Genomic DNA, 56,033 nt, shown 5'->3' on the forward strand with positions numbered 1-56,033 from the left:
GGGACACGTTCGGGACGGAGGGCGGTTAGGTGGGCGACAAGACGATGACGGCCGAGGAGGCCGTCTCCCGGCTGGAGAGCGGGATGACGCTCGGCATCGGCGGCTGGGGCTCGCGGCGCAAGCCGATGGCCCTGGTGCGGGCGCTGCTGCGGTCCGACGTCCGGGACCTCACGGTCGTCTCGTACGGCGGTCCCGAGGTGGGGATGCTGGCGGCGGCCGGGCGGCTGCGGAAGCTGGTGACGGCGTTCGTCACCCTGGACTCGATCCCGCTGGAGCCGCACTACCGGGCGGCCAGGGAGCGTGGCGCGTTCGAGCTGGCGGAGATCGATGAGGCGATGTTCATGTGGGGGCTGCGGGCCGCGGCGAACCGGCTGCCGTTCCTGCCGGTGCGCGCGGGGCTCGGTTCGGACGTGATGCGGATCAACCCCGGTCTGCGGACGGTCACCTCGCCGTACGAGGACGGCGAGACGTTCGTCGCGATGCCGGCCCTGCGGCTGGACGCGGCGCTGGTGCACGTCAACCGCGCGGACCGGCTGGGCAACGGACAGTATCTGGGCCCCGACCCGTACTTCGACGACCTGTTCTGCGCGGCGGCCGAGAGCGCGTATCTGTCGTGCGAGCGGGTGGTGGACACGGCGGAGCTGGCGAAGACGGGCGGGCCGCAGTCGCTGCTGGTCAAACGCCATCGGGTGACGGGGGTGGTGGAGGCGCCGGGCGGCGCGCACTTCACGTCGTGCGCGCCCGACCACGACCGGGACGAGGCGTTCCAGAAGCTGTACGCGACGACGCCCTGGCCGGAGTTCTCGGCCCGGTTCCTGGCCGGGGACGAAGCGGCGTACCGGGCGGCGGTCGCGGCCTGGCGGGAGGAGGGGGCATGAGCGGGACGGCCTTGAACGGCACGGACCTCGGCGGGGCGACCCGCGCGGAGTACTGCGTGGTGGCCTGCGCGGACGCCTGGCGTGGGGCCGGGGAGATCCTGGCGAGCCCGATGGGTGTCATCCCGTCGGTCGGGGCGCGGCTCGCCAAGTGGACGTTCGCGCCGGACCTGCTGCTGACCGACGGGGAGGCCACGCTGATCGGTCTCGACGGCACGGTGGAGGGGTGGCTGCCCTACCGGCAGCATCTGGAGCTGGTCGCGAGCGGGCGGCGGCACGTGATGATGGGGGCGAGCCAGATCGACCGGTTCGGCAACCAGAACATCTCCTGCGTCGGGGACTGGGAGCGGCCCAGGCGCCAGCTGCTGGGGGTGCGCGGCGCGCCGGTCAACACGCTCAACAACCCGACGAGTTACTGGATACCGAGGCATTCGCGGCGGGTCTTCGTCGAACGGGTCGACGTGGTGTGCGGGGTCGGCTACGACCGTGCGGCCGGTGCCCGCCACCACCGTCTGCCGCGGGTCGTCTCCGACCTGGGTGTCTTCGACTTCGAGACGCCCGACCGGTCGATGCGGCTGGCGTCGGTGCACCCCGGTGTCACGGTGGAGCAGGTCAGGGAGGCCACCGGTTTCGAGCTGACGGTGGCTGCGGAGGTGCCGCCGACCAGGGAGCCGACGCCCGCGGAGCTGCGGCTGATCCGCGAGGTCGTCGATCCGGGCGGCGCCAGGGCCCGGGAGGTCGGTGCGTGATGGAGACCGCGCTCACCCGGCTGGTCGGGGTCAGGCATCCGATCGTGCAGACGGGGATGGGCTGGGTGGCGGGCCCCCGCCTGGTGTCGGCGAGCGCGAACGCGGGCGCGCTGGGCATCCTCGCGTCGGCGACGATGACCCTCGACCAGCTCAGGGCGGCGGTCAGGGAGGTCAGGTCCCGCACCGACGCGCCGTTCGGGGTGAATCTGCGGGCGGACGCGGTGGACGCGAGCGACCGGGTGCGGATCATGATCGAGGAGGGGGTGCGGGTCGCGTCGTTCGCGCTCGCCCCCTCCCCCGCCCTGATCGCGGAGCTGAAGGAGGCGGGGCTCGTGGTGATCCCGTCGGTCGGGGCCCGGCGGCACGCGGAGAAGGTCGCCGCGTGGGGGGCGGACGCGGTCATCGTGCAGGGCGGTGAGGGCGGCGGCCACACCGGCGAGGTGGCGACGACCGTGCTGCTGCCGCAGGTCGTGGACGCGGTCCGGATCCCGGTGGTGGCGGCGGGGGGCTTCTTCGACGGGCGCGGGCTGGTCGCGGCGCTCGCGTACGGGGCGGCCGGTGTCGCGATGGGCACCCGGTTCCTGCTGACCTCCGACTCGACGGTGCCGGACGCGGTCAAGGCCCGCTATCTGGCCGCGACGGTCAGGGACATCACGGTCACGACGGCCGTCGACGGCCTGCCGCACCGGATGCTGCGCAGCGATCTGGTGGCCGCTCTGGAGCGGGCGGGGCGGACCAGGGCGCTGCTGCGCGCGCTGCGCGAGGCGTCCGCGTTCCGCCGGCTGTCCGGGGTGACCTGGCGTCATCTGCTCCGTGACGGACGCGCCCTGAGACACGGCAAGGACCTGTCGTGGAGTCAGCTGCTGCTCGCCGCGAACACGCCGATGCTGCTGAGGGCGGCGATGGTGGAGGGCCGCACCGACCTCGGGGTGATGGCCGCGGGGCAGGTAGCGGGCGTCATCGACGACCTGCCGTCCTGCGCGGAGCTGGTGGCGGGGGTGATGGCACAGGCGGAAGGGATCGTGGCGGGGTGGCGGTGACGGAGGCGACGCGGGTGTCGGGGGTGTCGGAGGCGACGGAGGCAGCAGATGACCGCGGTGACAGAGGCGACTGAGGTGAGTGAAGCCTGTGTGTCGCCGGGGTGCCTGGCGGGGGCGTCCCCGCGTGACCGGATACCCCGTGAGCTGCGGTTGTCTTGATCCAACTGCGGTGCCCGGCCGCGGTCGCTGGGACAGAACGCGGACACTCACAGGATCATTTCAGGATCGAGTCGGCCCTAGTGTCGTCGGTGTCAGCAGGAAACACCGCAACCGACAGCCGCTGGAGTCCACGATGCGTTCGCGTCTCGCCGCCCGTTCCACCCGCCTCGTCCTGGCCGCCGCGGCCGTGACGGCCCTCGCCGCCACCACCACCGCCTGCGACCCCCAGGACGCCGCGGACGCGAGTGGCTCCACGAGCCCGTCGGCGACCGCCTCCACCAGCGGCGACACCTCCACCGCCGACCCCTCGGCCGGCGCCTCCACCGGCGGCTCCGACGGCAGCGGCTCCACCGCGTCCAACGGGTCCTCCGGTTCCGGCACTTCGGGTTCTTCGGGCTCCTCGGGTTCCTCGGGCGGGTCGGGTTCCGGCAGTGGGGACAAGAGCGGCTACGGGCAGTCCTGCGGCACCAACGACCTGACCTTCTCGGTCAGCTCGGAGTCGCAGGCCGGCGGCTACTTCCTCGTCACGGCGAGGGCGAAGGCCGGGATCACCTGCTACCTGGACGTCAACACCCCGAGCGTGTCGTTCGGTTCGGACGCCTCCGGTGTCGCCTCCCCGGTCGGGCAGGGCGGCGAGGACCCGATCAAGCTGAGCGGTTCCGCCGTGGCGTACACCGGCGTCAACCCCAAGAGCACCAACAGCGACGGCGGCAGGGAGTTCGACTTCCTCATCATCGCCACCTCCGAGGAGGACGCCGACCCCGCCGAGGTGAAGCTCCCCGAGGCCGCCGCCGTCGAGAAGCCCCTCGTCACCAACTGGACCACCCGCCGCGCCGAGGCCGTCCCGGTCGCCGTCTGACCCACCCGACCGGGGTCCCTCCACCGGCCCCCGTCACAGCTCCCTCAACCACCACAGCCGCCAGACCTGTCACAGCCGTCGCGCCTGTCACAGCCGCTAGAGCCGCTAGAGCCGCCAGAGCCGTCGCAACTGTCACAGCCGTTCGATGATCGTCACGTTCGCCTGTCCGCCGCCCTCGCACATGGTCTGGAGGCCGAACCTGCCTCCGGTGCGCTCCAGTTCGTGCAGGAGCGTGGTCATCAGGCGGGCGCCGGTCGCGCCGAGCGGATGGCCGAGGGCGATGGCGCCGCCGTTGACGTTGACCCTGGCGGGGTCGGTGCCGGTCTCCTTCAGCCAGGCGAGGACGACCGGCGCGAAGGCCTCGTTGATCTCGACGAGGTCGATGTCGGCCATCGACAGGCCGGTCTTCTTCAGGGCGTGCGCGGTCGCCGGGATCGGCGCGGACAGCATCCGGATCGGGTCCTCGCCGCGCACCGACAGATGATGGACGCGGGCGCGGGGCGTCAACCCGTGTTCGCGCACGGCCCGTTCGGAGGCGAGCAGCAGCGCCGCCGCCCCGTCGGAGACCTGCGAGGAGCAGGCGGCGGTGACGGTGCCGCCGTCCAGGACCGGCTTGAGCCCGGCCATCTTCTCCAGGGAGGTGTCCCGGCGCGGCCCCTCGTCGACGGCGACGGGCCCGTACGCCACGGTCTCCCGCACGAAACGGCCCTCGTCGATGGCGCGCAGGGCCCGCCGGTGCGAGCGCAGCGCGAACTCCTCCTGGTCCTGCCGGGTGATCCCCCACTTGACCGCGATCATCTCGGCGCCGGCGAACTGGTTGACGGGCCGCTCCCCGTACCGCGCCCGCCAGCCGACGCTGCCCGCGAAGGGGCCCTGGGTGAAGCCGAGGGGTTCGGCGGCCTGCCGGGTCGCGTAGGCGATCGGGATCTGCGACATGTTCTGCACGCCGCCCGCCACCACCAGGTCCTGGGTGCCGGAGAGCACGGCCTGCGCCGCGAAGTGCACGGCCTGCTGCGAGGACCCGCACTGCCGGTCGACGGTGACGCCGGGCACCTCCTCGGGCAGTCCAGCCGCCAGCCAGCAGGTGCGGGCGATGTCGCCGGCCTGCGGTCCGACGGCGTCGAGGCAGCCGAAAACGACGTCCTCGACGGCGGCCGGGTCGATGGCCGCGCGGGTGACGAGTTCCTTGAGGACGTGCGCGCCGAGGTCGGCGGGGTGGACGGCGCGGAGCCCTCCCCCGCGCCGTCCGACGGGTGTGCGGACCGCTTCGACGATGTAGGCCTCGGCCATGGCGACTCCCCAGACTCCGAACGCGCCGGTCGGTTCCGGCGCGTGCCAGTGGGTCAGATGCGTACGGCGATCCCGTCCAGCACCATCGACAGGTACTGGCGGGCGATCTCCTCGGGGCTGTGCTGTCCGCCGGGCCGGTACCAGGACGCGGCGACCCAGACCGTGTCCCGCACGAACCGGTAGGTGAGCCGGACGTCGAGGTCGGTGCGGAACACGCCGTCGGCGACGCCGCGTTCCAGCGTGGACAGCCACGCCGTCTCGAACTTGCGCTGTGAGGCGGCGAGGAACTCGAAGCGGTCCTGCGCGACGAGGTGTCTGCTCTCCTTCTGGAAGATGGCGACGGCGGCGCGGTGCCTATCGATCTCCCGGAACGACTCGGTGACCAGGGCCTCCAGGGTGGGGCGCGGTCCGAGTCCGGCGGCGAGGACGGTGTCGTAGCCGCCCCACAGTTCGTCGAGGAAGGTGCGCAGGATCTCCTCCAGCATCGACTCCTTGGAGTCGAAGTGGTAGTAGAGGCTGCCCGCGAGGAGGCCCGCGTGGTCAGCGATCTTGCGTACGGTGGTGGCGTTGTAGCCCTGTTCGGCGAAGACCTCCGCGGCGGTGTCGAGGATCTCGCGCCGCCGGTCGCGCGCGGGGGCGGGGCGCTCGGCGGAACGCGCGGCTGAGGTGGCGCGCTCGGCGGCGGTCACCTGGGGATTCTTCTTGGTCGGCACGCGTCCATTGTGGTCTGTCGTCCTAGGGATGCTGGCTGCTGACGGAGACGACCTCGCCGGTCAGGTACGAGGAGTAGCCGGACGCCAGGAAGACGATCACGTTGGCGACCTCCCAGGGTTCGGCGTGGCGGCCGAACGCCTCCCGCGCGGTCAGTTCCTCCAGCAGGTCGGGCGTGGTCACCTTGGCCAGGTGGGGGTGGAGCGCGAGGCTGGGCGAGACGGCGTTGACGCGTACTTCGTGGGCGGCTGCCTCGATCGCCGCGCACCGGGTGAGCGCCATCACCCCGGCCTTGGCGGCGGCGTAGTGCGCCTGTCCGGCCTGGGCCCGCCAGCCCACGACGGAGGCGTTGTTGACGATGACCCCGCCGCCGGTCTCCCGCATCAGCCGCAGCGCGGCCCTCGTGCACCGGAAGGTGCCGTTGAGGGTGACGTCCAGGACCCGGTCCCACTGGTCGTCGGTCATGTCGACGAGGTGCGAAGTGCCGCCCAGGCCCGCGTTGTTGACGACGATGTCCAGTCGTCCGTGGGTGTGGGCCGCGGTGTCGAACAGGGCGCGTACCTGGGTGTCGTCGGTGACGTCGCACAGCTGGGCGGTGACCGCGCCGGGGAACTCCCGGGCGAGCGCGGCCTCGTGTTCCTTCAGGCGGCGCGGGTGGGCGTCGCTGATCAGGACGCGCGCGCCCTCCTCGAGGAAGCGCCGGGCGGTCGCGCCGCCGATGCCGGCGCCGGCCGCCGCCGTGATGACGGCGGTGCGGCCGTTCAGCAGTCCGTGCCCGGGTACGTAGGCCGGGCTCTCGACGCCTGTCATGACCCCACGCTAACCTACCAAACACTTGTTAGGGAAGCCTGTTCGAAGGGTGCCGCCCGTGGACCTCACCCCCTCCCCCGGCGACGAGTCGTTCCGCGCCGAGGCCCGCGCCTGGCTCGCCGCGCATGTGCCGCGCACCCCGCTGCCGTCGCTGGAGACCGCGGCGGGTTTCGCCGCGCACCGCGCCTGGGAGGCCGAACTGGCCGCGGACCGCTGGTCGGTGGTGTCCTGGCCGGCCGAAGTCGGCGGCCGGGACTGCGGGTTGGGGCGCTGGCTGGTCTTCGAGGAGGAGTACTGGGCGGCGGGCGCCCCCGGCCGGGTCGGGCAGAACGGCGTCAGCCTGCTCGCGCCGACCCTCTTCGACCACGGCACGCCCGAGCAGCGGTCCCGGGTGCTGCCGCCGATGGCGCGGGGCGAGGTGGTGTGGGCGCAGGCGTGGTCGGAGCCCGAGGCGGGCTCGGACCTGGCGTCGCTGCGCTCGCGTGCGGTGCGGGTGGCCGGGGGCTGGCTGCTCGGCGGGCAGAAGACGTGGTCGTCGCGGGCCGCGTTCGCCGACCGTGCGTTCGGCCTCTTCCGCTCCGACCCGGACGCCCCGAGGGCCCACCAGGGCCTGACGTACCTGATGTTCGACCTGCGGGCACCGGGGGTCACGGTCCGGCCGATCGGCCGGCTCGACGGGAAACCGGCGTTCGCCGAGCTGTTCCTCGACGACGTGTTCGTGCCGGACGAGGACGTGATCGGGGCGCCGGGTGAGGGGTGGCGGATCGCCATGTCGGCGGCGGGCAACGAACGCGGGCTGACGCTGCGCTCACCAGGCCGCTATCTGGCCGCCGCCGACCGGCTGGCGGCGCTGTGGCGGCGGCAGGGCTGCCCGGCGTACGCGCACGACCGGGTGGCGGACGCCCTGATCGGTGCCCGCGCCTACCACCTCTTCACCCAGGAGGCGGCCTCCCGGTTCCTCGCGGGCGCGGAGCTGGGCGCCGAATCCAGCATGAACAAGGTGTTCTGGTCCGAGTACGACCTCGCGCTGCACGAGACGGCCCTCGAACTCCTTAACGAGGAAGGTGAGTTGGCGGAGGGGGCGTGGGCCGAGGGGTATGTCTTCGCGCTGGCGGGGCCCGTCTACGCGGGGACCAACGAGATCCAGCGGGACATCGTCGCCGAGCGGCTGCTCGGCCTGCCGAAGGGACGCCGTTGATGCGTTTCCTGCTCGACGCCGAACAGCGGGCGTTCACCGCCTCGTTGGACGCGATGCTGACGGCGGCGCGGACCCCGGCGGTGATCCGGTCGTGGAGCGCCGGGGACCACGGCGCCGGGCGGGCGCTGTGGTCCCGGCTCGCCGACGCGGGCGTCTTCGCGCTCGCGGTGCCCGAGGCGGACGGCGGCCTCGGCCCACGCCCCGTCGAACTCGTGGTGGCGTTCGTTGAGTTGGGGCGGCACGCGGTCCCTGGCCCGCTGGTCGAGACGGTCACGGCGGCGACCCTGCTGAGCACCGGGGACCGGGCCCGTGAGCTGCTGCCCGCGCTGGCGAGCGGCCGGACGACAGCGACGGTGGCACCGCCCGCCCCGACGGACGCCCCCACCATCACCCCGGACGACGACACCGGCACCGGCACCGACACCGCTCCGGCCGGCCATGCCCCGGCCCCGGACCTCTACACCCCGGCCCTGGAGGGCAACTCCTCCACCCCGGGGGCCAACTCCTCCACCCCGGACGCAAACTCCCCCACCCCGGAGGCCCCGGAGGCCAACTCCCCCACCCCAGAAGGCACCCTGCCCGTCCCAGAAGGCACCCCCCTCGCCCTGGACGGCGACGCCGCCTCCCTGCGGCTCGTCGTCGACGCCGAGGGGCTGCGTCTCGCGCCCGGTCACGGTCCGGTCCGGGTCTCTCTCGACCCGGCCAGGCGGCTCACCCCGCTCTCCCCCGGCGGCGAACTCCTCACCGAACGGCCGCCGGTGGAGGAGGCGTTCGCGCTCGCCCGGCTCGCCACCGCGGCCCAGGCCCTCGGGGTCGGCCTCGCCCTCCTGGACCGGACCGTCGCCCATGTGCGCCGGCGCACCCAGTTCGGGGTGCCCATCGGCTCCTTCCAGGCCGTCAAGCACCGGCTGGCGGACGCGAAGATCGCGCTGGAGTTCGCGCGCCCTCTGCTGCTGGGCGCCGCGCTCACCCGCGACCCGGTCGACATCGCGGCCGCCAAGGTCAGCGCCTGCGAGGCGGCGTACGGCACCGCGAAGGCCGCTCTCCAACTGCACGGCGCGATCGGCTACACCGCCGAGTACGACCTGTCCCTCTGGCTCACCAAGGCCATCGCGCTGCGGAGCGCCTGGGGCACCCCCCGGGAGTGCCGGGCGGTGGTCGTGCGGGGCAGGTGAGCCGCGGGCTCAGTCGGCGGCCAGGATGCCCAGCTCCCCGGCGGCGGCCAGCCAGTCGGGGAACTCGCCGAGGAGACGGTCGTACAGCTCGGCGTCGGACATCGTCGACGGGTCCGAACCGGCGTGGAAGAAACCGGCGTTGTCGACGACGCGCTTCGCGGGCACCGGCAACTCGTCGAGCTTGCGCAGGAAGTCGAACTGGGTGCTGCTCCGGTCGCCGAAGCCGATGAACTGCCAGAACATCGGAAGCTTCGCGGCCTTGCACAGATACCGTTCGGCGGCGGCCTTGTTGATGGGTCCGCCGTCCGTCTGGAAGACGACCAGGGCCGGTTGTGCGGAGCCGCTGTCGAGGTAGTGGTCGATGACGGCGTCCATGGCCAGGTGGTAGCTGGTCCTGCCCATGTGTCCGAGTCCGGCCACGATCCGTTCGATCGCCCCGTGATGGTCGTCGAGGGCTATCTCGGTGACGGCGTCGACGTCCGTCGAGAAGAACACCACGGGCACCCGGCCGTCGTCGTCGAGGTGCGCGGAGAGGCCGAGGACCCGGTCGGCGAGGGCCTGCACGGTGCCGTCCGCGTAGTAGGGCCGCATGGAGCCCGAGTAGTCGACGACCAGGTAGACCGCGGCCCGCCTGCCGTCCAGTCCGTGCCGGCGCACCGAAGCCCCGGCCGACTTGTAGAGGCTGACCAGCGCGGGCGCCGCCTGCTCGACCTTCTCCAGACTGATCGCCGTCATGTCCCCACCGTTCCCGTCCTGTCCGCACCGCTGTCCGTTCCACCGGTGCCCGTCACCATCTCCGGTGCCGTCCCCGCCAGTTGTCCCGCTCATCATCGGACGTAACCTGTCGGTCATGAAACGCGCAGGCTGCCTTCTCTTCGCGGCCGTCCCCGTGATCGTCACGGCGGCGGTGTACTTCCTGGTGCCCGTGGGCTCCGACGGAGGCGACGGGGGCGGGACGGGCGGCTCCGCGTCGCGGGACGCCAAGGCACGGGCCGAGCGGGAGCGGGCCGCGGACGACGAGGTGATCGCCGACCTGCCGCCCGGGCTCGCCTCGCCCGCCGGGAAGGAGCTGGCGCAGAAGCTGGTGGCGAGCGCCGAGAACTCGACGCTCGACTGGCGCAGCGCCTACGGCTACATCGAGGACATCGGCGACGGCCAGGGCTACACGGCCGGGGTGGTGGGGTTCTGCACCGGCACCCACGATCTGCTGACGCTGGTGGAGCGGTACACGAAGGCGCATCCGGACAATGGCCTGGCCACCTATCTGCCGGCGCTGCGGAAGGTGGACGGCACCGACTCGCACGAGGGTCTCGATCCCGGTTTCACCGGCGCCTGGAAGGCGGAGGCGGCCCTGCCGGCGTTCCGCGCGGCGCAGGACGAGGAGCGCGACCGGGTCTACTTCGATCCGGCCGTGCGGCTCGCGAAGCTCGACGGGCTGGGCACGCTGGGCCAGTTCATCTACTACGACGCGATGGTCTTCCACGGTCCCGGTACCGGCCCCACCGGCTTCTACGGGCTGCGCGAGCACGCCCTGAAGGAGGCGGACACCCCGTCCGAGGGCGGTTCGGAGCCGTCGTTCCTGGACATCTTCCTCGACCTGCGGGAGAAGGCGATGCGGGCGAAGCAGCCGGGCATCGACACCAGCCGGGTCGACACCGCGCAGCGGCGGTTCCTGTACGACGGGAACCTGGACCTGAAGCCGCCGCTGATCTGGAAGGTGTACGGGGAGACGTACAAGGTGCCCTGACAGTACGGGACATGCGGCGGCGCCTGCCCAGTCGTCCGGTCGGGGACTGGCGGGCAGGCGCCGTCGTTGTTCCGTACGCCTTTGTACGGAAGGTTCTTGAGGGTCCGTCAGGTCGCGGCGGTCGGGCCGTGGGTCGTCGGGCCTCTCCGTCAGACCATCAGGGAGCGGTCCGTCGGGCGGATCGGGGCGGGCAGGTCGCTGGTCCCGGCGAGGAAGCGGTCGCAGCCGCGGGCGGCCGAGCGGCCCTCCGCGATGGCCCACACGATGAGGGACTGGCCGCGGCCCGCGTCACCGGCGACGAAGACGCCCGGCACGTTGGTCTGGAAGTCGGCGTCGCGGGCGATGTTGCCGCGCTCGTCGAGGTCGAGGCCGAACTGCTCGACCAGGCCGTTGTCCCGGTCGGTGCCGGTGAAGCCCATGGCGAGGGTGACCAGTTGGGCCGGGATCTTGCGCTCGGTGCCCGGCTGCGGGGTCAGCCTGCCCTCGACGAACTCGACCTCGGTGAGGTGCAGCCACTGGACGTTGCCGTCCTCGTCGCCCTCGAAGTGGGTGGTGGAGACGGCGTAGACGCGCTCGCCGCCCTCCTCGTGGGCGCTGGTGACCTTGTACAGCATGGGGAAGGTCGGCCACGGCTGGGCGACCGGGTTCCGCTCGTCGCCCGGCCTCGGCATGATCTCCAGCTGGGTGACGGAGGCCGCGCCCTGGCGGTGCGCGGTGCCCACGCAGTCGGCGCCGGTGTCGCCGCCGCCGATGACGACGACGTGCTTGCCCTGGGCGGAGATCGGGGAGGTGACGTAGTCGCCCTCCTGGACCTTGTTCGACAGCGGCAGGTACTCCATCGCCTGGTGGATGCCCTTCAACTCCCGTCCAGGGACGGGCAGATCACGGGCGGTGGTGGCGCCCGCGGCGATGACGACGGCGTCGTAGCGCTTCTTCAGGTCGGTCGCCTTGAGGTCGCGGCCGATCTCGACGCCGGTGCGGAAGCGGGTGCCCTCCGCGCGCATCTGCTCGATGCGCCGGTTGATGTGCCGCTTCTCCATCTTGAACTCGGGGATGCCGTAGCGCAGCAGGCCGCCGACGCGGTCGGCGCGCTCGTAGACGGCGACGGTGTGGCCCGCCCGGGTCAGCTGCTGGGCGGCGGCGAGCCCGGCCGGTCCCGAGCCGATGACGGCGACGGTCTTGCCGGAGAGCCGCTCGGGGATCTGCGGGGCGACGTCACCGGTCTCCCACGCCTTGTCGATGATGGAGACCTCGACGTTCTTGATGGTGACCGGCGGCTGGTTGATGCCGAGCACGCACGCCGACTCGCAGGGCGCGGGGCAGAGGCGGCCGGTGAACTCGGGGAAGTTGTTGGTCGCGTGCAGCCGCTCGGAGGCGGCGCCCCAGTCCTCGCGGTAGGCGTAGTCGTTCCACTCGGGGATGAGGTTGCCGAGCGGACAGCCGTTGTGGCAGAAGGGGATGCCGCAGTCCATGCACCGGCTGGCCTGCTTGCTGATGATCGGCAGCAGTGAGCCGGGGACGTAGACCTCGTTCCAGTCCTTCAGCCGGACGTCGACCGGTCGGGAGGTGGCGACCTCGCGGCCGTGGTTGAGGAAGCCCTTCGGGTCAGCCATGGGTCGCCGCCTCCATCATCTTCTCGGTGATCTCGGTCTCGGTGAGACCCGCTCGCTCGGCGGCGTCCTTGGCGGCGAGCACTGCCTTGTACGTACTGGGGATGATCTTGCTGAAGCGTTCGACGGCGGTGTCCCACTCGGCGAGCAGCTTCTCGGCGACCGTGGAGGCGGTCTCCTCCTGGTGCCGGCGCACCACTTCGTGCAGCCACTGCTTGTCGGCGTCGTCCAGCGCCTCGACGGCGTCGCGGTTGCCGGCGTTGACGTGGTCGCGGTCCAGGTCGATGACGTAGGCGACGCCGCCGGACATGCCGGCCGCGAAGTTGCGGCCGGTCTCGCCGAGGACGACCGCGTGGCCGCCGGTCATGTACTCGCAGCCGTGGTCGCCCACGCCCTCGGAGACGACCAGCGCGCCGGAGTTGCGGACGCAGAACCGCTCGCCGGTGCGGCCGCGCAGGAACAGCTCGCCGCCGGTCGCGCCGTAGGCGATGGTGTTGCCCGCGATGGTCGAGTACTCGGCGAGGTGGTCGGCGCCCCGGTCGGGGCGGACGACGACCCGGCCGCCGGAGAGGCCCTTGCCGACGTAGTCGTTGGCGTCGCCCTCCAGGCGCAGCGTGACGCCGCGCGGCAGGAACGCGCCGAAGGACTGGCCGGCGGAGCCGGTGAAGGTGAGGTCGATGGTGCCGTCGGGCAGTCCGGCGCCGCCGAACTTCTTCGTCACCTCGTGGCCGAGCATGGTGCCGACCGTGCGGTTGATGTTGCGGACCTTGACCTGGGCGCGCACCGGCTGGGCGTCGGTGGCGGTGGTGGCGGCCAGGGCGTCGGCGGCCAGCTTGATCAGCTGGTTGTCGAGGGCCTTCTCCAGGCCGTGGTCCTGGGCGACGGTCCGGTGCCTGACCGCGCCGTCGGCGAGTTCGGGCACGTGGAACAGGGGCGCCAGGTCCAGGCCCTGGGCCTTCCAGTGGTCGACGGCGCGGGTGACGTCGAGGGCCTCGGCGTGGCCGACGGCCTCCTCGATGGTGCGGAAGCCCAGTTCGGCGAGGATCTCGCGGACCTCCTCGGCGATGAACCGGAAGAAGTTCACGATGTACTCGGCCTTGCCGGAGAACCGGTCGCGCAGCACCGGGTTCTGGGTGGCGATGCCGACCGGGCAGGTGTCGAGGTGGCAGACGCGCATCATGACGCAGCCGGAGACGACGAGCGGCGCGGTCGCGAAGCCGAACTCCTCGGCGCCGAGGAGCGCGGCGATGACGACGTCGCGGCCGGTCTTGAGCTGGCCGTCGGTCTGCACGACGATGCGGTCGCGCAGGCCGTTGAGCAGCAGGGTCTGCTGGGTCTCGGCGAGGCCGAGTTCCCAGGGTCCGCCGGCGTGCTTGAGGGAGGTGAGCGGGGAGGCTCCGGTGCCGCCGTCGTGTCCCGAGATGAGCACGACGTCGGCGTGTGCCTTGGAGACACCGGCGGCGACGGTGCCGACGCCGACCTCGGAGACCAGCTTCACGTGGATCCGCGCCTGCGGGTTCGCGTTCTTCAGGTCGTGGATGAGCTGGGCGAGGTCCTCGATGGAGTAGATGTCGTGGTGCGGCGGCGGCGAGATGAGGCCCACGCCGGGCGTCGAGTGCCGCGTCCTGGCGACCCACGGGTACACCTTGTGGCCGGGGAGCTGGCCGCCCTCGCCCGGCTTGGCGCCCTGGGCCATCTTGATCTGGATGTCGTCCGCGTTGACGAGGTACTCGCTGGTGACGCCGAAGCGGCCGGAGGCGACCTGCTTGATGGCGCTGCGGCGGGCCGGGTCGTAGAGGCGCTCGGGGTCCTCGCCGCCCTCGCCGGTGTTGGACTTGCCGCCGAGCTGGTTCATGGCGATGGCGAGGGTCTCGTGCGCCTCCATGGAGATGGAGCCGTACGACATGGCGCCGGTGGAGAAGCGCTTGACGATCTCGGAGACCGGTTCGACCTCGTCGACGGGGATCGACGGGCGGTCGGAGGTGAAGCCGAAGAGGCCGCGGAGCGTCATGAGGCGCTCGGACTGCTCGTTCACCCGGTCGGTGTACTTCTTGAAGATGTCGTAGCGGTTGGTGCGGGTGGAGTGCTGGAGGCGGAAGACCGTCTCCGGGTCGAAGAGGTGCGGCTCGCCCTCGCGGCGCCACTGGTACTCGCCGCCGATGTCGAGGGCGCGGTGGGCGGGCGCGATGCCGGAGGCGGGGTAGGCCTTGGCGTGCCGGGCGGCGACCTCCTTGGCGATGACGTCGAGGCCGACGCCGCCGATCTTGGTGGCGGTGCCGCTGAAGTAGGTGTCGACGAAGCCCTGGTCGAGGCCGACGGCCTCGAAGACCTGGGCGCCGCGGTAGGAGGCGACCGTGGAGATGCCCATCTTGGACATGACCTTGAGGACGCCCTTGCCGAGGGCGTGGATCAGGTTGCGGATGGCCTGCTCGGGCTCGGCGCCTGGCAGGAAGGTGCCGGCCCTGACGAGGTCCTCGACGGACTCCATGGCCAGGTACGGGTTGACGGCGGCGGCGCCGAAGCCGATCAGCAGCGCGACGTGGTGGACCTCGCGGACGTCACCGGCCTCGATCAGGAGGCCCACGTGGGTGCGCTCCTTGGTGCGGATGAGGTGGTGGTGGACGGCCGCGGTGAGCAGCAGCGACGGGATCGGCGCGTGCTCGGCGTCGGAGTGCCGGTCGGAGAGGACGATGAGGCGGGCGCCGTTGTCGATGGCGGCGTCGGCCTCGGCGCAGATCTCCTCCAGGCGGGCGGCGAGGGAGTCGCCGCCGCCGGAGACCCGGTAGAGGCCGGAGAGGGTCGCGGCCTTGAAGCCGGGCATGTCGCCGTCGGCGTTGATGTGGATGAGCTTGGCCAGCTCGTCGTTGTCGATGACCGGGAAGGGCAGCAGGACGGAGCGGCAGGAGGCGGCGCTCGGGTCGAGGAGGTTGCCCTGCGGTCCGAGGGAGGAGCGCAGGGAGGTGACGAGTTCCTCGCGGATGGCGTCCAGCGGCGGGTTGGTGACCTGCGCGAACAGCTGGGTGAAGTAGTCGAACAGCAGGCGCGGGCGCTCGGAGAGCGCGGCGATCGGCGAGTCGGTGCCCATGGAGCCGATCGGCTCGGTGGCGGACTTCGCCATCGGCGCGAGGATGACGCGGAGTTCTTCCTCGGTGTAGCCGAAGGTCTGCTGGCGGCGGGTGACCGAGGCGTGGGTGTGGACGATGTGCTCGCGCTCGGGCAGGTCGCTCAGCTCTATTTCGCCGGCTTCCATCCACTCGGCGTAGGGGGCCTCGGCGGCGAGCTGCGCCTTGATCTCGTCGTCCTCGATGATGCGGTGCTCGGCGGTGTCGACGAGGAACATCCGGCCGGGCTGGAGGCGGCCCTTGCGGACCACCTTGGCGGGGTCGATGTCGAGGACGCCGACCTCGGAGCCGAGGACGACGAGGCCGTCGTCGGTGACCCAGTAGCGGCCGGGGCGCAGGCCGTTGCGGTCGAGGACGGCGCCGACCTGGGTGCCGTCGGTGAAGGTGACGCAGGCCGGGCCGTCCCAGGGTTCCATCATCGTGGCGTGGAACTGGTAGAAGGCGCGGCGGTCGGGGTCCATGGAGTCGTGGTTCTCCCACGCCTCCGGGATCATCATCAGCACCGAGTGGGGCAGCGAGCGGCCGCCGAGGTGCAGGAGTTCGAGGACCTCGTCGAAGGACGCGGAGTCGGAGGCGTCGGGCGTGCAGAGCGGGAAGATCCGCTCAAGGCTGCCGTCGCCGCCGAACAGCTCGGAGGCGAGCTGGGACTCGCGGGCGCGCATCCAGTTGCGGTTGCCCTTGACGGTGTTGATCTCGCCGTTGTGCGCGACGAACCGGTAGGGGTGCGCGAGCGGCCACGACGGGAAGGTGTTGGTGGAGAACCGGGAGTGCACGAGCGCGATCGCGGAGGCGAAGCGGCGGTCGGACAGGTCGGGGAAGAAGGGTTCGAGCTGGCCGGTGGTCAGCATGCCCTTGTACACGATCGTGCGACCGGAGAGCGAGGGGAAGTAGACGCCGGCCTCGCGCTCGGCGCGCTTGCGCAGCACGAACGCCTTGCGGTCGAGGGCGATGCCCGTCGCCGCGGGGGTGGCGGCGTCGGCGACGAAGATCTGCCGGAAGGCGGGCATCGTCGAGCGGGCGGTGGCACCGAGGAGTTCGGGGGCGACGGGGACGTCGCGCCAGCCGAGGACGGTGAGGCCCTCCTCGGCGGCGATCGTCTCGATCTGTGAGACGGCGTCCGCAAGGCCGTCCTCGGGCAGGAAGGCGATGCCGACGGCGTAGGAGCCGGCCTCGGGCAGCTGGAATTCGGCCACCTCACGGAAGAAGGTGTCGGGCACCTGGGAGAGGATGCCCGCGCCGTCGCCCGAGTCGGGCTCGGAGCCGGTGGCGCCGCGGTGTTCGAGGTTGCGCAGCACGGTCAGGGCCTGATCGACCAGGGTGTGGCTGGCCTCGCCGGTGAGGGTGGCCACGAATCCGACGCCGCACGCGTCGCGCTCGTTACGGGGGTCGTACATACCCTGCGCAGCAGGGCGAGCATCCATGAAGGACCAGTTCTGGCCATTCGCGGAATGCTGGGACGGCTGGCGCGGCGTACGCATCGGCTCTCCCGTCGTCGTCTCAAGTGGCATGTGCAGTGCCGAGGGACGACGTTGGCCCTCTGCTGGAGTGCAAAATTTCGAGCAGGTTACATGATGGGGCGGTTCTCGGGAAGTGGATACCGCGTTCCAACATGCGGACACCGTGGCGACGGCGCGGGGTGTCGCCGGACGGCTGGAAAGCTCGGTGTCGTGATGTTCGTGATGATCGACGCGGACGAGATCGGTCAGATCGGTGTCCGTCGATCCATGGGCGGGTGAAGCGTCTTTGCCCGCCTCGCAGGTGCGCGACAGGCCTCATTGCCCACAGCGCTTACGGCTCATGCCCGGTGGCCGAGCAGTCGAAACCAGCGGGTAACGGCTACTTATGCGGTCCCTCGCATAAGTAGCGGCCCGACTATCCTACGGCCGTCCCGAAGAAACTGCCCAGGGCGTACGTCACACCGGCCGCCGCGCCACCCAGCGCGAGCTGCCGCAGCCCGCTGAACCACCAGGTGCGCGCGGTCACCCTGGCCACCACCGCACCGCAGGCGAACAGCCCGATCATGGCGAGCAGCAGCGCGGGCCAGAGCGAGGTGGCGCCCAGCAGATAGGGCAGCACGGGCAGCAGGGCGCCCAGCGCGAACGACCCGAACGACGACACGGCCGCGACCAGCGGCGACGGCAGATCGCCCGGGTCGACGCCCAGCTCCTCGCGGGCGTGGATCTCCAGGGCCTGCTCGGGGTCGGCGGAGAGCTGTCTGGCGACCTCGCGGGCGAGGTGCGGCTCGACACCGCGCGCCGCGTACAGCGCGGCCAGCTCGGCCTCCTCGTCCTGCGGGTGGCGGCGCAGCTCCCGGCGCTCGACGTCCAGCTCGGCCTCGACCAGCTCGCGCTGCGAGGCGACGGAGGTGTACTCGCCCGCGGCCATCGAGAAGGCGCCGGCGGCGAGGCCCGCGAGGCCGGTCAGGACGAGGGTCTGGTGGCCGACGGCGCCGCCCGCGACGCCGGTCATCAGCGCCAGGTTGGAGACCAGCCCGTCCATCGCGCCGAACACGGCGGGGCGCAGCCAGCCGCCGTTGACGTCGCGGTGCGTGTGGTTGTCGCGGTGCGCCTCATGGAGCGCGGCCTCGGTCTCGACGATGGCCATACAGGGGTCCCCCAGACGGTTGAGCCATTGGCAACTCTGGACAAGTTCTACTCTTCGACAACACCCAAGATAAGCCGTCGAATTCCCGCCCGCCAGCAAGGAAAGGCTGCGCTAACCAGGGCTTTTACCGTCGTGCGCTCATCCGTGCAGGTGCTTGATCAGATGTCGTCCGGGTGACGGTGGGGCCGCCCGCGCTCCCCCGCGCCACCCCGGTGGGACACATCCGCAAACGGTCCCCGGCGGAAGGGCTCCCATGGCCACGATCGACCACCTGCCCCCGCTGGCGCCGCCGCGGGACACCGGCGCCCTGCGCGAACGGGCCCGCGGCGCCCTCCTCGGCCTCGCCGTCGGAGACGCCCTCGGAGCCCCCGCCGAGAACCTCGGGCCCGCCGAGATCCGGGCCCGCTGGGGCCGCATCACCGGGTACGTCACCGACCGCCCGGCGGGCACCGACGACACCGAGTACACGATCTTCTCCGGGCTGCTGCTGATCAGACACGGCGCGGCGCTCACCCCGGCCCAGGTCGAGGCGGCCTGGCGGGAGTCGATCGCCGACCGCGACGAAGGGCCCTTCCGCGGCGCCGGGTTCAGCGAGCGCGGCACCCTGGAGAACCTCCGCAAGGGCCTCACCGCGCCCGCCTCAGCGCAGCACCGGCACGCCTGGAGCGACGGGCTCGCGATGCGCGCCGCCGCCTGCGGGGTGTTCGCCGCCGGGCGCCCCGCCGAGGCGGCCAGGCTCGCCGCGATCGACGGCTCGGTCAGCCACCAGGGCGAGGGCCTCTACGGCGGCCGGGCCGTCGCCGCCGGGGTGGCCGCCGCGATGGCGGGAGCACCGGCGCCCGCGGTCGCCGCCGCGGCCCTGGCCGCCGTCCCCGAGGACTCCTGGACGGCGCGCTCGCTGCGCCGCGCGGTCGCCGTCGCCCACCGCGGGGAACGCGCCGTCCGCTCGGCTGCGGTGATCCGCGGCTACCCGTGGACCGACCTGGCACCCGAGGCGGTCGCGCTGGCCTTCGGCGCGTACACGGCAGCCGACGGCGACTTCGGCGCCGCCGTCCTGACGGCGGTGAACATGGGCCGCGACGCCGACACCACGGCCGCCGTGGCGGGCGCCCTCGCGGGTGCGACACGGGGCGCCGCCTCGATCCCGGCGGAGTGGGCGGCGGCGATCGGACCCGCGCGCGGGAGCTGCCTGCCGTCGATGGCGGGACACCACGTCCTGGACATCGCCGACAGCCTGATCGAACGGGCGGCCCACCCGAACCGACCCCCCGGACACACCGGCCCACGCACCCACATCCCGACGACGACGTCGACCACCCCGCCCCGGAGGACGACCGTCCTGACGGACGGGACGCACGAGGCGGACGGGACGCACGAGGCGGACGGGACTGACGGGACGCACGTGACCAGCGGCGCGAGCGAGGCGGTCCGATGACCGAGGCCGGCGGCACCCGAGAACGGGACCGGGAGCAAGCACGGACGGGAGCCCGGACCGGGAGCAGCGGCCCGGCACCGGACGGCCCCCAGGCTCCGCGCCCCGACCACGAACCGACGAGCGGACACCGGGACTCCGACCACGGACCGACAGGCGGACGGAACCCGCACCCCGCCCACGAACCGAGACACCGCGCCGCGAACAGCGGCCGGACATTGGACAGTCCACCAGACCCGCACCCCGACCGCCTCGGCCACGGACCAACAGGAGAACAGGACCCGAACCCCCGCCACGAACCGGCCGGACGACAGAACCCGGACCACCACCCCGCGGAACGGCAGAACCCGCGCCCCGGCCACAAACCGACGGGCGGACAGAACCCGGCCTCCGACCGCGCCCCGACCGGGCTTCAGCACCGGGACCCCGACCACGACGCCACCGGACGCCAAAACCCGGCCGCCGCCCACGACCCGACCGCACGACAACACCGGGACCCCGACCACGACCCGACCGGACGCCGAAACCCGGCCTCCGACCGCGCCCCCACGGAACACCGAGCCCCGCACCCCGACCCCAGCCCCAGCCCCAGCCCCAGCCCCAGCCCCAGCCCCAGCCCCAGCCCCAGCCCCAGCATCAACCCCCCGGCAGAACGGACCCGAAACGCCCCGCCCGCCACCGGCGTCGGCCGGCGGGTCGAAGGGCTGCTTCTCGGGCTCGCCGTCGGGGACGCCGCCGGGTGGCCCGCCGGGCGGCACCGGGCCGCCCTGATGCCCGAGTGGACCCGGCGCCTCGCCCGTGGGCTGGACACCTTCGCCGAGCGGAACGCGACCACCACCCTGCCCGTCCCCATCGCCCTCAACCAGCCACCGGGACCGCTGCGGCTCGGCCCCTCGGACGACGCCGAGTGGGCGGCCTTCACGGCCGAGGCCCTGCTGCGGGCCGGCGCCTGCAACCCGCTCGACGACCTCGGCCGGGACCGCAGGACCCGCGCCGCGATCGACCTGACCTGGAACACCGTCGCGCGCGAGGTCGCCGCGGCGGCCGGGGACGCCCCCGCCGACGGGCCGGCCCACCGCCCACTGCGGGCCCGGATCTCCGTGCGGGCCGGCCTCGGCAACCTCGCCGCGGGCCTGCGCCCGCCCGCCGCCGGCCACGACAACCCGCACCACTTCGACGACGCGGCCTGCGTCCGGGCCTGCGTGCTCGCCGTCATCCACCCGGGCGACCCACGGCGAGCCGCCGGACTCGCCGAGTTCGACGCCCGCTACACCCAGGACGGCGACGGCGTGCACGGCGCGCGGGCGATGGCCGCCGCCGTCTGCCTCGCGCTGGCCGGCGCCGACGTCGCCGTCTGCGTGGAGGCCGCCCTCGCCGAACTGCCCGGGTCGACCGAGATCGGCCGCAACGCCCGGCACGCGCTGCGGCTCGCGGCCGAAGCGGGTGGCGCCTTCGCCGCCGTACCGCTGCTCGAACACGAGATCGTCGACCACGTCTACAGCTACGGCGTCGCCGCCGCCGAGACCGTGCCGGTCGCCCTCGCCCTGGCCCGCGCCGCGCACGGCCGGATCGCGGAGGCGGTACCGGCCGCGGCCTGCCTGTCCCGGGTCGCCGACTCGGCGCCCGCCCTCGCGGGCGCGCTCACCGGCGCGCTCGGCGGCGCCGCGACCATCCCGGCGGCCTGGCGGGACGCCTGCCGCACCCTGGCCGGCTGCGCCCTGCCCCGCCTCACCGGCACCGACCTGGTGGAACTCGCCGGGCTGCTGGAAACCGTCCGACCGGCCCCGACGAGGGGATGATGCGCCCCATGAGCATCGAAACAGCCCAAACGGTAAAGACAGCACAAACCGTTACTTCTACGGCGCTGGCCGGCCGGTTCGCCCGCGCGCTGGTCGGGGCCGCCGTCGGGGACGCGCTCGGCGGCCCCGTGGAGGGCTACTCCCCCGAGCAGATCCTCGAACGGCACGGCGGCCGGATCACCGGGATCGTCGGCCCCTGGCACGGCGACGCCTGGCGCACCGCCCGCCCCCTCGCCCCGTACCACAAGGGCGACGGCCATGTCACCGACGACACCTTGATGACCCACGCCCTGGTCAGGGTCTACGCGCGGGTCCGCGACCACCTGGACGCCTACGCGATCGCCGACCACCTGGTCCCCGACCTGATGACGAACCCGCGCTGGATCCCGGAGCTGGAGGCCGAGACGCTCCCCCTGCACCGGGTGTTCCTGGCCGAGAAGTGGCTGGTGGCCCGCCTGCACCACGGCCATGTCGACCCCAGGGAGGCGGGCGTCGGCAACATCGTCAACTGCGGTGCGGCGATGTACGTGGCGCCGGTCGGCCTGGTCAACGCGGCGAACCCGGCGGGCGCCTACGCCGAGGCGCTGGAGGTCGCGGGCGCCCACCAGTCGTCGTACGGCAGGGAGGCGGCGGCCGTCTTCGCGGCGACGGTCGCCGCCGCCTGCACCCCGGGCGCGACGGCGCAGTCGGCGGTCGCGGCGGGCCTGGCCCTCGCGAAGGACGGCACCCGCGCGGCGATCGAGCGGGTCTGCGAAGTCGCCCGCGCACACCGGGACTTCGAGTCGGCGCTGGCGCCGATGCGGCGGGCGGTGGCGCCCTTCGACACGGTCGGCCCCGACTACCGCAGCCCCTCGCTCGGTGCCCGCCGCCCGTCCCGGCTGCACTCCATCGAGGAACTCCCGGTGGCGCTCGGCATGTTGCTGGTCGCCGACGGCGACTACCGGCAGGCGGTGCTGGGTTCGGTGAACTACGGCCGCGACTGCGACTCCATCGCCACGATGGCCGGAGCGCTCGCGGGCGCCCTCGGCTCGCCGGTGCCGCGCGAGTGGTCCGAGGCGGTGGCCGAGGCCAGCCGGCTCGACCTGTGGGAGCCGGCCGCCACCCTCACGGAGGTGGCCCGCGAGATCCACGCCCGTGACGTGCGCCAACGCCAGGCCCACGAGACGGCGTTCGCACTGCTGGACGGCGGCCGGTGCTCCGCCTGACCTGGGTCCAGCCGGAGGACCTGGTGGGCCATGAACTCCGGCAGGCCCGCCAGGACGGCCGTGACGCGACGGCGATCGAGGCCCGGTGGACGGCGGCGGGCGGCCACCAGGCACCGCCCCGCGCGGGCGCCTCCCCCACCCCGACCGCCCGCGGGCTGCGCCGCCTCGCCGCCGAACTCCTCGACGAACTCGCGGCGCTCACCAGCCCGTTGACCCCGGACGAGCCCACCGACCTGCCGGCCATCGTCCGCCGCTGCCCCGACTGGCCGACCCCGCCCGGCCACGGACACCCCGGCACCGGCGGGACCCCGGCCGGCCGGCACCGCCCGCCCGGCACCGGACCCCAGGAGCGGCGGGCGGCCCCCGACCCCGCCCGCCTGGAGGCCGCCTGGCTCGGGCGGGCCGTCGGGTGCCTGCTCGGCAAACCCGTCGAGAAGCTGCCGCTGTCCGCGATCCGCGGGCTCGGACGGGCCGCGGGCAACTGGCCGCCCACCCGCTACTTCACCGCCAGGGGCGTCCCCGCGCGGCTGCTCGCCGCGCACCCCTGGAACCGCCGCTCGGCCGGCACCTCCCTCGCCGAGAACATCGACGGCATGCCCGAGGACGACGACCTCGACTACCCGGTCCTCAACCTCCTGCTGCTGCGCCGCCACGGCCGGGACTTCGGCACCGAGGACGTGGCCCGCCTCTGGCTGGAGGAACTCCCGGCCGGCCGCACCTTCACCGCCGAACGCGTCGCCTACCGCAACCTCCTCGACGGCCTCGAACCCCCGGACACCGCCCGCCACCGCAACCCGTTCCGGGAGTGGATCGGCGCCCTGATCCGCGCCGACGTGCACGGCTGGACCAACCCGGGCGACCCAGGCGCCGCCGCCGCGCAGGCCCACCGCGACGCCACCCTCACCCACACCGCGAGCGGCGTCCACGCGGCGATGTTCACGGCCGCCGCCATCGCCACCGCGGCCACCGGCGACACCGACGTCCACACCTGCCTGCGCGCCGGCCTCACCGTCGTACCGCCCCGCTCCCGGCTCGCCCGCGCCGTCCGGCACGCCGTCGAACTCGCCACCGCACACGACGACTTCGACACCGTCGTGGACACGCTGCACGCCCTGCACGGCCCGACGCACCACTGGGTGCACGCCGTTCCCAACACCGCGCTGCTCGCCGCCGCCCTCACCCACGCCGACGGCGACTTCACCGGCTCCATCTCCCGTGCCGTCTCCGGGGGTTGGGACACCGACTCGGTCGGCGCCACCGCCGGTTCGATCGCCGGACTGCTGGCCGGTGGTCCCGACGCCCTCCCCGAGCACTGGACGGCGCCCCTGGGCAACCGCCTCGCCACCTCCGTCGCCGGATGCGACGGCATCGGCTTCGACACCCTCGCCCAGCTCACCCACCGGGAGGCCACCCGCCCATGACCCGCACCGAACCGCCGCGCACCGTCGAGGGCGCCACCGTGACCGCCGTCCCCGATCCCCTCCCCGCCCCCGCCGCTCCCCCGCTGACCGGTCTGCGCGTCCTGGACCTGGCCACCCTGTTCGCGGGCCCCCTCGCCGCGACCCTCCTCGGTGACTTCGGCGCCGACGTCGTCAAGGTCGAACACCCGGCGAAACCCGACCCCGCCCGCGGCCACGGCCCGGCCAAGGACGGCATCGGCCTCTGGTGGAAGCTGCTCGGCCGCAACAAGCACACGATCACCCTCGACCTGTCGCGGCCCGGCGGCCGGGACACCCTGCTGCGGCTGGTCGAGGACGCCGACGTCGTCGTGGAGAACTTCCGCCCCGGCACCCTGGAGAAGTGGGACCTCGGCTGGCCCGAGCTGTCCGCCGTCAACCCGCGCCTCGTCCTCGCCCGGGTCACCGCCTTCGGCCAGTTCGGGCCGTCCGCGCACCGCCCCGGCTTCGGCACCCTCGCCGAGGCGATGAGCGGCTTCGCCGCGATCACCGGCGAACCGGACGCGCCGCCGACCCTGCCGCCGTTCGGACTCGCCGACTCGATCGCGGGCATCGCCACCGCCTACGCCGTGCTGGCGGCGCTCACCGCCCGCGAACGCACCGGGCGGGGCCAGGTCGTCGACATGGCGATCATCGAGCCGATCCTCACCGTCCTCGGCCCGCAGCCCCTCTGGTACGACCAGCTCGGCCATGTCCAGCCGCGCACCGGCAACCGCTCCCAAAACAACGCGCCGCGCGGCACCTACCGCACCGCCGACGGCGCCTGGGTCGCCGTCTCCACCTCCGCGCAGTCCGTCGCCGAACGGGTGATGCGGCTGGTGGGGCGCCCCGAACTGATCGACGAGCCGTGGTTCGCGACCGGCGCGCGGCGGGCCGCGCACGCCGATGTGCTGGACGCCGCGGTCGGCGGCTGGATCGCCGCCCGCGACCGCGACGAGGTCCTCGCGGCCTTCGAGAAGGCGGACGCGGCGGTCGCACCCGTCCAGGACGTCAGGGACGTGATGACCGACCCGCAGTACGCGGCCCTCGGCACGATCACCACCGTCGACGATCCCGATCTCGGCCCACTGCGCATGCAGAACGTCCTCTTCCGGCTCTCCGCGACCCCCGGCGCGATCCGCTGGGCCGGCCGCCCGCACGGCGCCGACACCGACACCGTCCTGACCGCCCTCGGCCTGAGCGCCGCCGAGGTCGCCGCGCTGCGCGAGGAGGGCGCCGTATGACCACCGGCACCATCCCGCTGACCTGGCTCTACGCCCCCGGCGACCGTCCTGACCTGGTCGCGAAGGCGCTCGTCAGCGGCGCCGACGTCGTGATCGTCGACCTGGAGGACGCGGTCGCCCCCGACCGCAAGGACCACGCCAGGTCGGCGACCGCGGAACTCCTCACCGACCCCCAGCCGGTCCCGGTCCACGTCCGGGTGAACGCCCTCGACGGCCCGCTGGCCGAGCAGGACCTGAAGTCGCTGTTCGCCGCACCGCTGCCCGGTCTCGCCGGCCTGCGGCTGCCCAAGGTGACCTCCCCCGACCTGATCACTCGCCTCACCGCCACCACCGGCGCCACCCCGCTGTACGCGCTCCTGGAATCGGCCCTGGCCGTCGAGCACGCCCACGCCATCGCCGCCGCCGGACCCGCCGTGCGGGGCATCGCCCTCGGCGAGGCGGACCTCAGGGCCGATCTGGGCGTCCGGCACGACGCGGGCCTCGACTGGTCCCGTTCCCGGGTGGTCGTCGCCGCCCGCGCGGCGGGCCTGCCCGCGCCGGCCCAGTCCGTCCACCCCGACATCCGCGACCTGGAGGGCCTGGCCGCCTCCTGCGCCCACGGCCGCGCCCTCGGCTTCCTCGGCCGGGCCGCGATCCACCCCCGTCAGCTCCCGCTGATCGCCCGCGCCTACCTGCCCACTACGCACGAGGTCGAGGAGGCCGAGGCGGTGGTGCGGGCCGCGGCGACCGAGCGGGGCGCCCAGGCGCTGCCGAACGGCGCCTTCGTGGACGCGGCGGTGGTGGCCCTGGCCCGCCGCACCCTGGCCCTGGCCGAGCGCCGCTGACCAGCGGATTCCCTCGCCCCGGAGAAGGACGCCGACAAAAGCCGAGGGCGCCCGGGACGCTCGTCCCGGGCGCCCTCGGCGCGATGCTGCCGTACCGGCCGTGTCAGTTCTTGGCGGCGGACTCCGCGCCGGCCGCCCCGGGCTTGGCGGACTCGACGCCGGCCGTCTCCGCCGTCCCGGACTCAACGGCCCCGGACTTCGCGGCCCCAGGCTTCGCCGTCCCGGGCTTCGCGGCCCCGGACTCCGCCGTCCCCGGCTTCGCGGTCGTCCCCGGCTTCGCGGGCTCAGCGGCCCCCGCGGCCTTGGTGAGGTCGGCCTTCCCGGGCTTCTCGGCCGCGGCCTCGCCCGGCTTCGCCCCGTCCTCGACGTCGGCGGTGGCGCCGTCCGTGCCGGCGCCGTCACCGTCGTCGTCCGCCGCGCCCGGCTCCACGATCTCCTCGCGGCCCGGCCGCTTCTTCGACGAGATCACGATGTAGGCCACCGCGAGCAGGAAGACGATCAGCGCGGTCCAGTCGTTCAGCCGCAGGCCGAGGATGTGGTGGGCGTCGTCCACCCGCAGGTACTCGATCCAGAACCGGCCCACGCAGTACGCGGCGACATAGAGCGCGAACGCCCGGCCGTGCCCGAGCCGGAAGCGCCGGTCGGCCCAGATCACGAGGAACGCGACACCGACGCACCACAGGGACTCGTACAGGAACGTCGGCTGGTAGTACCCGGGCACCCGGCCGTCCGCGGAGGAGGTGATGTGCAGCGCCCAGGGGAGGGTCGACTCCTTGCCGTACAGCTCCTGGTTGAACCAGTTGCCCCAGCGGCCGATGGCCTGCGCGAGGACGATGCCGGGGGCGATGGCGTCGGCGTAGGCGGGGAGCGGGATGCCGCGGCGGCGGCAGCCGATCCACGCGCCGACCGCGCCGAGCGCGATGGCGCCCCAGATACCGAGACCGCCCTCCCACACCTTGAAGGCGTCCACCCAGTCACGGCCCTCGCTGAAGTACAGCTCGTAGTCCGTGATCACATGGTAGAGACGCCCGCCGACCAGGCCGAACGGCACGGCCCAGACCGCGATGTCGGCCACCGTACCGGTCCTGCCGCCGCGGGCGACCCAGCGCTTGTTGCCGAGCCAGACCGCGACGAAGACGCCGATGATGATGCAGAACGCGTAGCCGCGCAGCGGAACGGGGCCGAGATACAGCACCCCGCGCGACGGGCTGGGAATGTAGGCAAGTTCCATGGCAGGGTCGACGCTACCGTGCCGGGCCGGGTGCGGGTCGAGCGGTCCGGCTACGGGTCCATAACGGGGACGTGAGAATCCCGCTTACCCTGCGGCCGCCTGCTGCACCAGCTGCTTGAGCTTGGCGGGGGTCATCGACTGGTCCGCGTAGATGTTCTTGCCGTTCAGCAGGACCGTCGGCGTGCCGGAGAAGCCGCCGGCCCGGAAGGCGTCGTTGGACTTGGCGACCCAGCTGTTGTGGGTGCCGTCGTCCACACAGGAGCGGAACGCCGGCGTGTCGAGGCCGTCGACCTTGCCCGCCAGCTCGATCAGCTTGTCGCTCTTGGCGTAGGCATCGTCGGTCTCGGCGGGCTGGTTGTCGTAGAGGACGTCGTGGTAGGCGGGGAACTTCCCGGCGTCCTGGGCGCAGGCCGCCGCGTTGGCCGCGACCCGCGAGCCGGTGCCGCGGAGGTTGCCGTCGATGAGGGTGACCAGGTGGTACTGGACCTGGAGCTGTCCCGCGGCGACCAGCTCGCTGACGGTGGGCCGGTACGTCGTCTCGAAGCCCTTGCAGGCCGGGCAGCGGAAGTCCTCCCAGACGGTGAGCGTCGACTTCGCGCCCTCCTTGCCGACCGGGATCGCCAGGCTGTCCTTGCCCTGGGCGCCGGAGGGGGCGACGACCGGGCCCCCCGAGGCGCTGTTCTTGTCCTTGCCCGCGCTCGCGGCGACCACGCCGATCACCGCCGCGAGGCCCAGGACACACACCACGCCGGCGCCGACGATCAGCGTGCGCCGCCGCCTGTCCGAGGCCTTCTGCTTCTCGCGCTCGACCGCCAGCCGCTCACGGGCGGTGCGCTTTCCGTCTCGGTTCTTCTCGCTCACACCCCCAGAACGAACCGGGGAGGCGCTGAGCGCCTCCCCGGCCGTATGTCCACCCGTTCGAGTGACCGGGTCCCGCGGGTCACGCCCGTCGGCGCACGCCCTTCGCCAGGTCGCCCGCGAGAGCGCGGACCGCCTCGACGCCGGCCGCGTCGTCCGGCGCGTCCAGCATCCGCTTGACGAAGGCCGAGCCGACGATCACCCCGTCCGCGAAGCCGGCGACCTCGGCGGCCTGGGCCGCGTCGGAGACGCCGAGGCCGACGCAGACCGGCAGGCCGGTGCCGGTGGCCCTGGTCCGTGCCACCAGCGCCTCGGCCTGCGCGCCGACGGAGGCGCGGGTGCCGGTGACGCCCATCAGGGAGGCCGCGTAGACGAAGCCGCTGCCCGCCGCGGTGATCTCGGCGAGCCGGGCGTCCCTGCTGCTGGGGGCGACCACGAAGACCGTGGCGAGCTGGTGCTTCTCGGCGTGCTCGCGCCACAGGGCCGCCTCCTGCACCGGCAGGTCGGGCAGGATGCAGCCGGCGCCGCCCGCCTCGGCGAGTTCGGCGGTGAACCGCTCGACGCCGTAGCGGTCGATGGGGTTCCAGTACGTCATGACGAGGATCGGCTTGCCGGTCGCCTCGTGGGCCTCACGGACCGTCCGCAGCACATCCGCGATCTTGACGCCGCCGCGCAGGGCGATGTCGTCGGCGGTCTGGATGACGGGACCGTCGAGGACGGGGTCGCTGTGCGGCAGGCCCACCTCGACGACGTCGGCGCCGCCGTCGAGGGCGGCCTTGACCGCCTCGATGCCGCCGTCCACGGTCGGGAACCCGGCCGGCAGGTAGGCGATGAGCGCGGCCCTGTCCTCGGCCTTGGCCGCGGCGAGGGTGTCGCTCAACAGCCGGATGTTGCCGCTCACTTGGCGTCCCCCTCGATCTCGGCGGTGTCCGTCGCGTCGGCGGCGACCTCGGCGTCGGTGTCGTACAGGCCGAAGTAGCGGGCGGCCGTGTCCATGTCCTTGTCGCCGCGCCCCGACAGGTTGACGACGATCAGGCCGTCCTCGCCGAGTTCCCTGCCGACCTCCAGCGCGCCGGCCAGGGCGTGCGCGCTCTCGATGGCCGGGATGATGCCCTCGGCGCGCGAGAGCAGCCGCAGCGCGCGCATCGCGTCGTCGTCGGTGACCGCGCGGTACTCGCCGCGTCCGCTGTCCTTGAGCCAGGAGTGCTCGGGGCCGATGCCGGGGTAGTCGAGGCCCGCCGAGATCGAGTAGGGCTCGGTGATCTGGCCCTCCTCGTCCTGGAGGACGTAGGAGCGGGAGCCGTGCAGGATGCCGGGCTCGCCCGCGGTGAGGGTGGCCGCGTGCTCGCCGGTCTCGACGCCGTGCCCCGCGGGCTCGCAGCCGATGAGGCGGACGCCGGTGTCGGGGATGAAGGCGTGGAAGAGGCCGATGGCGTTGGAGCCGCCGCCGACGCAGGCGATGGCGGCGTCGGGCAGCCGTCCGGCGCGCTCCAGGATCTGCCGCCTGGCCTCGACGCCGATGACCCGGTGGAAGTCGCGGACCATGGCGGGGAAGGGGTGCGGTCCCGCGACGGTGCCGAAGAGGTAGTGGGTGCGGTCGACGTTGGCGACCCAGTCGCGGAACGCCTCGTTGATGGCGTCCTTGAGGGTGCGGCTGCCGGACTTCACGGAGACGACCTCGGCGCCCAGCATGCGCATCCGGGCCACGTTCAGGGCCTGCCGCTGGGTGTCGATCTCGCCCATGTAGATGGTGCAGTCGAGGCCGAAGAGGGCGCAGGCGGTCGCGGTGGCGACGCCGTGCTGGCCCGCGCCGGTCTCGGCGATGACGCGGGTCTTGCCCATCCGCCGGGTGAGCAGGGCCTGCCCGAGCACGTTGTTGATCTTGTGCGAGCCGGTGTGGTTGAGGTCCTCGCGCTTGAGGAAGACCCGGGCGCCACCGGCGTGTTCGGCGAACCTCGGCACCTCGGTGAGGGAGCTGGGGCGGCCGGTGTAGTTGACCAGCAGGTCGTCGAGTTCGCGGGCGAACTCGGGGTCGTGCTTGGCCTTGTCGTACTCGACGGCGACCTCGTCCACGGCGGCGACCAGCGCCTCCGGGATGAACTTGCCGCCGAACGCGCCGAAGTAGCCCTCGGCGCTGGGGAGTCGACCGTCGGGGTCGGGAATGAAGAACTCGCTGGGCATACGGAAACCTCACGGTGGAGTCGGTGGAACGCACTCGTCGCCGTGGGGGCGGGGTCGACCGCGGGACGGGCCCGTCAGCCGCTGGTCACGCACTTCCCCGCGCCCCTTGAGGGGCGCTGCCATCGACGGCCGTTGACCTGCCCGGGTTCGTCCCCGATGACGTACCGCACGCGTCGGCCGTGCACCCGGCGGGCGGGGGCACGGCAGCCACGGGGCCGGCAGCCGCGCGCGAGGCGGGCGTAGCGGTCCGTGGAGACGGTGCGGGTGGTCACGTTCATCGGAAGGGACTCTATCGCGTGATCAGCTGATCAGCCGGTCAGCTCCGGCCGTGCCGGATCGCGGGGTGTTCGCCCGCGGCGACCAGGTCGGCGACGGCCGTCTTCGGGTCGCGGCCGGTGACCAGGGACTCGCCGACCAGGACGGCGTCGGCGCCGGCGTTGGCGTAGGCGATGAGGTCGTGCGGGCCGCGGACACCGGACTCGGCGATCTTGACGAGGGTGTCGGGGATCTCGGGGGCGACCCGCTCGAAGGTGCCCCGGTCGACCTCGAGCGTCTTCAGGTCGCGCGCGTTGACGCCGATGACCTTGGCGCCCGCGTCGACCGCGCGCTCCACCTCGTCCTCGTCGTGGACCTCGACGATCGGGGTGAGCCCGATGGATTCGGCGCGCTCGATGAGGGATTCGAGGGCGGGCTGCTCCAGGGCGGCCACGATCAGCAGCGCGAGGTCGGCGCCGTAGGCGCGGGCCTCCCAGAGCTGGTACGAGGTGACGATGAAGTCCTTGCGCAGCACGGGGATGTCGACGCGCGCGCGGACCGCTTCGAGGTCGGCGAGCGAGCCGCCGAAGCGGCGCTGTTCGGTGAGGACGGAGATGACGGCGGCGCCGCCCGCCTCGTAGTCGGCGGCGAGCGCGGCGGGGTCGGCGATGGTGGCCAGCGCGCCCTTGGAGGGGCTGGAGCGCTTGACCTCGCAGATCACCTTGACGCCGTCGCCGCGCAGGGCGGCGATGCCGTCCTTGGCCGCGGGAGCCTTCGCCGCGCGCTCCTTCAGCTCGTCGAGGCTGACGCGCGCCTGCCGCTCCGCGAGGTCGGCACGGACTCCGTCGATGATCTCGTCGAGCACACTCACGCGAGCGGCCCCCTTCCAGACGGTGGAGAGTTGCGGCGACCGGTGGAAAACCGGTGGTCACTGCGATGGTATCCGCAGGAGGGCGGTTGGCTCGCATCCGGTTGACGCCGGTCCCACTACCTGGACGTCCCCGAATTGATCAAGGATGCAGCCAGCCACCGAACGGCAGGTTCCGGACAACCGTGAAGACCAGCAGCAACGCGCCGAGTGTCCACAGCCATACGGGGGCGAGGCCGAGCCGCAGCGGACGGCCGCGCGCCGCGCGCACCACCCATACGGTCCACAGCGCGCCGGCCGCCAGGTAGCCGAGGACGGCGGGCGCGTTGTCCTGGAGGGCGGCGAGGAGGTCGCCGTGCGCGAAGGCGTGCGCGCTGCGCAGTCCGCCGCAGCCGGGGCAGTACAGGCCGGTGAAGCGGAACAGCGGGCAGACCGGGTAGTGGCCGGGCTGTCCCGGGTCGACGGCCGCGACGTAGGCGAAGGCGCAGGCGGTGGCCGCGAGCACCCCGGCGGGGGCGGCGAGCCGGGCGGCGGTGCCCCGGGTGTCCGGGGTGTCCGGAGCGGGGGCGGGCCGCGGTGCGGCCCTCTGGCTGTCGGCGTCCACGTCTCGCATTGTGCCCTCCCCCGGTCCGGAACGCGCTCAGGGGCGGCCCGGTGGTGCGGGCCGCCCCTGGGGGACGTCGTGGCGCGGTCGCCGCACAGAGACGGCGGCCCGGCGCCCCGGCGGCCGGGCGGTCGGGGCGGGCTTGGTGCCCGGTGCCCGGTGTCAGCCCTTGGCGCCGGCCGTGGCGTGCGGGGTGGCCTGGAGACCCTCGTGGTCACCCTTCGGCTGGCCGAATCCCATCCCGCGCATCACCAGGCCGACGACACCGCCGAGGAGCACGACCACCATGCCGGCCCAGAAGCCCACGGGCTGGGCCATGACCATGAAGGCGCCCGAGACGCAGAAACCGATGAAGGCGATGGTGACACCGGTCCAGGCGGCCGGGGTGTGTCCGTGGCTGCTGCCCGCCATGACTTGCTCCTTGTTCCAGTGAACGTTCCCGTGAACGTTGCTGTGTACGTGCTGAGCCGGACGCTCACCGACATTGTCCCGCACGGAGGCGGAGCCGGGAGCCCGGGGTCACCCCGCGCGCGCCCTCGCGGCGTCGGCGACCGCCGCGCCGGTCAGCTCGACGGTCGCCTCCATCTCCACGACGTCGCCGCGCACCCAGGCGTCGTGGACGTCGAACCGCTCTCCCGCCGGGGTCCACGAGGTGCGGCGGATGTGCAGGGTGGGGGTGGCCGGTGCGATGCCGAGGGCCTCGGCGGCCTCGGCGGGCGGCGTCACGGCGCGCGCCGAGCGGTGGGCGCCGCCCAGCGGGTAGCCGGCGCCGGCCAGGGCGAGGCCGAGCGAGGCCCGGCCCGCCAGTACCTCGGTGCTGGCGGCGACGACCGGGGCGAGGGCGGGCGGGCTGTAGTGGACGCCGTAGAGCGCGGGGACGCCGTCGAGGGTGCGCAGCCGGACGAGCGCGTAGCCGGTGGTGCCCTCCGGGAGCCGGAGCGCGCCGCACGCGAACTCCGGCAGGACGGCGGGGCCGTGGGCGAGGACCCTGGTGCGGACGGAGCGGTTGCGGTGGCCGAGGGCGTTCTCCAGGAAGTCCTCGGGGCGCCGGACGGTCCAGCCGTCGTCGGCCGCGGTGGCCGGCCGGACGGCGAAGACGCCCCGGCCGGCGATCCTGGTGGCCCGTCCCCGTGACTCGAGGACCTGGAGCGCCTGGCGGACCGTCGCGCGGGAGAGCCCGTACTCCTTGCAGAGGTCGTTCTCGCTGGGCAGCCGCCGGCCCGGCGGGATCTCGGCGCTCGCGAGACGGCGTTCGAGGAGGTCGACGAGTTGCTGGTAGTAGGGCGTCGAGGACTGGCGGTCGATGCCCTTCGGTGGCGTCACGTCGCGCGCTCCCTCCACGTCGCCCGGGACTTGATCGTAAAGGGCCGCCCCCGCGGCCTCACCGGGTGGGAGAGCCGGTGGGGACGGGGGTGCGGGGCGTCCCGGGAGACGGCGTGGGGGCGCCGCCGTGGGGCCGCGCCGCCCGCCCCCGAGCGGGCGTCAGGCGGTGACCCACCCGGTGTCGACGGTGGTGCCGGACTGGGCCGCGGAGGCGGCCTGGAGCACGATGGCCGCGGCGGCGGCCCCGGGGTCGAGCACTCCGCGCGCCACGTCGCCCACGTAGCTGGCGCGGCCCCGCCTGGCGAGCAGGGCCGCGGTGCCGCGGGCGCCCTCGACGGCCGCGTCGGCGGTGCGCGCGAGGGCGTCGGCGGCCTGGCTGCCCGCTGCGACCTCCGCCTCCAGGGTCCTGGCGGCGGGCACCAGGGCGTCGACCATGGTCTTGTGGCCGACCTCGGCCTTGCCGTAGCGCTGCACGGTGGCCACGGCGGCGGTGAGTCCGGCGGAGAACTCGGCGAGCGTGGGTTCGCCGGTGTCGCAGCAGCGGGCGAGGTCGCGGAAGAACATCCCGAACAGCGGTCCCGAGGTGCCGCCGGTGCCGAGGAAGCCGCGGGAGACGGCGGTCAGCCAGCCCCGGTAGTCCTGCGGCGGCTCGGCCTCCAGGGCCTGGCGGGCGCGGTCGAGGGCGGAGGTGATGTTGGTGCCGAAGTCGCCGTCGCCGGCGAGCCGGTCGAGCCGGCCCAGTTCCTCGGCGCGGCCGTCGCCGCCGTCGCCGCCCTGGAGGAAGGCGGCGAGGATCCCGGTCGTCCAGCGGCCGCCGAACCCGTCGACGAGGGTGGTGACCTGCGAGGGGACCGGGGCGGGGAGGGGGGTGGTGTGCGGGACGACGGTCTGTGGGGTGCTTTCCCTGGGGTTCTCGGGGGCGGTGTCCGGCGCGGTGCTCACGGGGTGTCCTCCATGGGTTCCTGTCGGGTCGGTGGGTCGGGTGCCGTCACCAGGTGAGGGCCGGGGTGCGGACGGGCGCGTCCCAGAGCGGCAGCAGGTCGTCGTCGGCGGGGAGCAGGGTCACCGAGACGCCGTGCATGTCGAGGGAGGTGACGTAGGTGCCGGCCAGGGAGCGGGCCACCGTGACGCCGAGGTCCTTGAGGCGGTGGTGGGTGGCGCGGGCGGCGATGGACAGTTCCAGCGGGCTGGTGCCGCCGAGGCCGTTGACGACGGCGATCACCGAGGAGCCGCGGGTCAGGGCCAGGGCTTCGGCGAGGGGGTCGACGAGGTGGGCGATCAGGCCGTCGGCGTCGGCGAGGGGGACGCGGCCGGTGCCGCGTTCGCCGTGGATGCCGACGCCGAGTTCGATCACGCCGTCCGGCAGGACGAACGCGGGTTCGGCGGCGCCCGGGTGGGTGCCGGCCCGCAGCGCGAGGCCGATGGTGCGGGCTCGGCCCGCGACCCGTCGGCCGAGGGCGGCGACCTCGGCGAGGCCGGCGCCCGCCTCGGAGGCGGCCCCGCAGATCTTCTCGACGGCGAGCACGGCGGCCGTGCCGCGCCGGCCGGGGCCGTCGGCGTCGCCGCGGTCGGTGGCGAGGTCGTCGTCGACGAGGACGACCTCGGTCAGGACGGCCTCGTCCTCGGCGAGTTCGCCGGCGATGCGGAAGTTGAGGACGTCGCCCGTGTAGTTCTTCACGATCTGCACCACGCCCCGCCCGGAGTCGGCGGCGACCGTCCCGGCCTGGACCTGGAGCGCCGTCGGGCTGGCGTACAGGGCGCCGGGCACCGCCACGTCGAGCATGCCGGTGCCGACGAATCCGGCGTGCAGCGGTTCGTGTCCCGAGCCGCCGCCCGAGACCAGGCCGACCTTGTCCCGTGCGGGCCGCGCGCGGGTGACGAGACCGGTCACCGGGTCGTGGGCGATGAGGTGCGGATGGGTGAGGGCCAGCCCTTCGAGGGCGTGCTCGGTGGCGTTTTCGGGGTGATTGACGATCTGCGGGCGCATGGTGCCGTGCTCCTTCGCTCGGGTCTTGACCGGCCTCACGCGAACACCCACCGTTCAGACAGTACGGACTGTACGTACAACGTGCTCTCGCAGGTGACCGCGCCCCGCCTCGACAGCGAGATGCCCGTCGATCACGGCCTGATCTTTAACCGCATCGGGGACCCGGAAACCCCCTCGCGCCTTTCACCACCTGGCGCGAGAAGGACGTCACGGCGTCCCAGACGGCGCCCGGCCAGGTCAGGCGGACGGTGACGCCGTGCGCCCCCGGGCCCACGCGTCACCCCGGTCTTGACGCGGGCCGCCCCGGGCGGCTAGACGCGGAGAACCGCCGGAATCCTAGGCTCCGGTGGGGTCCTCGCCGCGATCGAGGGCCTTCCAGATGTCCTCGGGGCGGTCCGGGTCGGTGCGGACGGGGGCGCGGCGCGGGCGGGGCGTGCCGTCGCGCTCGTAGCGGCCGGACATCGCGGGCCAGCGGCGGCCGTAGCGCAGCGCGAGCAGCCCGGCCAGCAGCAGCAGGGCGCCGCCGACGGCCGCGACGTACGGCCACGCGGTGTGCGACAGGGCGTGCACGGTGGCCGAGGTGTCGCCCGCGGCCTGGGCGGCCTGCTCGTCGAGCGCCGCGGAGTCGGAGGCGCCGAGCAGCGCGGCGACGACGGTCCCGGCGCCGGAGAGCGCGAGCACTCCCGCGACGAGGAGGCGTCCACCGCGGCGGACGGCGAAGACGGCGACGAGCGCGGCGAGGCCCACTATGGCGAGGGCGGCGGGGACGCCGGTGACGTCGCTGCCCTTCGCGGTGAGCGGGAAGTCGCCGCCCGCGACCGTCGCGATGCCCTCCGACCAGCGCTGCCGGGTCGACAGCAGGGCGACGGCCGCGCCCAGGGCGCCGCTCAGCAGGGCGAGCGCGAGGCTGCGGCGGCCGGCCCGGTCGGGTCCCGCGGCTTCGGAACGGGGGTGAGGAACAGCAGTCACGTACTCCACTATCGCCTGAACCCCGGGCGGACGGTCACCCGGGGCTCCGTGATCCGCGCCCTATCGGCCGAGCCGGTTGGCGGTGTGGACGGCGCGCAGGACCGCGGCGGCCTTGTTGCGGCACTCCTGGTCCTCGGCGACGGGGTCGGAGTCGGCGACGATCCCGGCGCCCGCCTGGACGTAGGCGGTGCCGTCGCGCAGCAGGGCGGTGCGGATGGCGATGGCGGTGTCGGAGTCGCCCGCGAAGTCCAGGTAGCCGACGCAGCCGCCGTACAACCCCCGCCTGGAGGGCTCCAGTTCGTCGATGATCTGCATGGCGCGGGGCTTGGGGGCGCCGGAGAGGGTGCCGGCCGGGAAGCAGGCGGTCAGCACGTCGAAGGCGGTGCGCCCGGCGGCGACCCGGCCGGTGACCGTGGAGACGATGTGCATGACGTGCGAGTACCGCTCGACGGACATGAAGTCGACGACCTCGACGGAGCCCGGTTCGCAGACCCGTCCGAGGTCGTTGCGCCCGAGGTCGACGAGCATCAGGTGCTCGGCGCGCTCCTTGGGGTCGGCGAGCAGTTCGTCGGCGAGGGCCTGGTCCTCCTGCGGGGTGGCGCCGCGGTGCCGGGTGCCGGCGATGGGGTGGACCATGGCGCGGCCGTCCTCGACCTTGACGAGCGCCTCGGGGGACGAGCCGACGACGTCGAAGCCGTCGAAGCGGAACAGGTACATGTACGGGGACGGGTTGGTGGCCCGCAGCACCCGGTAGACGTCGAGCGCGCTCGCCGTGCAGGGGGTCTCGAAGCGCTGGGAGGGGACGACCTGGAACGCCTCGCCCGCCCTGATGCGTTCCTTGACGTCCTCGACGGCGGCCATGAAGTCGGGGCCGCCCCAGAGCGCGGTGTACTCGGGCAGTTCGGAGGGCGGCAGCACGGCGGGCGGCTGGGGCACGGCGCGGCCGAGGTCGGCCTCCATCGCGTCGAGCCGGGCGACGGCGTCCGCGTACGCCTCGTCGACGCCGGTGTCGAGGTCGTTGTGGTTGATCGCGTTGGCGATCAGCAGGACCGAGCCCTCCCAGTGGTCCATCACGGCGAGGTCGCTGGTCAGGAGCATGGTCAGCTCGGGCAGCCGCAGGTCGTCGCGGTCGCCGGGGCCGATCTTCTCCAGGCGGCGCACGATGTCGTAGCCGAGGTAGCCGACCATGCCGCCGGTGAAGGGCGGCAGCCCCTCCTGGTGGGGGGTGTGCAGGGTCTCGATGGTGGCGCGCAGGGCGGCGAGCGGGTCGCCGTCGACGGGGACGCCGACCGGTGGGGTGCCGAGCCAGTGGGCCTGTCCTTCGCGGGAGGTGAGGGTGGCCGCCGAGCGGACGCCCACGAAGGAGTACCTGGACCACGAGCGGCCGTTCTCCGCGGACTCCAGCAGGAAGGTGCCGGAGCGCTCGGCGGCGAGCTTGCGGTAGAGCGCGACCGGGGTGTCGCCGTCGGCGAGGAGCTTGCGGGTGACCGGGACGACGCGCCGGTCGGTGGCGAGCTTGCGGAAGGTCTCGAGGTCCATGGCGGCTGACCCTACTGATCCGCGCCCGGTGCGCCGGAATCGGCGTCGTTCAGCAGCACGTCGGCGTCGAAGCAGGTGCGGTCCCCGGTGTGGCAGGCGGCGCCCACCTGGTCGACCTTGACGAGGACGGTGTCCGCGTCGCAGTCCAGCGCGACGGACTTCACCCATTGGACGTGTCCCGAGGTGTCGCCCTTGACCCAGTACGCGCGGCGGCTGCGGGACCAGTAGGTGCAGCGCCCCGTGGTGAGGGTGCGGTGCAGCGCCTCGTCGTCCATCCAGCCGAGCATCAGCACCTCCCCGGTGTCGTACTGCTGGGCGATGGCGGGGACGAGCCCGTCGGGGCCGCGCTTGAGGCGCGCGGCGATCTCCGGGGCGAGTCCGCTGGGCGGGGGCGTGCTGGTCATGGGTGCCATTGTGCCGCGCGGCGCTGACACTCGGGCCGCTGTCCACTGGGCGGACCGTCCGCGCGGTCGTAGGCTGGGCGCATGTCGACCTTCGCCAAGCGTGAACGGCTCCTTCTCGCCGACCTCTTGGAAACCGCGGGCCCGGACGCGCCGACCCTCTGCGAGGGCTGGCGGACCCGGGACCTCGCCGCGCACGTGGTGGTGCGCGAGCGGCGGCCCGACGCGGCCGGCGGCATCCTGATCAAGCAGCTCGCCTCCCGCCTCGACCGGGTGCAGGCCGAGTTCGTGGAGAAGCCGTACGAGGAACTGCTCCAGCTGATCCGCACCGGGCCGCCGCGTTTCTCGCCGTTCTCCCTCAAACAGGTCGACGAGATGTCGAACACGGTGGAGTTCTACGTGCACACCGAGGACGTGCGGCGCGCACAGCCCGCCTGGGTGCCACGCGACCTCGACGGCGTGTTCCAGGACGCCCTCTGGTCCCGCCTGGAGCGGTCGGCGCGGCTGATGGGCCGCGGCGCCCCGACGGGCCTCGTGCTGCGCCGCCCCGACGGCCAGACGGTGGTCGCCCACCGCGGCACACCGGTGGTGACGGCGACGGGAGCACCGTCCGAACTCCTGATGTACGCGTCCGGCCGCCAGCCGGTCGCGGACGTGACGGTCGAGGGCGACCAGGAAGCGGTCACGAAACTGCAGGAGAGCAAGCAGCTGGGGCTCTGAGGGTTCGGGGGCGCGGCGGGCGCTCGGGCGGTCCCCGCGACGGCGATCGCACCGGCGAGCAGGGCCCCGCCCCGGCATCCGGTGCAGCCGGTCCGGTGCGGAATCCCGTCGCCCGGAGCCCTCCCGCCCCGCCCCGCCCGACGTCAGCGGACCGGGTGTCCCGCCTCCTTCAGGGCCTGTTTCACCTCGGCGATGCGCAGGTCGCCGAAGTGGAAGACGGACGCGGCGAGCACGGCGTCCGCGCCGGCCTCGATCGCCGGGGGGAAGTCGGTGAGCCGGCCGGCGCCGCCCGAGGCGATCACCGGGACGTTCACGTGCGCGCGGACCGCCGCGATCATCTCCAGGTCGTAGCCGTCCTTGGTGCCGTCGGCGTCCATCGAGTTGAGCAGGATCTCCCCCGCGCCCAGCTCCGCGGCCCGGTGCGCCCACTCGACCGCGTCGATGCCGGTGCCCTTGCGGCCGCCGTGGGTGGTCACCTCGAAGGTGCCGTCGGCGGTGCGGCGGGCGTCCGCCGACAGGACCAGGACCTGGCTGCCGAACCGCTCGGCGATCTCCCGGATGAGGTCGGGCCTCGCGATGGCCGCCGTGTTGACGCCCACCTTGTCGGCGCCGGCCCGCAGCAGCCTGTCGACGTCCTCGGCGGTGCGGACCCCGCCGCCCACGGTGAGCGGGATGAAGACCTGTTCGGCGGTGCGGCGCACCACGTCGTAGGTGGTCTCGCGGTTGCCGGAGGACGCGGTGATGTCCAGGAACGTCAGCTCGTCGGCGCCTTCGGCGTCGTACACCTTGGCCATCTCGACGGGGTCGCCCGCGTCGCGCAGGTTCTGGAAGTTGACGCCCTTGACGACCCGTCCGTTGTCCACGTCCAGGCAGGGGATGACTCGGACCGCCAGGGTCATGAATCCACGGCTCCTCTGAATGCCTCTAGCTCTACTTCGACCAGGACGCGCGGGTCGACGAACCCGTCGACGACCAGCAGCGTCGACACCGGGCGCACCGCGTCGAAGATCTCCTTGTGGGCCCGCCCCACCGCCTCCACGTCCCGTGGGTGGGTGAGGAACATGCGGGTGCGCAGCACCGCGTCGACGCCGAGCCCGAAGGCGCCGAGTGCCTCGATCGCGGTGCCGAAGGCGGCCTTGGCCTGTTCGTAGGGGTCGCCCTCCCCGTACAGGACCGTGCCCTTGAAGGAGGTCGTGCCGCCCACCAGGACCCGGTCCCCGGCCGCGACGGCGCGTGCGCTGCCGAAGCTCTCCTCCCAGGGACTTCCGCTCTGCACCCGCCGTACGGCATCGGACGTCATGACGACACAGCCTCCAGGGCCTCTTCCAGGGTGAACGCCTTGGCGTACAGGGCCTTCCCGACGATGGAGCCCTCGACACCGAGGGGTACCAGCTCGGCGATGGCGCGCAGGTCGTCGAGGGACGACACGCCGCCCGAGGCCACGACCGGCCGGTCGGTGGCGGCGCAGACGTTGCGCAGCAGCTCCAGGTTGGGGCCCTGGAGGGTGCCGTCCTTGGCGATGTCGGTGACGACGTAGCGGGCGCAGCCCTCGGAGTCGAGGCGCTTCAGCGTCTCGTAGAGGTCGCCGCCGTCGCGGGTCCAGCCGCGGCCGCGCAGGGTGGTGCCGCGGACGTCGAGGCCGACGGCGATCTGGTCGCCGTGCCGGGCGATGACCTGGGCGACCCATTCGGGGGTCTCCAGGGCGGCGGTGCCGAGGTTGACGCGGGTGCAGCCGGTGGCGAGGGCGGCGGCGAGGGTGTCGTCGTCGCGGATGCCGCCGGACAGCTCGACCTTGATGTCCATGGCGCCGGTGACCTCGGCGATCAGGGCGCGGTTGTCGCCGGTGCCGAACGCGGCGTCCAGGTCGACCAGGTGGAGCCACTCGGCGCCGGCCCGCTGCCAGGCGAGAGCGGCCTCCAGGGGGGAGCCGTAGGAGGTCTCGGTGCCTGACTCGCCGTGCACGAGCCGGACGGCCTGGCCGTCGCGGACGTCGACGGCGGGCAGGAGTTCGAGCTTCGTGACCATCAGAGGGTTCCGATCCAGTTGTTCAGCAGCTGGGCTCCGGCGTCGCCGGACTTCTCGGGGTGGAACTGGGTGGCCCAGAGGGCGCCGTTCTCCACGGCGGCCACGAACGGCCCGCCGTGGGTCGACCAGGCGACCTTGGGGGCCCGCAGGGCGGGGTTGTGCTCTTCGAGCGACCAGTCCTGGACGGCGTAGGAGTGGACGAAGTAGTAGCGGGCGTCGGCGTCGAGGCCGGCGAAGAGTTCGGAGCCGGCCGGCGCGGTGACGGTGTTCCAGCCCATGTGGGGGACGATGTCGGCCTTCAGCGGCGCGACGATGCCGGGCCATTCGTCGAGGCCCTCGCTCTGCACGCCGTGCTCGATGCCGCGCGCGAAGAGGATCTGCATGCCGACGCAGATGCCGAGCACCGGGCGCCCGCCGGAGAGCCTGCGGCCGACGATCCAGTCGCCGCGCGCCTCCTTCAGGCCCCGCATGCAGGCGGCGAAGGCGCCGACGCCCGGCACCAGCAGGCCGTCGGCGTTCATAGCGGTGTCGAAGTCACGCGTTATCTCGACCTCGGCGCCGGCGCGGGCGAGGGCGCGCTCGGCGGAGCGGACGTTGCCGAAGCCGTAGTCGAAGACGACGACTCTCCTGGCGGCGCTCAATTCCACACCTCCAGCCGCAGCACCCCGGCGAACAGGCACATCGCGGCGCCGATCGACAGCAGCACGATGAGGCTCTTGGGCATCTGCTGCTTGACGAAGGAGATGATCCCGCCGATCAGGAAGAGGCCGACGACGATCAGGATGGTGGACAGACCGGTCATGGCTAGAGGGCGCCCTTCGTGGAGGGGAGGATGCCGGCCGCGCGCGGGTCGCGCTCGGAGGCGTAGCGCAGGGCGCGGGCGAGCGCCTTGAACTGGCACTCCACGATGTGGTGGGCGTTGCGGCCGTAGGGCACGTGCACGTGCAGGGCGATCTGCGCCTGGGCCACGAAGGACTCCAGGATGTGCCGGGTCATGGTGGTGTCGTACTCGCCGATCATCGGCGCCATCGTCTCGGGCTCGGTGTGCACCAGGTAGGGGCGTCCGGAGAGGTCGACGGTGACCTGGGCGAGGGACTCGTCGAGCGGGACGGTGCAGTTGCCGAACCGGTAGATGCCGACCTTGTCGCCGAGGGCCTGCTTGAAGGCGGCGCCGAGGGCGAGGGCGGTGTCCTCGATGGTGTGGTGCGAGTCGATGTGCAGGTCGCCCTCGGTCTTCACGGTGAGGTCGAACAGGCCGTGCCGGCCGAGCTGGTCGAGCATGTGGTCGTAGAAGCCGACGCCGGTCGCCACCTCGACCTTGCCGCTGCCGTCGAGGTCGATCTCGACGAGGACGGACGTCTCCTTGGTGACCCGCTCCACGCGTCCTGTGCGGTTCATGCGCTCTGCTCCTTCTTCAGTTCACGTACCGCGTCGAGGAACGCGTCGTTCTCGGCGGGGGTTCCCGCGCTGACCCGCAGCCATCCGGGGATGCCGTTGTCCCTGACCAGGACGCCCCGGTCGAGGATGCGCAGCCAGGCGGCGTGCGAGCCGCCCGCGCCGTCGAAGAGCCCGAACTGCACGAAGTTCGCGTCGGACTCGACGACCTGGTAGCCGATGGCGCGCAGTTCGGCGACGAGCCGGTCCCGTTCGGACTTCAGCTGCTCGACGTAGCCGAGCAGGGTGTCGGTGTGTTCGAGGGCCGCGAGGGCGGTCGCCTGGGTGACGGCCGACAGGTGGTAGGGCAGCCGCACCAGTTGGACGGCGTCGACGACGGCCGGGTGCGCGGCGAGGTAGCCGAGGCGCAGTCCCGCGGCGCCGAACGCCTTCGACATGGTGCGCGAGACGACCAGGTGGGGCCGTCCCTCGATGAGCGGCAGCAGTGAGGCGCCGTGGCTGAACTCGACGTACGCCTCGTCGACGATGACCATGGTCGGCTTGACGGCCTGCGCGGCGTCGTACAGCGCGAGGACGGTCTCGCGGGGGACCGCGTTGCCGGTGGGGTTGTTGGGGGTGGTGATGAAGACGACGTCCGGGCGGTGCTCGGCGAGGGCGCGTTCGGCGGCCGGGAGGTCGATGGTGAAGTCGGGGCGGCGGGGCCCTGAGATCCAGCCGGTGCCGGTGCCGCGCGCGATGAGGGCGTGCATCGAGTACGAGGGTTCGAAGCCGATGGCGGTGCGGCCGGGGCCGCCGAAGGTCTGGAGCAGTTGCTGGATGACCTCGTTGGAGCCGTTGGCCGCCCAGACGTCGGCGAGCGAGACCTCGTGGCCGGTGGTGTCGGTCAGGTAGGCGGCGAGCCGGGTGCGCAGTTCGACGGCGTCGCGGTCCGGGTAGCGGTTGAGGTGCCTGGCCGCCTCGCGGACCCGTTCCGCGATCCGCTCGACGAGCGCGTCGGGCAGCGGGTAGGGGTTCTCGTTGGTGTTCAGCCGTACGGGCACGTCGAGTTGGGGTGCGCCGTAGGGGGACTTGCCGCGCAGCTCGTCCCGTACGGGGAGATCGTCGATGCCGGTCACTTGCCCTCGGGTGCCTTCCATCCGCGTGCCGCCTGTTCGTCCGCCTCGAAGCGCGCCTTGACCGCCGCGCCGTGCGCGGGCAGGTCCTCCGCCTCCGCCAGCGTGACCACGTGGTGGGCGACGTCGGCCAGTGCCTCGCGCGTGTAGTCGACGATGTGGATGCCGCGCAGGAAGGACTGGACGGAGAGGCCGGAGGAGTGGCAGGCGCAGCCGCCGGTGGGCAGTACGTGGTTGGATCCGGCCGCGTAGTCGCCGAGCGAGACGGGTGCCCAGGGGCCGACGAAGACGGCGCCGGCGTTCTTGACCCGGTCGGCGACGGCGGCGGCGTCGGCGGTCTGGATCTCCAGGTGCTCGGCGCCGTAGGCGTCGACGACCCGCAGGCCCTCGTCGACGCCGTCGACCAGGACGATCGCGGACTGCCGTCCGGTGAGGGCGGGGACGATCCGGTCGTGGACGTGCTTGCTGGCGGCGACCTGCGGCTCCAGCTCCCGGGCGACGGCGTCCGCCAGTTCCTCGGAGTCGGTGACCAGGACGGCGGCGGCCAGCGGGTCGTGCTCGGCCTGGCTGATCAGGTCGGCGGCGACGTGCACCGGGTCGGCGGTGCGGTCGGCGAGGACGGCGATCTCGGTCGGGCCCGCCTCGGTGTCGATGCCGATCTTCCCGGTGAAGTAGCGCTTGGCGGCGGCGACCCAGATGTTGCCGGGGCCGGTGACCATGGCGGCGGGCGGGCAGGACTCGGTGCCGTGCGCGAACATCGCGACGGCGGTGGCGCCGCCGGCCGCGTACACCTCGTCGACGCCCAGGAGGGCGCAGGCGGCGAGGATCGTCGGGTGCGGGAGGCCGTCGAAGGCGGCCTGCGGCGGGGAGGCGAGCGCGATGGAGCCGACCCCGGCCTCCTGGGCGGGTACGACGTTCATGACGACCGAGGACGGGTACACCGAACGGCCGCCGGGCGCGTACAGGCCGACCCGCTCGACCGGCACCCACTTCTCGGTCACCGAGCCGCCGGGCACCACCTGGGTGGTGTGGCTGGTGCGGCGCTGGGCGCGGTGGACCAGCCGGGCGCGCAGGATGGACTCCTCCAGGGCCGCGCGGACCGCCGGGTCCAGCTCGGCGAGGGCCTTCTCCAGGGCTTCGGCGGGCACCCGTACCCGGTCGAGGCGGACGCCGTCGAACTGCTCGGCGAAGTCGATCAGCGCCGCGTCGCCGCGATGGTGCACGGCCTCGCAGATCGGGCGCACCTTCTCGAGGGCGGCCGCGACGTCGAAGTCGGCTCGGGGCAGCAGGTCGCGCAGGGCGGGGCCCTCGGGAAGGGCGTCGCCGCGCAGATCGATTCGGGAGATCACGGGGACAATTCTCGCAGACCGCGGTCGGCGGCCGTGCGTGCGTATCAATGGCTGATACAGAACCCTCGGACGGGCGACGGGGAACCCGGAAGATCGGCTTCACGTCCTGTGTTCAGGGTGTCACCATCGTGACACCGAACATATGTGCGATTCCATGGGGACGAGAGGGACGGGAGAGCCGTGACCGAGGGCGCCGGGATCCGGGCCGGAGATCTGCCCGACGACCTGACCGCCGCCGAGGCGGGCATGTGGCAGGCCTTCCGCAACGGCAGCGTGTACGACCTGAGCGCCGGCGACCCGGTCGTCGACGACCCGCACGGCGGCCACCCCTGGGGGCCCGAGCGGACCGTGCGGGCCCGGATCGTCTGCTGGCTGCTGCTGGACGGCCCGCCCCCGCTCACCGGCCGGGTCTCCGCGCTGAAGCTGCGCGGGGTCCGGGTCAGCGGCCCCCTCGACCTGGCGGGCGGCACGGTCGCGCCCTACCTGGAGATGCGCGGCTGCCGCTTCGACCGGGAGGTGCTGCTGCCCGAGGCCCGGTTCACCACCCTGCGGCTGGTGAACTGCTCGGTGCCGCGCCTCGAAGCGGCCCGTGTGCACACCGAGGGCGATCTGCACCTGCCCCGCTGCCGCTTCCACAACGGCGTCCGGCTCACCGACGCGCACATCGGCACCGACCTGCTGATCAACCAGGCGATCGTCTACCGCGACCGCACCGGCCGCTCGATCGCCGCCGACGGCATGACCGTCGGCCAGGACCTCCAGGCCGAGCTGCTGGAGTCGCACGGGGAGCTGAGCCTGCGCAGCGCCACGGTGGGCGTCTCGCTGAGCCTGCGCGGCGCCCGGCTCGCCAACCCGTACGGCAGGCTCGCGCTGAACGCCCCCCAGCTGACCGTCGAACGCACCCTCTACCTGACCCCCGCGGGCCTCGACAGCCCGCTGCTGAGCGGGACCACACCCGCCCGCGGCACCCGCATCCAGCGGTTCGAGTGCCAGGGCGGCATCCGCCTCGACGACGGCAGGTTCGGGGACGCCGTCGACCTCCAGCGGGCCCGGTTCGCCTTCACCGACGAGCAGGAGCTGTCGCTGCGCCGGGTGCAGGTCCCCGAACTGCGGTTCCTCGGCGAACGGCCGCAGCGCGGCAAGGTGGTGCTGTCCGGGGCGCGGGTGGTCACGCTGGTCGACCGGGCGAACGCCTGGCCGGGCCCCGGCAACCTGCACATGGGCGGCTTCTCCTACGAGAACCTGGTGCCGCAGGGCCCGTTCCCGCTGGTCGAGCGGCTGGCCTGGGTGGCCGCCGCGACCGCCGAGTACAACCCGGAGCCGTACGAGCGGCTGGCGTCGGTGCTGCGGGCGGGCGGCGAGGACGAGGACGCCCGCGAGGTGCTCCTCGCCAAGCAGCGAAGACGCCGGGAGAGCCTGCCGCTCGCCGCCAAGCTCTGGGGGTACGCCCAGGACGGCGCGGTGGCCTACGGGTACCGGCCGGGGCGGGCCGCGGTGTGGATGGCGGTGCTGTGGGCGGCGGGCTCGCTGGCGTTCGCGCACGCGAGCCGCCCGCCGGCCCCCAAGGGCGAGGACCCGGCGTGGAACCCCGCGCTGTACGCCCTCGACCTGCTGCTGCCGGTGATCGACCTGGGCCAGGTGGGCCTGTGGCAGCCGCGCGGCGGCTGGCAGTGGCTGTCGGCCGCGCTGATCCTGCTGGGCTGGGTCCTGGCGACGACGGTGGCGGCGGGCGCGACCCGGCTGCTGCGCAGGAGCTGACCCCGGCGGGGCAGAAGTCGTTGAACCCTCACACTTTACCTTTCTTTGACCTTCGGACGTACAACTTTCCACGAGTTGACCGTTCCGGCTGGCGCGCGATCGATCCGCGGTCTTTCAATGGTCGACACCATGGCTCTGCTGCCCCCGTTCAGCCGCGCGGCCCGCATCCCCAGGACCGCCCCGCGCCGCGCCGCCGCACCGCCCGCCGGGACGCCGAGGCCGCCCGCGGGCGGCCTCGGACTGCCCGCCGACGACGACGTGCTGCTCGACGTCCCCGACGACCGGCTCGGCCCCGCCCTGGTCGCCGCCGCGCGCGGCGAGCACGGCCCGGCCTCCGCCCTGCTCGGCGCGGCCCGCGCCACCGCCGACTGGGAGCGCAGGGACCGCTGGGTACGGCGCCTGGCCGGCTTCGCCCGCTCCCGCGACGAGTGGTTCCTGCGCTGGTCGGCCACCGCCCCGCGCGACCCCGACCTGCTCACCCTCCGCGCCCAGCTCGCCGTCGACCGGGCCTGGCCCTCACCGGCCAGGGCCGAACTGCTGCGCGAGGTCAGCCCGCTGATCACGGCCGCCGCACGCGGCGACGACCGGGACCCGGTGCCCTGGCGGATCGCCCTCGACCACGCCCGCGGCTCCGGCGCGGGCCACAAGTACTTCGGGGAGCTGTGGGAGGCGGCCGTGCGCCGCGCCCCGCACCACTACGGCTGCCATGTGGCCGCCCTGCGCTACCTCGGCGCCTCCTACCACGGCTCGCACCAGGCGTGCCTCGACTTCGCCGAGCGGGCCGCGCAGGACGCGCCCGCCGCCTCCCCCGTCCAGGCGCTGCCGCTGCGCGCGGTGATCGGCTACCTGACCGACGACTGCGGCCCCGAGCTGCCCCAGCGGCGCCTCGACGAGGCCGCCGACCGGGCCATCGCGCTCTCCGCGCGGTACCCCGAGGCCGACCCCTGGCCCGCCGCCCTGCGCAACCAGCTGCTGCTGGTCCTGGTGCGCCTCGGCCGCTGGCAGGACGCCTTCGCGCAGGCCCGGCTGATCGGCCCGTACGCCACCTCGTTCCCCTGGGAGCGGCTCTCCGACGACCCGCTCGGACTGTTCCTGAAGACCCGCGACGAGGTCCGCACCGCCTGGCTCGCACCCCCGTCGAAGCCGCCACGGAGTGAGCGCGGCCGACACGGGCACCCCGGCGACCATTAGGCTTCTGCGGCGTGACCACCCACCGGCTCCCGCTCTTCCCCCTGAACTCGGCGCTGTTCCCGGGGTTGGTGCTCCCGCTCAACGTCTTCGAGGAGCGCTATCGCGCCATGATGCGCGACCTGCTGAAGACGCCCGAGGACGAACCGCGCCGGTTCGTCGTCGTGGCGATCCGCGACGGCCACGAGGTGGCCCCCAGCTCACCCGGCATGCCCGACCCGACCGCGCCGGTCGACCACGGCCCCGCCGCCGGGTTCGGCGCCGACCCCGCCGCGTCGTTCCACACCGTGGGCTGCGTGGCGGACGCGGCGACGGTCAGGGAGCGCGAGGACGGCACCTTCGAGGTGCTGGCGACCGGCACCACCCGGGTGCGGCTGCTCTCCGTCGACGCCTCGGGACCGTTCCTGACCGCCGAGGTCGAGGAGCTGGCCGAGGAGCCGGGCGAGGAGGCGGGCGCCCTGGCCGAGGGCGTCCTGCGGGCGTTCCGGCAGTACCAGAAGCGGCTGGCCGGCGCCCGGGAGCGGACGCTGGCGACGGGCACGGAGCTGCCGGACGAACCGTCCGTGGTGTCCTACCTGGTCGCGGCCGCGATGATGCTGGACACCCCGACCAAGCAGCGTCTCCTGGAGTGCGAGGACACCGCGTCCCGGCTGCGCGAGGAACTGGAGCTGCTGCGCTCCGAGACGGCGATCATCCGCAACCTGCCGTCCCTGCCCGCGTCGGACCTGACGCGCGGCCGGACCAGCCTGAACTGAGACCCGATGGCGAAGAAGTCGAAGAAGCAGCAGTCGGGCTCCACACCCGCGACGGTCGCGCTGACGTCCGCGGGCGTGCCGTACACGCTGCACGCCTACGAGCACGACCCCGCGCACCCCTCGTACGGCGAGGAGGCCGCCGAGGCGATGGGGGTGTCCCCCGATCGGGTGTTCAAGACGCTCGTCGCCGACGTGGACGGCGCGCTGACGGTGGCGGTGGTCCCGGTGGCCGGCCAGCTCGACCTGAAGGCGCTGGCGGCCGCGGTCGGCGGGAAACGGGCCGCGATGGCGGACCCGGCGCTCGCCGAACGCACCACGGGCTACGTCCGCGGCGGCATCTCCCCGCTGGGCCAGCGCAAGGCGCTGCCCACCGTCCTGGACGCCTCGGCCGCCGGCCACGCCACGATCTGCGTGTCGGCGGGCCGCCGCGGTCTCGAGGTGGAGCTGTCCCCCACCGACCTGACGGCCCTGACGACGGCGACCCTGGCCCCGATCGGCCGGAGCTGACCCCCGGGCCGGCCCTCGGCCTCGCTACGGGAGCGGGGCGCCGTAGGGGTCCTTCGGGTGCGGGCCGATCTCGTCGTACGGGTCCGGGTCGCGCGGGCCGAACAGCGCGGTCAGACCGAGGTGCACCAGCAGCGCGGCCAGCGGGGCCGCCAGCAGCGCACCCATCGTGCCCAGCTTCAGCGGCGCGGAGAAGGTGACGCCCTTGCCGACGTCCTTCGCGTGGGCGATCACGTCCTCGGTGGGCCCGAGCCAGACGCCGAGCCGCCAGGCCACCAGCCCGGCGAGCAGCGCGCCCACGCCGAGACCGACCGTCAGGGGCACACCGCCGCGCCGCCGCGCCAGGAACACGACCAGGCCGCTCAGCGCGCCGAAGGCCAGCCCGAGCAGCGTGAACGTTCCGTCGACGCCGATCGCCTGCTCGCCCTCGCTGTCCTTCAGGTAGACCACCCAGCTCTTGCCCGACACCTCGCCGACCAGCGGCACGTGCGGCGCGAGCCACCACCACAGCAGGCCGAGCAGCACCCCGCCGACGGTCACCGCGACCAGGGTCACCAGGCCCTCGACGAGCTCGGTCCGCAGGCCGGGTCCGTCCTGTCCGTACCCGCCGTGCACCGGGTGGTGCGGGGCGTGGTCCTCGTGCCCGGCGGCCGGGGGCTGCCACCCGTCGTGCGGGGGCCGTTCATGCGGAGGCGGAGTCAACGGTGCGGTCACCCTGACATCGTGCCAGGCCCACCCGGGCGGCGCGTCACCGGACGGCTGCCCGGCGGTACGCCCAGGTGGCGACGGCGAGCGAGACGACGCCGACCGCGCCGCAGACGGCCAGGTCACCGAGGACGAAGGCCCAGTCGGGGTGCGGTCCGAAGGTGCGCGCGAACGCCTCGACGCCGTACGTCGACGGCAGCAGATCGCGGGCGAAGCGCACCGCCCCTGGCATCCGGTCGGCCGGCAGCACGCCCAGCAGCAGCGCCGCGGACATGCCCAACTGGCCGAGCAGGGTGGCGAGTTCCGGGCGCGGCGCGAGCAGCCCGAGGGCGGCGCCGAGCCCGGCGAGGGCGGCGCCCGCCAGCGGGATCACCGCCACGAGCACCCACAGATGCACCATCGGCAGCCCGAACAGCGCGCAGCCGAAGACCGCCGTGACCACGGTCCCCGGCACCGTGAACGAGGCGTACGCGCCGGCCGCCCCGAGCACCACGGCGGCCGGCGGCACCGGCAGCGTCGCGTAGTGGTCGAGGCCGCCGCTGGCGCGCAGCTGGCCGAAGTACTGGGCGAGCAGGTTCAGCGCGACGAACGCCACCACGAGGACGGAGGAGCCGGCGACCACGGCCTCGGCCTCGCCGCCGCCGTTCACCACTCCGCGCATCAGGATCATGATGCCGATGGACTGGAACGTCGCCACGAACAGCAGGGGGATCCGCGCGACCCGGGCCCGTGAGAGCTGCGCCCGGTAGACGGCGGCCATGGCCGGCCACAGGCGTGCCCTGGGCCCCAGTTCGGCCGCGCCCGGGGGCGCGTCCTCCACGGCCAGGGCACCGCCCGGCAGGACATCGGCGGATACGACACTCACGTCGCGCTGCTTCCCTTCTGCTGCGGGACTCTTCCGGCGGTGGCCCTGTCCCGTACGGACGCGGCGGCCCTCGTGTTCATGCCTTCACCAGCCCCTGCCGTACGGCGCCGCCCAGGGCCAGGTAGACGTCCTCCAGGCTGGGGGTGGCGAGGGTGAAGTCGTCGAGGGCGGCGAAGGCGCTGCCGCCGGTCACGGTGGCGACGACGGCGCGGGCCTCGTCGGGGGCGAGCCGCAGCGTCCAGCGGCGGCCCGACTCGACGGCGCGTTCCTGGAGCGCGGCGACCTCGGGGACGTGCAGCGGCGCCCGTTCGCGCCACACCAGGTCGACCCTGACCTCCCCGGCCACCTGCTCCTTGAGGCCGGTGGGGGTGTCGCAGGCGATGACCCGGCCCTGGTCGAGGACGGCGACCCGGTCGAGGACGGTCTCGGCCTCGATGACGTTGTGGGTGACGAGCAGGACGGTGGTGCCGCGTTCGGCGCGGCGGCGGTCGACGGCGGCCCAGACGGCCCGTCTGGCCACCGGGTCCATGCCGGTGGTCGGCTCGTCGAGGACCAGCAGCGGGCGTTCGCCGACCAGCGCGGAGGCGACGCAGGCGAGCCGGCGCTGGCCGCCGGAGAGTTTCTTCAGCGGGCGCCCGGCGAGGGCGGTGAGGCCCAGCTCGTCGAGGACGGCGTCGCGTTCGGCCCGCGCGGTCCTGGCGTCGAGGCCGCGCAGCCGTCCGGTGGTCTCGGCGGCGAGGGAGACCGTCAGTTCGTCGAGGGCGGTCGACTCCTGGCCGAGGAAGGCGAGGATGCGGGAGGCCCGCTCGGGGTGGCGGACGATGTCGTGCCCGAGGATCTCGACGCCGCCGCTGTCCGGCCGCATCAGTCCGGTGATCTGCCGTACCAGGGTGGACTTCCCGGCCCCGTTGGGCCCGAGCAGCCCGAAGATCTCACCGCGTCCGATGTCGAGCCGCACGTCGTCGGTGGCCCTGACCTGGGGTGTGCCCGGTGCGCCGCGCCGGGCGCGCACGGCGGGGTAGGTCTTGGTCAGTCCGCGCACCGCGCACACGACATCGCCTCCGTGCCGAAGTGCCTGTGCCGCGCGCGTACTCACAAGGGACGAGGGTACGGGGTCCCGTGGCCCCGGCCGCTGCCGGGTCGGCCCCGCCCGCTTCCCCGTCACTCACCCGCGGGCGAGTGCTCCGCCGCCGTCCGTACGTCGATCTCGCGCCAGAAACCGGCCCGGATGGCGTAGCGGTCGTGCTCGTCGATCTGGTCGTCCTTGTGGGCGAGCAGTCCGAACCTGGCCGCGTAGCGCAGCAGCTCGCCGTCGACGCGGTGCGGGACGCGCGGGTACATCCCGGAGAGTTTCTGGAGGTGGGACTGGTCCCCGAGCCGTCCCATCCAGCGGCGGGCGAAGACCTGTCCGACCTCGAAGGGGTCGCCGCCGACCGTGGTGATGTCCTCCTCGCGGTCGGCCCAGCGCTGCTCGGCGGTGGTCAGCTGGGCGAGCGTCGGCATCGACGCCGCGTCCTGCGGCTCCGAGACGGGCCGGTCGACCCACCCTTTGTCGGAGGACCAGCGCAGCGTCGCGTTCGGCGGGTGCGGGGCGGGCTGGCTGCCGGGGCCGCGCAGCGCGGCCAGGTCCTTGGGGGTGGGCACGCCCTTGGGCGCGGGGACCCGCTCCTGGGTGTCGTGGCCCGCGGGGGCGTCCTGGGGGTGCTCGGTGTCGTCGGCGGGCCGTTCGGGGGCGGCGGTCAGCCCGGAGTCGGGCAGTGGCGCGGAGAGGATCGCGGCGATCTCCGGGCGCGGCGCGGGCGACGGCGCGCAGACCCCGCCGGTCTCCTTGGCGCGGACGGCCCCGGTGATCCAGACGCGGTCGAGGACGCGCCGCTCGTCGGCCTCGGCGACCAGGTCCTCGGACTGGTTGTAGTCGCCGTCGGCGGCCTGCACGGCCCACAGGTGGACGGCGACGCCGTGCTCCTTGGCGGCCATCATGCCCGGCAGCAGGTCGCCGTCGCCGGTGACCAGGACGATGTCGGAGCAGGCGCGGTTGCGGGCCAGCTCGGTCAGCTCGGCGTGCATGGCGGCGTCGACGCCCTTCTGCGCCCACCGGCCGTCGCTGCGGGTCAGCGCGCCGAGCCGGACGGTGACCCGGGGCATCACGCGCAGCCTGCGGTGTTCGGGCTGCGGGACGCGGTCGGGGGCGCCGTCGAACCAGTAGATGCGCAGCAGCGGGCGCTGGGTGTCGGACTCGGCGCGTTCGCGCAGGCCCTGGATGAGGGCGGCGTGGTCGACGGTGATGCGGGACCGCGAGGGCTCTCCGGCGAGGAGGCTCGCGGCGGCGCCCAGCAGGTACCCGGCGTCCACCAGGACGATGCAGCGGTCCACGCGGTCCACCCTCTTTCCGGGAGGTTGCTTCGGGCTTGTCTTCGAGTCTGCCCGACCACGCGGAGGTTAACGGCCCGAACTCGATCTTCGGCGTGGCGTTTCGGGGCCGCACACTCCGATGTCCCCTGTGACAGACGGTAATTATCCGAAATGCGTTCTTTGCCAGCTTATGTGAATCTGGTCCAGGACCTGGCCCCTAGTTTCCCCCGCAGGAGGCAGATCACCATGGCCAAGAACAAGAAGCAGGACAGGAAACAGCCGCAGTCCGAGCGCAGCCGTGAGCACGCCCAGGGGTCCTCGATGGAGGCGCAGGCCGAGCAGCGCATCAGCCAGGTGACCCCCGCGGACATGGCCCGCAAGGGCAAGCAGAAGCGCTTCGGTCACAACTGACCTCCGCGCGCGGCACGTTGGCCGGTCCGGGGGCGTGAGGGCACCGGACAGGCACCGAGGGGCGCACCCGTCGACGGGTGCGCCCCTCGCGCGGGTCGGGCCGGCCGGGGCCGGCCAGGCTGTTCGGGGTGGTGGCTCAGCCGGCCAGGCAGGACGGTCCGAGCAGCACCTTCAGGTCGCCGAAGAGCGCCGGGTCGGGCTTGACCCGGTGCCGGTCGAGGCGGAGCACGGTGGTCTTGGTGGGGCCCTGGAGCCTGATCCTGACCTCGCTGTCGCCCCGGTGGTGGGTGAGGATCTCGCCGAGGCGGCTGACCATCGGCGGGGTGACCCGGGTGGCCGGGATGGTCAGGATCACCGGCGCGTTGGTGCCCGCGTTGGACAGGTCGGGGACCTGGAGCTCCATCGCGACGAGCCGCGGCACGTCCTCGCGCTTGTCGAGGCGTCCCTTGACGAACACCACGGCGTCCTCGACGAGTTGGGTCGAGACGAGCTGGTAGGTGGCGGGGAAGAACATGCACTCGATGGAGCCGGCCAGGTCCTCGACGGTGGCGATCGCCCAGGCGTTGCCCTGCTTGGTCATCTTGCGCTGGAGGCCCGAGATGATGCCGCCGATGGTGACCACCGCGCCGTCCGCGTGCTCACCGCCGGTGAGCTGGGAGATGCCGGCGTCCGCCTTGTCGGAGAGCACGTGCTCCAGGCCGAACAGCGGGTGGTCGGAGACGTAGAGGCCGAGCATCTCCCGCTCCTGGGCGAGCAGATAGGTCTTCTCCCACTCGTCGTCGGTGAAGACGACGTCGAGGCCGAAGCCGGGTTCGTCGTTCTGCTCCTCGCCCATCCCGCCGAAGAGGTCGAACTGCCCCTCGGCCTCCTTGCGCTTGACCGCGACCACGTTGTCGATCATCGGCTCGTACTGGGCGGTGAGTCCCTTGCGGGTGTGGCCCATCGAGTCGAAGGCGCCGGCCTTGATGAGGGATTCGGTGGTGCGCTTGTTGCAGGCGACCGCCTCGACCTTGTCGAGGTAGTCGGGGAACGAGCCGTACTTCCCCTTGGCCTTGCGGCTGCGGATGATCGACTCGACCACGTTGGTACCGACGTTGCGGACGGCGGAGAGGCCGAAGAGGATCACGTCGTCGCCCTGGGCCGCGAAGTTCGACATCGACTCGTTGACGTTGGGCGGGAGCACCTTGATGCCCATGCGGCGGCACTCGTTGAGGTAGATCGCCGACTTGTCCTTGTCGTCCTTGACGGAGGTCAGCAGACCGGCCATGTACTCGGCCGGGTAGTTCGCCTTGAGGTAGGCGGTCCAGTAGGAGACCAGTCCGTAGGCGGCCGAGTGCGCCTTGTTGAAGGCGTAGCCGGCGAACGGCACCAGCACGTCCCACAGGGCCTGGATCGCCTCGTCGCTGAACCCCTTCTTCTGGGCGCCCGCCTGGAACAGGACGAAGTTCTTGGCGAGTTCGTCGGGCTTCTTCTTGCCCATCACGCGGCGCAGGATGTCGGCCTCGCCGAGCGAGTAGCCGGCGATGATCTGCGCGGCCTTCTGCACCTGCTCCTGGTAGACGATCAGGCCGTAGGTGACGGCCAGGACCTCTTCCAGGGGCTCCTCCAGCTCCTTGTGGATCGGGGTGATCTCCTGGAGCTTGTTCTTGCGCAGCGCGTAGTTGGTGTGCGAGTCCATGCCCATCGGGCCGGGACGGTAGAGCGCGGAGACGGCGGAGATGTCCTCGAAGTTGTCGGGCTTCATCAGGCGCAGCAGGGAGCGCATGGGTCCGCCGTCGAACTGGAAGACGCCCAGGGTGTCGCCGCGCTGGAGGAGTTCGAAGGTCTTGGGGTCGTCGAGCGGCAGGGCCAGCAGGTCGAGGTCGATGCCCTTGTTGGACTTCACCATCTTGACGGCGTCGTCCATGATCGTGAGGTTGCGCAGGCCGAGGAAGTCCATCTTCAGCAGGCCGAGCGACTCGCACTGCGGGTAGTCCCACTGTGTGATGGTCACGCCGTCGGTGTGCCGCACCCAGATCGGGGCGTGGTCGACGATGGGCTCGCTGGACATGATGACGCCGGCGGCGTGCACGCCCATCTGCCTGACCAGGCCCTCGACGCCCTTGGCGGTGTCGATGACCTTCTTGACGTCCGGTTCGTTCTCGTACATCGCGCGGATCTCGCCGGCCTCGCTGTAGCGGGGGTGCGAGGGGTCGGTGATGCCGTTGAGGTCGATGCCCTTGCCGAGGACGTCGGCGGGCATCGCCTTGGTGAGCCGGTCGCCCATGGCGTAGGGGTAGCCGAGGACGCGCGCGGAGTCCTTGATGGCGTTCTTGGCCTTGATCTTGCCGTAGGTGCCGATCATGGCGACCTTGTCGGCGCCGTACTTCTCCGTCACGTACCGGATGACCTCGACGCGCCTGCGCTCGTCGAAGTCGATGTCGACGTCGGGCATGGAGACGCGCTCGGGGTTGAGGAACCGCTCGAAGATCAGGCCGTGCGGGATCGGGTCGAGGTCGGTGATGCCCATGGCGTAGGCGACGATCGAACCGGCGGCTGAACCGCGGCCGGGGCCGACCGCGATGCCGTTCTTCTTGGCCCACATGATGAAGTCGGCGACGACGAGGAAGTAGCCGGGGAACCCCATCTGGATGATGACGTCCATCTCGTACTCGGCCTGCTTCTGCCGGTCGTCGGGGACGCCGCCGGGGAAGCGGCGCTCCATGCCGCGGCGGACCTCCTCCTGGAACCAGGTGACCTCGGTGAAGCCGTCGGGGATGTCGAACTTCGGCATGAGGTTCTTGGCCTCG

The 56,033-nt window shown here is 73.2% G+C and carries 54 protein-coding genes (2 of these 54 running past the window's edge); 20 read left to right on the top strand and 34 right to left on the bottom strand.

Annotated features, from left to right (window positions below):
* The 5 genes from DDJ31_RS09870 to DDJ31_RS09890 all read left to right on the top strand — a co-directional run.
* A protein-coding gene (locus tag DDJ31_RS09870) for an enoyl-CoA hydratase family protein (protein WP_127180652.1) crosses the window boundary here: on the top strand, positions 1-29 show its final stretch. Its footprint begins 715 nt before the window's first position; the window shows 29 of its 744 coding nt (coding positions 716-744); its start codon lies beyond the left edge, outside the window; it ends in the stop codon at positions 27-29.
* A complete protein-coding gene (locus DDJ31_RS09875) occupies positions 30-878 on the top strand; it encodes a CoA transferase subunit A (protein WP_127180651.1) in 849 nt (282 codons plus the stop codon).
* The gene (locus tag DDJ31_RS09880) at positions 875-1,624 is read left to right on the top strand and encodes a CoA-transferase subunit beta (protein WP_127180650.1); all 750 of its coding nucleotides are present in this window, start codon (positions 875-877) and stop codon (positions 1,622-1,624) included. The genes DDJ31_RS09875 and DDJ31_RS09880 overlap by 4 nt, the downstream gene beginning before the upstream one ends.
* Entirely contained in the window at positions 1,624-2,664 is a 1,041-nt protein-coding gene (locus DDJ31_RS09885) for an NAD(P)H-dependent flavin oxidoreductase (RefSeq protein WP_127182875.1), read from the top strand. The genes DDJ31_RS09880 and DDJ31_RS09885 overlap by 1 nt, the downstream gene beginning before the upstream one ends.
* Positions 2,665-2,956: 292 nt before the next feature.
* Positions 2,957-3,682 carry a hypothetical protein gene (locus tag DDJ31_RS09890; RefSeq protein ID WP_127180649.1) on the top strand — a complete coding sequence of 242 codons (726 nt, stop codon included), beginning with the start codon at positions 2,957-2,959 and terminating at the stop codon, positions 3,680-3,682.
* Positions 3,683-3,814: 132 nt separating this feature from the next.
* Here DDJ31_RS09890 and DDJ31_RS09895 read toward each other — a convergent pair whose 3' ends face one another.
* Genes DDJ31_RS09895 through DDJ31_RS09905 form a run of 3 tightly spaced genes read right to left on the bottom strand, consistent with a single transcriptional unit; the run spans position 3,815 to position 6,493 of the window.
* Positions 3,815-4,972 (bottom strand): acetyl-CoA C-acetyltransferase, encoded by a 1,158-nt coding sequence (locus tag DDJ31_RS09895; RefSeq protein WP_127180648.1) that lies wholly within the window; start codon positions 4,970-4,972, stop codon positions 3,815-3,817.
* A 53-nt stretch (positions 4,973-5,025) separates the two neighbouring features.
* Positions 5,026-5,685: a TetR/AcrR family transcriptional regulator gene (locus DDJ31_RS09900; protein ID WP_431028391.1), complete on the bottom strand. Its 660-nt coding sequence runs from the start codon at positions 5,683-5,685 to the stop codon at positions 5,026-5,028.
* Between the two features lie 22 nt (positions 5,686-5,707).
* Positions 5,708-6,493, bottom strand: coding sequence for an SDR family oxidoreductase (locus tag DDJ31_RS09905; RefSeq protein WP_127180647.1), 786 nt, complete (start codon positions 6,491-6,493; stop codon positions 5,708-5,710).
* 58 nt (positions 6,494-6,551) lie between these two features.
* On the opposite strand from DDJ31_RS09905, the gene DDJ31_RS09910 reads away from it, so the two are divergent.
* Both DDJ31_RS09910 and DDJ31_RS09915 read left to right on the top strand, forming a co-directional pair.
* Entirely contained in the window at positions 6,552-7,691 is a 1,140-nt protein-coding gene (locus DDJ31_RS09910) for an acyl-CoA dehydrogenase family protein (protein WP_127180646.1), read from the top strand.
* Positions 7,691-8,866 carry an acyl-CoA dehydrogenase family protein gene (locus DDJ31_RS09915; RefSeq protein WP_127180645.1) on the top strand — a complete coding sequence of 392 codons (1,176 nt, stop codon included), beginning with the start codon at positions 7,691-7,693 and terminating at the stop codon, positions 8,864-8,866. Before DDJ31_RS09910 ends, DDJ31_RS09915 begins: the two co-directional genes overlap by 1 nt.
* A 9-nt stretch (positions 8,867-8,875) precedes the next feature.
* Here DDJ31_RS09915 and DDJ31_RS09920 read toward each other — a convergent pair whose 3' ends face one another.
* Complete coding sequence (locus DDJ31_RS09920; RefSeq protein ID WP_127180644.1) at positions 8,876-9,601, bottom strand: vWA domain-containing protein; 726 nt, start codon at positions 9,599-9,601, stop codon at positions 8,876-8,878.
* 115 nt (positions 9,602-9,716) lie between these two features.
* On the opposite strand from DDJ31_RS09920, the gene DDJ31_RS09925 reads away from it, so the two are divergent.
* Positions 9,717-10,613 carry a chitosanase gene (locus tag DDJ31_RS09925; RefSeq protein ID WP_127180643.1) on the top strand — a complete coding sequence of 299 codons (897 nt, stop codon included), beginning with the start codon at positions 9,717-9,719 and terminating at the stop codon, positions 10,611-10,613.
* 149 nt (positions 10,614-10,762) lie between these two features.
* Here the strand turns inward: DDJ31_RS09925 and DDJ31_RS09930 are convergent, their stop codons facing one another.
* The 3 genes from DDJ31_RS09930 to DDJ31_RS09940 form a co-directional block, all read right to left on the bottom strand.
* Positions 10,763-12,226, bottom strand: coding sequence for a glutamate synthase subunit beta (locus DDJ31_RS09930; protein ID WP_127180642.1), 1,464 nt, complete (start codon positions 12,224-12,226; stop codon positions 10,763-10,765).
* Positions 12,219-16,823, bottom strand: a complete 4,605-nt coding sequence (gltB, locus tag DDJ31_RS09935; protein WP_127180641.1) for a glutamate synthase large subunit — start codon at positions 16,821-16,823, stop codon at positions 12,219-12,221. The genes DDJ31_RS09930 and gltB overlap by 8 nt, the downstream gene beginning before the upstream one ends.
* Before the next feature lie 394 nt (positions 16,824-17,217).
* On the bottom strand, positions 17,218-17,949 hold the full coding sequence (locus tag DDJ31_RS09940) for a VIT1/CCC1 transporter family protein (protein WP_127180640.1): 732 nt from the start codon (positions 17,947-17,949) through the stop codon (positions 17,218-17,220).
* A gap of 253 nt (positions 17,950-18,202) precedes the next feature.
* Here DDJ31_RS09940 and DDJ31_RS09945 point away from each other — a divergent pair, with 253 nt between their 5' ends.
* The 6 genes from DDJ31_RS09945 (at position 18,203) to DDJ31_RS09970 (ending at position 25,889) form a co-directional block, all read left to right on the top strand.
* Positions 18,203-19,384 carry an ADP-ribosylglycohydrolase family protein gene (locus tag DDJ31_RS09945; RefSeq protein ID WP_171480751.1) on the top strand — a complete coding sequence of 394 codons (1,182 nt, stop codon included), beginning with the start codon at positions 18,203-18,205 and terminating at the stop codon, positions 19,382-19,384.
* Positions 19,385-19,599: 215 nt separating this feature from the next.
* Positions 19,600-21,180, top strand: a complete 1,581-nt coding sequence (locus DDJ31_RS09950) for an ADP-ribosylglycohydrolase family protein (protein WP_346656291.1) — start codon at positions 19,600-19,602, stop codon at positions 21,178-21,180.
* On the top strand, positions 21,180-22,385 hold the full coding sequence (locus DDJ31_RS09955; RefSeq protein WP_431028386.1) for an ADP-ribosylglycohydrolase family protein: 1,206 nt from the start codon (positions 21,180-21,182) through the stop codon (positions 22,383-22,385). The genes DDJ31_RS09950 and DDJ31_RS09955 overlap by 1 nt, the downstream gene beginning before the upstream one ends.
* Positions 22,373-23,806 carry an ADP-ribosylglycohydrolase family protein gene (locus DDJ31_RS09960; protein WP_127180638.1) on the top strand — a complete coding sequence of 478 codons (1,434 nt, stop codon included), beginning with the start codon at positions 22,373-22,375 and terminating at the stop codon, positions 23,804-23,806. Before DDJ31_RS09955 ends, DDJ31_RS09960 begins: the two co-directional genes overlap by 13 nt.
* Positions 23,803-25,065 carry a CaiB/BaiF CoA transferase family protein gene (locus DDJ31_RS09965; protein WP_127180637.1) on the top strand — a complete coding sequence of 421 codons (1,263 nt, stop codon included), beginning with the start codon at positions 23,803-23,805 and terminating at the stop codon, positions 25,063-25,065. Before DDJ31_RS09960 ends, DDJ31_RS09965 begins: the two co-directional genes overlap by 4 nt.
* Complete coding sequence (locus tag DDJ31_RS09970) at positions 25,062-25,889, top strand: HpcH/HpaI aldolase/citrate lyase family protein (protein WP_127180636.1); 828 nt, start codon at positions 25,062-25,064, stop codon at positions 25,887-25,889. The genes DDJ31_RS09965 and DDJ31_RS09970 overlap by 4 nt, the downstream gene beginning before the upstream one ends.
* 103 nt (positions 25,890-25,992) lie before the next feature.
* Here DDJ31_RS09970 and lgt read toward each other — a convergent pair whose 3' ends face one another.
* From lgt to hisI, 14 genes are all read right to left on the bottom strand, one after another.
* Positions 25,993-27,120: a prolipoprotein diacylglyceryl transferase gene (lgt, locus tag DDJ31_RS09975; protein WP_127180635.1), complete on the bottom strand. Its 1,128-nt coding sequence runs from the start codon at positions 27,118-27,120 to the stop codon at positions 25,993-25,995.
* 84 nt (positions 27,121-27,204) lie between these two features.
* The gene (locus tag DDJ31_RS09980; protein WP_127180634.1) at positions 27,205-27,981 is read right to left on the bottom strand and encodes a DsbA family protein; all 777 of its coding nucleotides are present in this window, start codon (positions 27,979-27,981) and stop codon (positions 27,205-27,207) included.
* 79 nt (positions 27,982-28,060) lie between these two features.
* Entirely contained in the window at positions 28,061-28,879 is an 819-nt protein-coding gene (gene trpA / locus DDJ31_RS09985) for a tryptophan synthase subunit alpha (protein WP_127180633.1), read from the bottom strand.
* Positions 28,876-30,159, bottom strand: a complete 1,284-nt coding sequence (gene trpB / locus DDJ31_RS09990; protein WP_127180632.1) for a tryptophan synthase subunit beta — start codon at positions 30,157-30,159, stop codon at positions 28,876-28,878. Before trpB ends, trpA begins: the two co-directional genes overlap by 4 nt.
* A gap of 74 nt (positions 30,160-30,233) precedes the next feature.
* Positions 30,234-30,437 (bottom strand): tryptophan biosynthesis modulator TrpM, encoded by a 204-nt coding sequence (trpM, locus tag DDJ31_RS09995; RefSeq protein ID WP_127180631.1) that lies wholly within the window; start codon positions 30,435-30,437, stop codon positions 30,234-30,236.
* Positions 30,438-30,475: 38 nt separating this feature from the next.
* Positions 30,476-31,285, bottom strand: a complete 810-nt coding sequence (trpC, locus tag DDJ31_RS10000; RefSeq protein ID WP_127180630.1) for an indole-3-glycerol phosphate synthase TrpC — start codon at positions 31,283-31,285, stop codon at positions 30,476-30,478.
* A gap of 139 nt (positions 31,286-31,424) precedes the next feature.
* Entirely contained in the window at positions 31,425-31,895 is a 471-nt protein-coding gene (locus tag DDJ31_RS10005; protein WP_127180629.1) for a DUF2752 domain-containing protein, read from the bottom strand.
* Between the two features lie 153 nt (positions 31,896-32,048).
* A complete protein-coding gene (locus DDJ31_RS10010; RefSeq protein ID WP_127180628.1) occupies positions 32,049-32,297 on the bottom strand; it encodes an HGxxPAAW family protein in 249 nt (82 codons plus the stop codon).
* Positions 32,298-32,405: 108 nt separating this feature from the next.
* Positions 32,406-33,209: a GntR family transcriptional regulator gene (locus DDJ31_RS10015; protein ID WP_164785004.1), complete on the bottom strand. Its 804-nt coding sequence runs from the start codon at positions 33,207-33,209 to the stop codon at positions 32,406-32,408.
* A gap of 159 nt (positions 33,210-33,368) precedes the next feature.
* A complete protein-coding gene (locus DDJ31_RS10020; protein ID WP_206280700.1) occupies positions 33,369-34,151 on the bottom strand; it encodes a DAK2 domain-containing protein in 783 nt (260 codons plus the stop codon).
* A gap of 46 nt (positions 34,152-34,197) precedes the next feature.
* Entirely contained in the window at positions 34,198-35,196 is a 999-nt protein-coding gene (locus tag DDJ31_RS10025; protein ID WP_127180626.1) for a dihydroxyacetone kinase subunit DhaK, read from the bottom strand.
* Positions 35,197-35,532: 336 nt separating this feature from the next.
* Positions 35,533-36,174 (bottom strand): TIGR02234 family membrane protein, encoded by a 642-nt coding sequence (locus DDJ31_RS10030; RefSeq protein ID WP_127180625.1) that lies wholly within the window; start codon positions 36,172-36,174, stop codon positions 35,533-35,535.
* Positions 36,175-36,225: 51 nt separating this feature from the next.
* Positions 36,226-37,704, bottom strand: coding sequence for an anthranilate synthase component I (locus DDJ31_RS10035; protein ID WP_127180624.1), 1,479 nt, complete (start codon positions 37,702-37,704; stop codon positions 36,226-36,228).
* Between the two features lie 11 nt (positions 37,705-37,715).
* Positions 37,716-38,108, bottom strand: coding sequence for a phosphoribosyl-AMP cyclohydrolase (hisI, locus tag DDJ31_RS10040; RefSeq protein ID WP_127180623.1), 393 nt, complete (start codon positions 38,106-38,108; stop codon positions 37,716-37,718).
* A gap of 81 nt (positions 38,109-38,189) precedes the next feature.
* On the opposite strand from hisI, the gene DDJ31_RS10045 reads away from it, so the two are divergent.
* Positions 38,190-38,825: a TIGR03085 family metal-binding protein gene (locus tag DDJ31_RS10045; protein WP_127180622.1), complete on the top strand. Its 636-nt coding sequence runs from the start codon at positions 38,190-38,192 to the stop codon at positions 38,823-38,825.
* 143 nt (positions 38,826-38,968) lie between these two features.
* Here the strand turns inward: DDJ31_RS10045 and hisF are convergent, their stop codons facing one another.
* Genes hisF through hisD form a run of 8 tightly spaced genes read right to left on the bottom strand, consistent with a single transcriptional unit; the run spans position 38,969 to position 44,706 of the window.
* On the bottom strand, positions 38,969-39,724 hold the full coding sequence (gene hisF / locus DDJ31_RS10050; protein WP_127180621.1) for an imidazole glycerol phosphate synthase subunit HisF: 756 nt from the start codon (positions 39,722-39,724) through the stop codon (positions 38,969-38,971).
* The gene (locus DDJ31_RS10055; protein WP_127180620.1) at positions 39,721-40,125 is read right to left on the bottom strand and encodes a RidA family protein; all 405 of its coding nucleotides are present in this window, start codon (positions 40,123-40,125) and stop codon (positions 39,721-39,723) included. The genes hisF and DDJ31_RS10055 overlap by 4 nt, the downstream gene beginning before the upstream one ends.
* Positions 40,122-40,850, bottom strand: coding sequence for a bifunctional 1-(5-phosphoribosyl)-5-((5-phosphoribosylamino)methylideneamino)imidazole-4-carboxamide isomerase/phosphoribosylanthranilate isomerase PriA (gene priA / locus DDJ31_RS10060; RefSeq protein WP_127180619.1), 729 nt, complete (start codon positions 40,848-40,850; stop codon positions 40,122-40,124). The genes DDJ31_RS10055 and priA overlap by 4 nt, the downstream gene beginning before the upstream one ends.
* Entirely contained in the window at positions 40,850-41,497 is a 648-nt protein-coding gene (hisH, locus tag DDJ31_RS10065; RefSeq protein ID WP_127180618.1) for an imidazole glycerol phosphate synthase subunit HisH, read from the bottom strand. The genes priA and hisH overlap by 1 nt, the downstream gene beginning before the upstream one ends.
* A complete protein-coding gene (locus tag DDJ31_RS10070; protein WP_164785002.1) occupies positions 41,488-41,652 on the bottom strand; it encodes a hypothetical protein in 165 nt (54 codons plus the stop codon). The genes hisH and DDJ31_RS10070 overlap by 10 nt, the downstream gene beginning before the upstream one ends.
* Before the next feature lie 2 nt (positions 41,653-41,654).
* Positions 41,655-42,248, bottom strand: a complete 594-nt coding sequence (hisB, locus tag DDJ31_RS10075) for an imidazoleglycerol-phosphate dehydratase HisB (protein ID WP_127180617.1) — start codon at positions 42,246-42,248, stop codon at positions 41,655-41,657.
* Positions 42,245-43,360, bottom strand: a complete 1,116-nt coding sequence (locus DDJ31_RS10080; RefSeq protein WP_253302953.1) for a histidinol-phosphate transaminase — start codon at positions 43,358-43,360, stop codon at positions 42,245-42,247. The genes hisB and DDJ31_RS10080 overlap by 4 nt, the downstream gene beginning before the upstream one ends.
* Positions 43,357-44,706: a histidinol dehydrogenase gene (gene hisD / locus DDJ31_RS10085; protein ID WP_127180615.1), complete on the bottom strand. Its 1,350-nt coding sequence runs from the start codon at positions 44,704-44,706 to the stop codon at positions 43,357-43,359. The genes DDJ31_RS10080 and hisD overlap by 4 nt, the downstream gene beginning before the upstream one ends.
* A 180-nt stretch (positions 44,707-44,886) precedes the next feature.
* Here hisD and DDJ31_RS10090 point away from each other — a divergent pair, with 180 nt between their 5' ends.
* From DDJ31_RS10090 to ybaK, 4 genes are all read left to right on the top strand, one after another.
* Positions 44,887-46,464, top strand: a complete 1,578-nt coding sequence (locus DDJ31_RS10090) for an oxidoreductase (protein WP_127180614.1) — start codon at positions 44,887-44,889, stop codon at positions 46,462-46,464.
* A gap of 117 nt (positions 46,465-46,581) precedes the next feature.
* Positions 46,582-47,655, top strand: a complete 1,074-nt coding sequence (locus DDJ31_RS10095) for a hypothetical protein (RefSeq protein ID WP_127180613.1) — start codon at positions 46,582-46,584, stop codon at positions 47,653-47,655.
* Between the two features lie 11 nt (positions 47,656-47,666).
* Positions 47,667-48,407 carry an LON peptidase substrate-binding domain-containing protein gene (locus DDJ31_RS10100; protein ID WP_127180612.1) on the top strand — a complete coding sequence of 247 codons (741 nt, stop codon included), beginning with the start codon at positions 47,667-47,669 and terminating at the stop codon, positions 48,405-48,407.
* Between the two features lie 6 nt (positions 48,408-48,413).
* Entirely contained in the window at positions 48,414-48,914 is a 501-nt protein-coding gene (gene ybaK / locus DDJ31_RS10105; protein WP_127180611.1) for a Cys-tRNA(Pro) deacylase, read from the top strand.
* 24 nt (positions 48,915-48,938) lie between these two features.
* On the opposite strand, the gene DDJ31_RS10110 is transcribed toward ybaK, so the two are convergent.
* From DDJ31_RS10110 to DDJ31_RS10125, 4 genes are all read right to left on the bottom strand, one after another.
* The gene (locus DDJ31_RS10110; protein ID WP_127180610.1) at positions 48,939-49,625 is read right to left on the bottom strand and encodes an AAA family ATPase; all 687 of its coding nucleotides are present in this window, start codon (positions 49,623-49,625) and stop codon (positions 48,939-48,941) included.
* A gap of 34 nt (positions 49,626-49,659) precedes the next feature.
* The gene (locus DDJ31_RS10115; RefSeq protein WP_127180609.1) at positions 49,660-50,481 is read right to left on the bottom strand and encodes an ABC transporter permease; all 822 of its coding nucleotides are present in this window, start codon (positions 50,479-50,481) and stop codon (positions 49,660-49,662) included.
* Between the two features lie 76 nt (positions 50,482-50,557).
* Complete coding sequence (locus tag DDJ31_RS10120; protein ID WP_127182871.1) at positions 50,558-51,532, bottom strand: ABC transporter ATP-binding protein; 975 nt, start codon at positions 51,530-51,532, stop codon at positions 50,558-50,560.
* A 110-nt stretch (positions 51,533-51,642) separates the two neighbouring features.
* Positions 51,643-52,854: an NYN domain-containing protein gene (locus DDJ31_RS10125; RefSeq protein ID WP_127180608.1), complete on the bottom strand. Its 1,212-nt coding sequence runs from the start codon at positions 52,852-52,854 to the stop codon at positions 51,643-51,645.
* A gap of 225 nt (positions 52,855-53,079) precedes the next feature.
* On the opposite strand from DDJ31_RS10125, the gene DDJ31_RS10130 reads away from it, so the two are divergent.
* On the top strand, positions 53,080-53,244 hold the full coding sequence (locus DDJ31_RS10130) for a hypothetical protein (RefSeq protein ID WP_164785001.1): 165 nt from the start codon (positions 53,080-53,082) through the stop codon (positions 53,242-53,244).
* 136 nt (positions 53,245-53,380) lie between these two features.
* Here the strand turns inward: DDJ31_RS10130 and dnaE are convergent, their stop codons facing one another.
* On the bottom strand, positions 53,381-56,033 hold the 3' portion of the coding sequence (gene dnaE / locus DDJ31_RS10135; protein WP_127180607.1) for a DNA polymerase III subunit alpha. Its footprint extends 887 nt past the window's final position; 2,653 of the gene's 3,540 nt are visible here — the last part of the coding sequence; the start codon falls outside the window, past its right edge — the gene reads right to left on this strand; the stop codon is at positions 53,381-53,383.

It is taken from the genome of Streptomyces griseoviridis, from assembly GCF_005222485.1.
Classification (GTDB): Bacteria; Actinomycetota; Actinomycetes; order Streptomycetales; family Streptomycetaceae; genus Streptomyces; species Streptomyces hintoniae.

What these genes read in the sequence shown, in the direction of transcription:
- DDJ31_RS09890 (WP_127180649.1), top strand. Translation starts at nt 2,957, where the DNA reads ATGCGTTCGCGTCTCGCCGCCCGTTCCACCCGCCTCGTCCTGGCCGCC.
- trpB (WP_127180632.1), bottom strand. Translation starts at nt 30,159, where the DNA reads ATGCCCAGCGAGTTCTTCATTCCCGACCCCGACGGTCGACTCCCCAGC.
- hisF (WP_127180621.1), bottom strand. Translation starts at nt 39,724, where the DNA reads ATGACCCTGGCGGTCCGAGTCATCCCCTGCCTGGACGTGGACAACGGA.
- DDJ31_RS09955 (WP_431028386.1), top strand. Translation starts at nt 21,180, where the DNA reads ATGCGCCCCATGAGCATCGAAACAGCCCAAACGGTAAAGACAGCACAA.
- DDJ31_RS09885 (WP_127182875.1), top strand. Translation starts at nt 1,624, where the DNA reads ATGGAGACCGCGCTCACCCGGCTGGTCGGGGTCAGGCATCCGATCGTG.
- DDJ31_RS10025 (WP_127180626.1), bottom strand. Translation starts at nt 35,196, where the DNA reads ATGCGCCCGCAGATCGTCAATCACCCCGAAAACGCCACCGAGCACGCC.
- DDJ31_RS10130 (WP_164785001.1), top strand. Translation starts at nt 53,080, where the DNA reads ATGGCCAAGAACAAGAAGCAGGACAGGAAACAGCCGCAGTCCGAGCGC.
- DDJ31_RS10070 (WP_164785002.1), bottom strand. Translation starts at nt 41,652, where the DNA reads ATGACCGGTCTGTCCACCATCCTGATCGTCGTCGGCCTCTTCCTGATC.
- DDJ31_RS09920 (WP_127180644.1), bottom strand. Translation starts at nt 9,601, where the DNA reads ATGACGGCGATCAGTCTGGAGAAGGTCGAGCAGGCGGCGCCCGCGCTG.
- DDJ31_RS09945 (WP_171480751.1), top strand. Translation starts at nt 18,203, where the DNA reads ATGGCCACGATCGACCACCTGCCCCCGCTGGCGCCGCCGCGGGACACC.
- DDJ31_RS09905 (WP_127180647.1), bottom strand. Translation starts at nt 6,493, where the DNA reads ATGACAGGCGTCGAGAGCCCGGCCTACGTACCCGGGCACGGACTGCTG.
- DDJ31_RS09940 (WP_127180640.1), bottom strand. Translation starts at nt 17,949, where the DNA reads ATGGCCATCGTCGAGACCGAGGCCGCGCTCCATGAGGCGCACCGCGAC.
- DDJ31_RS09925 (WP_127180643.1), top strand. Translation starts at nt 9,717, where the DNA reads ATGAAACGCGCAGGCTGCCTTCTCTTCGCGGCCGTCCCCGTGATCGTC.
- DDJ31_RS09965 (WP_127180637.1), top strand. Translation starts at nt 23,803, where the DNA reads ATGACCCGCACCGAACCGCCGCGCACCGTCGAGGGCGCCACCGTGACC.
- priA (WP_127180619.1), bottom strand. Translation starts at nt 40,850, where the DNA reads ATGGTCACGAAGCTCGAACTCCTGCCCGCCGTCGACGTCCGCGACGGC.
- hisB (WP_127180617.1), bottom strand. Translation starts at nt 42,248, where the DNA reads ATGAACCGCACAGGACGCGTGGAGCGGGTCACCAAGGAGACGTCCGTC.
- DDJ31_RS10010 (WP_127180628.1), bottom strand. Translation starts at nt 32,297, where the DNA reads ATGGCGGGCAGCAGCCACGGACACACCCCGGCCGCCTGGACCGGTGTC.
- DDJ31_RS10035 (WP_127180624.1), bottom strand. Translation starts at nt 37,704, where the DNA reads ATGGACCTCGAGACCTTCCGCAAGCTCGCCACCGACCGGCGCGTCGTC.
- trpM (WP_127180631.1), bottom strand. Translation starts at nt 30,437, where the DNA reads ATGAACGTGACCACCCGCACCGTCTCCACGGACCGCTACGCCCGCCTC.
- DDJ31_RS10095 (WP_127180613.1), top strand. Translation starts at nt 46,582, where the DNA reads ATGGTCGACACCATGGCTCTGCTGCCCCCGTTCAGCCGCGCGGCCCGC.
- DDJ31_RS09895 (WP_127180648.1), bottom strand. Translation starts at nt 4,972, where the DNA reads ATGGCCGAGGCCTACATCGTCGAAGCGGTCCGCACACCCGTCGGACGG.
- DDJ31_RS10045 (WP_127180622.1), top strand. Translation starts at nt 38,190, where the DNA reads ATGTCGACCTTCGCCAAGCGTGAACGGCTCCTTCTCGCCGACCTCTTG.
- DDJ31_RS09930 (WP_127180642.1), bottom strand. Translation starts at nt 12,226, where the DNA reads ATGGCTGACCCGAAGGGCTTCCTCAACCACGGCCGCGAGGTCGCCACC.
- DDJ31_RS09970 (WP_127180636.1), top strand. Translation starts at nt 25,062, where the DNA reads ATGACCACCGGCACCATCCCGCTGACCTGGCTCTACGCCCCCGGCGAC.
- hisI (WP_127180623.1), bottom strand. Translation starts at nt 38,108, where the DNA reads ATGACCAGCACGCCCCCGCCCAGCGGACTCGCCCCGGAGATCGCCGCG.
- DDJ31_RS10055 (WP_127180620.1), bottom strand. Translation starts at nt 40,125, where the DNA reads ATGACGTCCGATGCCGTACGGCGGGTGCAGAGCGGAAGTCCCTGGGAG.
- ybaK (WP_127180611.1), top strand. Translation starts at nt 48,414, where the DNA reads ATGGCGAAGAAGTCGAAGAAGCAGCAGTCGGGCTCCACACCCGCGACG.
- DDJ31_RS09915 (WP_127180645.1), top strand. Translation starts at nt 7,691, where the DNA reads ATGCGTTTCCTGCTCGACGCCGAACAGCGGGCGTTCACCGCCTCGTTG.
- DDJ31_RS10005 (WP_127180629.1), bottom strand. Translation starts at nt 31,895, where the DNA reads ATGCGAGACGTGGACGCCGACAGCCAGAGGGCCGCACCGCGGCCCGCC.
- DDJ31_RS09880 (WP_127180650.1), top strand. Translation starts at nt 875, where the DNA reads ATGAGCGGGACGGCCTTGAACGGCACGGACCTCGGCGGGGCGACCCGC.
- gltB (WP_127180641.1), bottom strand. Translation starts at nt 16,823, where the DNA reads ATGCGTACGCCGCGCCAGCCGTCCCAGCATTCCGCGAATGGCCAGAAC.
- lgt (WP_127180635.1), bottom strand. Translation starts at nt 27,120, where the DNA reads ATGGAACTTGCCTACATTCCCAGCCCGTCGCGCGGGGTGCTGTATCTC.